This is a genomic window from Actinoplanes sp. ATCC 53533, assembly GCF_003947245.1.
In genome coordinates, this window is the sequence record NZ_QHHV01000130.1 from 1 (window position 1) to 54,982 (window position 54,982).

Annotated in this window: 56 protein-coding genes and 2 pseudogenes; 33 read left to right on the forward strand and 25 right to left on the reverse strand. The window is 72.1% G+C overall.

Translation table 11 applies throughout. From position 1 onward, the window contains the following. Nucleotides 1-242: 242 nt before the first annotated feature. Together DMB66_RS36435 and DMB66_RS36440 are read right to left on the reverse strand one after the other, a co-directional pair. Nucleotides 243-1,184 (reverse strand): hypothetical protein, encoded by a 942-nt coding sequence (locus tag DMB66_RS36435; protein ID WP_125808678.1) that lies wholly within the window; start codon nucleotides 1,182-1,184, stop codon nucleotides 243-245. Between the two features lie 161 nt (nucleotides 1,185-1,345). Then, nucleotides 1,346-2,167, reverse strand: a complete 822-nt coding sequence (locus DMB66_RS36440; RefSeq protein ID WP_125808679.1) for an SAM-dependent methyltransferase — start codon at nucleotides 2,165-2,167, stop codon at nucleotides 1,346-1,348. A gap of 209 nt (nucleotides 2,168-2,376) precedes the next feature. Here DMB66_RS36440 and DMB66_RS36445 point away from each other — a divergent pair, with 209 nt between their 5' ends. The 3 genes from DMB66_RS36445 to DMB66_RS62920 are packed head-to-tail and all read left to right on the forward strand — an operon-like array spanning nucleotide 2,377 to nucleotide 3,773. Then, nucleotides 2,377-3,387 (forward strand): LacI family DNA-binding transcriptional regulator, encoded by a 1,011-nt coding sequence (locus DMB66_RS36445; RefSeq protein WP_233625093.1) that lies wholly within the window; start codon nucleotides 2,377-2,379, stop codon nucleotides 3,385-3,387. Beyond that, nucleotides 3,368-3,595, forward strand: a complete 228-nt coding sequence (locus DMB66_RS62915; RefSeq protein WP_199752833.1) for a hypothetical protein — start codon at nucleotides 3,368-3,370, stop codon at nucleotides 3,593-3,595. Before DMB66_RS36445 ends, DMB66_RS62915 begins: the two co-directional genes overlap by 20 nt. Before the next feature lie 13 nt (nucleotides 3,596-3,608). Then, complete coding sequence (locus DMB66_RS62920; RefSeq protein ID WP_199752834.1) at nucleotides 3,609-3,773, forward strand: hypothetical protein; 165 nt, start codon at nucleotides 3,609-3,611, stop codon at nucleotides 3,771-3,773. A gap of 85 nt (nucleotides 3,774-3,858) precedes the next feature. Here DMB66_RS62920 and DMB66_RS36455 read toward each other — a convergent pair whose 3' ends face one another. Next, a complete protein-coding gene (locus tag DMB66_RS36455; protein WP_199752835.1) occupies nucleotides 3,859-4,587 on the reverse strand; it encodes a ferritin-like domain-containing protein in 729 nt (242 codons plus the stop codon). Between the two features lie 171 nt (nucleotides 4,588-4,758). Here DMB66_RS36455 and DMB66_RS36460 point away from each other — a divergent pair, with 171 nt between their 5' ends. Together DMB66_RS36460 and DMB66_RS36465 are read left to right on the forward strand one after the other, a co-directional pair. Beyond that, a complete protein-coding gene (locus DMB66_RS36460) occupies nucleotides 4,759-5,280 on the forward strand; it encodes a hypothetical protein (protein WP_125808681.1) in 522 nt (173 codons plus the stop codon). A 150-nt stretch (nucleotides 5,281-5,430) separates the two neighbouring features. Then, nucleotides 5,431-6,393 carry an NAD(P)-dependent oxidoreductase gene (locus tag DMB66_RS36465; RefSeq protein ID WP_233625094.1) on the forward strand — a complete coding sequence of 321 codons (963 nt, stop codon included), beginning with the start codon at nucleotides 5,431-5,433 and terminating at the stop codon, nucleotides 6,391-6,393. 739 nt (nucleotides 6,394-7,132) lie between these two features. Here the strand turns inward: DMB66_RS36465 and DMB66_RS36470 are convergent. From DMB66_RS36470 to DMB66_RS36480, 3 genes are all read right to left on the reverse strand, one after another. Further along, nucleotides 7,133-7,501 carry a hypothetical protein gene (locus tag DMB66_RS36470; protein WP_125808683.1) on the reverse strand — a complete coding sequence of 123 codons (369 nt, stop codon included), beginning with the start codon at nucleotides 7,499-7,501 and terminating at the stop codon, nucleotides 7,133-7,135. Nucleotides 7,502-8,188: 687 nt separating this feature from the next. Continuing rightward, nucleotides 8,189-9,328 carry a hypothetical protein gene (locus DMB66_RS36475; protein WP_125808684.1) on the reverse strand — a complete coding sequence of 380 codons (1,140 nt, stop codon included), beginning with the start codon at nucleotides 9,326-9,328 and terminating at the stop codon, nucleotides 8,189-8,191. 176 nt (nucleotides 9,329-9,504) lie between these two features. Beyond that, on the reverse strand, nucleotides 9,505-10,155 hold the full coding sequence (locus DMB66_RS36480; RefSeq protein ID WP_125808685.1) for a hypothetical protein: 651 nt from the start codon (nucleotides 10,153-10,155) through the stop codon (nucleotides 9,505-9,507). Between the two features lie 245 nt (nucleotides 10,156-10,400). Between DMB66_RS36480 and DMB66_RS36485 the strand changes: the two genes are divergently transcribed. Together DMB66_RS36485 and DMB66_RS36490 are read left to right on the forward strand one after the other, a co-directional pair. Continuing rightward, complete coding sequence (locus tag DMB66_RS36485) at nucleotides 10,401-11,270, forward strand: hypothetical protein (protein WP_125808686.1); 870 nt, start codon at nucleotides 10,401-10,403, stop codon at nucleotides 11,268-11,270. Between the two features lie 27 nt (nucleotides 11,271-11,297). Further along, nucleotides 11,298-11,792: a hypothetical protein gene (locus tag DMB66_RS36490; protein WP_125808687.1), complete on the forward strand. Its 495-nt coding sequence runs from the start codon at nucleotides 11,298-11,300 to the stop codon at nucleotides 11,790-11,792. A 51-nt stretch (nucleotides 11,793-11,843) separates the two neighbouring features. Here DMB66_RS36490 and DMB66_RS62925 read toward each other — a convergent pair. Then, nucleotides 11,844-11,936, reverse strand: a pseudogene (locus DMB66_RS62925) (macro domain-containing protein); the annotation flags it as partial. Nucleotides 11,937-11,983: 47 nt separating this feature from the next. On the opposite strand from DMB66_RS62925, the gene DMB66_RS36495 reads away from it, so the two are divergent. The 4 genes from DMB66_RS36495 to DMB66_RS64350 all read left to right on the forward strand — a co-directional run bounded on the left by DMB66_RS36495 (nucleotide 11,984) and on the right by DMB66_RS64350 (nucleotide 14,981). Continuing rightward, the gene (locus DMB66_RS36495; RefSeq protein WP_125808688.1) at nucleotides 11,984-12,514 is read left to right on the forward strand and encodes a hypothetical protein; all 531 of its coding nucleotides are present in this window, start codon (nucleotides 11,984-11,986) and stop codon (nucleotides 12,512-12,514) included. A gap of 194 nt (nucleotides 12,515-12,708) precedes the next feature. Continuing rightward, the gene (locus tag DMB66_RS36500; protein ID WP_158647490.1) at nucleotides 12,709-13,569 is read left to right on the forward strand and encodes an META domain-containing protein; all 861 of its coding nucleotides are present in this window, start codon (nucleotides 12,709-12,711) and stop codon (nucleotides 13,567-13,569) included. A 4-nt stretch (nucleotides 13,570-13,573) separates the two neighbouring features. Further along, nucleotides 13,574-14,305 (forward strand): carbon-nitrogen hydrolase family protein, encoded by a 732-nt coding sequence (locus tag DMB66_RS36505; RefSeq protein ID WP_125808690.1) that lies wholly within the window; start codon nucleotides 13,574-13,576, stop codon nucleotides 14,303-14,305. Nucleotides 14,306-14,741: 436 nt separating this feature from the next. After that, a complete protein-coding gene (locus tag DMB66_RS64350) occupies nucleotides 14,742-14,981 on the forward strand; it encodes a hypothetical protein (RefSeq protein ID WP_233625098.1) in 240 nt (79 codons plus the stop codon). Nucleotides 14,982-15,133: 152 nt separating this feature from the next. Here DMB66_RS64350 and DMB66_RS65335 read toward each other — a convergent pair. The 3 genes and pseudogenes from DMB66_RS65335 to DMB66_RS36520 all read right to left on the reverse strand — a co-directional run. After that, nucleotides 15,134-15,325: pseudogene (locus tag DMB66_RS65335) on the reverse strand (hypothetical protein); the annotation flags it as partial. Between the two features lie 99 nt (nucleotides 15,326-15,424). Further along, nucleotides 15,425-17,089 (reverse strand): DEAD/DEAH box helicase, encoded by a 1,665-nt coding sequence (locus DMB66_RS36515; RefSeq protein ID WP_125808691.1) that lies wholly within the window; start codon nucleotides 17,087-17,089, stop codon nucleotides 15,425-15,427. A gap of 84 nt (nucleotides 17,090-17,173) precedes the next feature. Then, nucleotides 17,174-17,464, reverse strand: coding sequence for a YiaA/YiaB family inner membrane protein (locus DMB66_RS36520; protein ID WP_125808692.1), 291 nt, complete (start codon nucleotides 17,462-17,464; stop codon nucleotides 17,174-17,176). 76 nt (nucleotides 17,465-17,540) lie between these two features. Between DMB66_RS36520 and DMB66_RS36525 the strand changes: the two genes are divergently transcribed. From DMB66_RS36525 to DMB66_RS36535, 3 genes are all read left to right on the forward strand, one after another. Continuing rightward, the gene (locus DMB66_RS36525; RefSeq protein ID WP_125808693.1) at nucleotides 17,541-18,470 is read left to right on the forward strand and encodes an FAD-dependent oxidoreductase; all 930 of its coding nucleotides are present in this window, start codon (nucleotides 17,541-17,543) and stop codon (nucleotides 18,468-18,470) included. Between the two features lie 99 nt (nucleotides 18,471-18,569). Then, complete coding sequence (locus DMB66_RS36530; RefSeq protein ID WP_125808694.1) at nucleotides 18,570-20,672, forward strand: PhoX family phosphatase; 2,103 nt, start codon at nucleotides 18,570-18,572, stop codon at nucleotides 20,670-20,672. A 206-nt stretch (nucleotides 20,673-20,878) separates the two neighbouring features. Then, a complete protein-coding gene (locus tag DMB66_RS36535; protein ID WP_125808695.1) occupies nucleotides 20,879-22,990 on the forward strand; it encodes a PhoX family phosphatase in 2,112 nt (703 codons plus the stop codon). A gap of 47 nt (nucleotides 22,991-23,037) precedes the next feature. Here the strand turns inward: DMB66_RS36535 and DMB66_RS36540 are convergent, their stop codons facing one another. From DMB66_RS36540 to DMB66_RS36555, 4 genes are all read right to left on the reverse strand, one after another. Next, the gene (locus DMB66_RS36540) at nucleotides 23,038-24,111 is read right to left on the reverse strand and encodes a hypothetical protein (protein ID WP_125808696.1); all 1,074 of its coding nucleotides are present in this window, start codon (nucleotides 24,109-24,111) and stop codon (nucleotides 23,038-23,040) included. Then, entirely contained in the window at nucleotides 24,108-24,809 is a 702-nt protein-coding gene (locus DMB66_RS36545; protein ID WP_125808697.1) for a TIGR03943 family protein, read from the reverse strand. Before DMB66_RS36545 ends, DMB66_RS36540 begins: the two co-directional genes overlap by 4 nt. Next, nucleotides 24,806-25,855 carry a permease gene (locus tag DMB66_RS36550; RefSeq protein ID WP_125808698.1) on the reverse strand — a complete coding sequence of 350 codons (1,050 nt, stop codon included), beginning with the start codon at nucleotides 25,853-25,855 and terminating at the stop codon, nucleotides 24,806-24,808. The genes DMB66_RS36545 and DMB66_RS36550 overlap by 4 nt, the downstream gene beginning before the upstream one ends. A gap of 163 nt (nucleotides 25,856-26,018) precedes the next feature. After that, nucleotides 26,019-28,388, reverse strand: a complete 2,370-nt coding sequence (locus DMB66_RS36555; protein WP_125808699.1) for a helix-turn-helix transcriptional regulator — start codon at nucleotides 28,386-28,388, stop codon at nucleotides 26,019-26,021. A gap of 227 nt (nucleotides 28,389-28,615) precedes the next feature. Between DMB66_RS36555 and DMB66_RS65340 the strand changes: the two genes are divergently transcribed. Next, nucleotides 28,616-28,738 (forward strand): hypothetical protein, encoded by a 123-nt coding sequence (locus DMB66_RS65340; protein ID WP_255441167.1) that lies wholly within the window; start codon nucleotides 28,616-28,618, stop codon nucleotides 28,736-28,738. A 27-nt stretch (nucleotides 28,739-28,765) separates the two neighbouring features. Continuing rightward, the gene (locus DMB66_RS36560) at nucleotides 28,766-29,941 is read left to right on the forward strand and encodes an acyl-CoA dehydrogenase family protein (protein ID WP_125808700.1); all 1,176 of its coding nucleotides are present in this window, start codon (nucleotides 28,766-28,768) and stop codon (nucleotides 29,939-29,941) included. On the opposite strand, the gene DMB66_RS36565 is transcribed toward DMB66_RS36560, so the two are convergent. Then, on the reverse strand, nucleotides 29,938-30,618 hold the full coding sequence (locus DMB66_RS36565) for a GNAT family N-acetyltransferase (protein ID WP_125808701.1): 681 nt from the start codon (nucleotides 30,616-30,618) through the stop codon (nucleotides 29,938-29,940). The two genes, DMB66_RS36560 and DMB66_RS36565, sit on opposite strands and share 4 nt — an antisense overlap. 129 nt (nucleotides 30,619-30,747) lie before the next feature. On the opposite strand from DMB66_RS36565, the gene DMB66_RS36570 reads away from it, so the two are divergent. From DMB66_RS36570 to DMB66_RS65635, 3 genes are all read left to right on the forward strand, one after another. Beyond that, on the forward strand, nucleotides 30,748-31,170 hold the full coding sequence (locus tag DMB66_RS36570; protein ID WP_125808702.1) for a nitroreductase/quinone reductase family protein: 423 nt from the start codon (nucleotides 30,748-30,750) through the stop codon (nucleotides 31,168-31,170). An 11-nt stretch (nucleotides 31,171-31,181) separates the two neighbouring features. Next, nucleotides 31,182-32,012 carry an SDR family oxidoreductase gene (locus DMB66_RS36575; protein ID WP_233625095.1) on the forward strand — a complete coding sequence of 277 codons (831 nt, stop codon included), beginning with the start codon at nucleotides 31,182-31,184 and terminating at the stop codon, nucleotides 32,010-32,012. Nucleotides 32,013-32,140: 128 nt separating this feature from the next. Then, nucleotides 32,141-34,264 (forward strand): translation factor GTPase family protein, encoded by a 2,124-nt coding sequence (locus DMB66_RS65635; protein ID WP_125808704.1) that lies wholly within the window; start codon nucleotides 32,141-32,143, stop codon nucleotides 34,262-34,264. Here DMB66_RS65635 and DMB66_RS36585 read toward each other — a convergent pair. Then, a complete protein-coding gene (locus DMB66_RS36585) occupies nucleotides 34,233-35,309 on the reverse strand; it encodes a Gfo/Idh/MocA family protein (protein ID WP_125808705.1) in 1,077 nt (358 codons plus the stop codon). The genes DMB66_RS65635 and DMB66_RS36585 overlap by 32 nt on opposite strands. A gap of 97 nt (nucleotides 35,310-35,406) precedes the next feature. On the opposite strand from DMB66_RS36585, the gene DMB66_RS36590 reads away from it, so the two are divergent. Further along, complete coding sequence (locus DMB66_RS36590; RefSeq protein ID WP_199752837.1) at nucleotides 35,407-36,240, forward strand: MerR family transcriptional regulator; 834 nt, start codon at nucleotides 35,407-35,409, stop codon at nucleotides 36,238-36,240. A gap of 212 nt (nucleotides 36,241-36,452) precedes the next feature. Next, nucleotides 36,453-37,442, forward strand: coding sequence for a hypothetical protein (locus tag DMB66_RS36600; protein ID WP_199752846.1), 990 nt, complete (start codon nucleotides 36,453-36,455; stop codon nucleotides 37,440-37,442). A 54-nt stretch (nucleotides 37,443-37,496) separates the two neighbouring features. Here the strand turns inward: DMB66_RS36600 and DMB66_RS36605 are convergent, their stop codons facing one another. After that, nucleotides 37,497-37,952, reverse strand: coding sequence for a MarR family winged helix-turn-helix transcriptional regulator (locus DMB66_RS36605; RefSeq protein WP_125808708.1), 456 nt, complete (start codon nucleotides 37,950-37,952; stop codon nucleotides 37,497-37,499). Between the two features lie 100 nt (nucleotides 37,953-38,052). Here DMB66_RS36605 and DMB66_RS64370 point away from each other — a divergent pair, with 100 nt between their 5' ends. Both DMB66_RS64370 and DMB66_RS36615 read left to right on the forward strand, forming a co-directional pair. Next, complete coding sequence (locus DMB66_RS64370) at nucleotides 38,053-38,499, forward strand: DUF6069 family protein (RefSeq protein ID WP_125808709.1); 447 nt, start codon at nucleotides 38,053-38,055, stop codon at nucleotides 38,497-38,499. A gap of 111 nt (nucleotides 38,500-38,610) precedes the next feature. Beyond that, nucleotides 38,611-38,850, forward strand: a complete 240-nt coding sequence (locus DMB66_RS36615) for a hypothetical protein (protein ID WP_125808710.1) — start codon at nucleotides 38,611-38,613, stop codon at nucleotides 38,848-38,850. Here DMB66_RS36615 and DMB66_RS36620 read toward each other — a convergent pair. Genes DMB66_RS36620 through DMB66_RS36630 form a run of 3 tightly spaced genes read right to left on the reverse strand, consistent with a single transcriptional unit; the run spans nucleotide 38,830 to nucleotide 41,549 of the window. Further along, nucleotides 38,830-39,720 (reverse strand): NAD(P)-dependent oxidoreductase, encoded by an 891-nt coding sequence (locus DMB66_RS36620; RefSeq protein WP_125808711.1) that lies wholly within the window; start codon nucleotides 39,718-39,720, stop codon nucleotides 38,830-38,832. The two genes, DMB66_RS36615 and DMB66_RS36620, sit on opposite strands and share 21 nt — an antisense overlap. Beyond that, a complete protein-coding gene (locus tag DMB66_RS36625; protein WP_125808712.1) occupies nucleotides 39,717-40,754 on the reverse strand; it encodes an NAD(P)-dependent oxidoreductase in 1,038 nt (345 codons plus the stop codon). Before DMB66_RS36625 ends, DMB66_RS36620 begins: the two co-directional genes overlap by 4 nt. A gap of 36 nt (nucleotides 40,755-40,790) precedes the next feature. Then, on the reverse strand, nucleotides 40,791-41,549 hold the full coding sequence (locus tag DMB66_RS36630) for a cyclase family protein (RefSeq protein WP_199752838.1): 759 nt from the start codon (nucleotides 41,547-41,549) through the stop codon (nucleotides 40,791-40,793). A gap of 385 nt (nucleotides 41,550-41,934) precedes the next feature. On the opposite strand from DMB66_RS36630, the gene DMB66_RS36635 reads away from it, so the two are divergent. From DMB66_RS36635 to DMB66_RS36680, 10 genes are all read left to right on the forward strand, one after another. Next, the gene (locus tag DMB66_RS36635; RefSeq protein ID WP_199752839.1) at nucleotides 41,935-42,735 is read left to right on the forward strand and encodes an IclR family transcriptional regulator; all 801 of its coding nucleotides are present in this window, start codon (nucleotides 41,935-41,937) and stop codon (nucleotides 42,733-42,735) included. Nucleotides 42,736-42,878: 143 nt separating this feature from the next. Beyond that, nucleotides 42,879-44,420 carry a sugar ABC transporter ATP-binding protein gene (locus DMB66_RS36640; protein ID WP_199752840.1) on the forward strand — a complete coding sequence of 514 codons (1,542 nt, stop codon included), beginning with the start codon at nucleotides 42,879-42,881 and terminating at the stop codon, nucleotides 44,418-44,420. Then, nucleotides 44,420-45,490, forward strand: a complete 1,071-nt coding sequence (locus DMB66_RS36645; RefSeq protein WP_125808713.1) for an ABC transporter permease — start codon at nucleotides 44,420-44,422, stop codon at nucleotides 45,488-45,490. The genes DMB66_RS36640 and DMB66_RS36645 overlap by 1 nt, the downstream gene beginning before the upstream one ends. A 62-nt stretch (nucleotides 45,491-45,552) precedes the next feature. After that, complete coding sequence (locus DMB66_RS36650) at nucleotides 45,553-46,701, forward strand: substrate-binding domain-containing protein (protein WP_125808714.1); 1,149 nt, start codon at nucleotides 45,553-45,555, stop codon at nucleotides 46,699-46,701. Between the two features lie 18 nt (nucleotides 46,702-46,719). Beyond that, entirely contained in the window at nucleotides 46,720-47,697 is a 978-nt protein-coding gene (locus tag DMB66_RS36655) for a zinc-binding dehydrogenase (protein WP_125808715.1), read from the forward strand. Between the two features lie 8 nt (nucleotides 47,698-47,705). Further along, a complete protein-coding gene (locus DMB66_RS36660) occupies nucleotides 47,706-48,728 on the forward strand; it encodes a zinc-binding dehydrogenase (protein ID WP_158647491.1) in 1,023 nt (340 codons plus the stop codon). Continuing rightward, on the forward strand, nucleotides 48,725-49,783 hold the full coding sequence (locus DMB66_RS36665) for a D-2-hydroxyacid dehydrogenase (protein ID WP_125808717.1): 1,059 nt from the start codon (nucleotides 48,725-48,727) through the stop codon (nucleotides 49,781-49,783). Before DMB66_RS36660 ends, DMB66_RS36665 begins: the two co-directional genes overlap by 4 nt. Nucleotide 49,784: 1 nt before the next feature. Continuing rightward, nucleotides 49,785-50,306, forward strand: coding sequence for a shikimate kinase (locus DMB66_RS36670; protein ID WP_199752841.1), 522 nt, complete (start codon nucleotides 49,785-49,787; stop codon nucleotides 50,304-50,306). Nucleotides 50,307-50,410: 104 nt separating this feature from the next. Beyond that, the gene (locus DMB66_RS36675) at nucleotides 50,411-51,037 is read left to right on the forward strand and encodes a ClpP family protease (RefSeq protein ID WP_125808718.1); all 627 of its coding nucleotides are present in this window, start codon (nucleotides 50,411-50,413) and stop codon (nucleotides 51,035-51,037) included. Further along, nucleotides 51,034-51,645, forward strand: coding sequence for a ClpP family protease (locus DMB66_RS36680; protein WP_125808719.1), 612 nt, complete (start codon nucleotides 51,034-51,036; stop codon nucleotides 51,643-51,645). Before DMB66_RS36675 ends, DMB66_RS36680 begins: the two co-directional genes overlap by 4 nt. Before the next feature lie 22 nt (nucleotides 51,646-51,667). Here DMB66_RS36680 and DMB66_RS36685 read toward each other — a convergent pair whose 3' ends face one another. The 5 genes from DMB66_RS36685 to DMB66_RS36705 form a co-directional block, all read right to left on the reverse strand. Further along, nucleotides 51,668-52,033, reverse strand: a complete 366-nt coding sequence (locus DMB66_RS36685) for a helix-turn-helix domain-containing protein (protein ID WP_125808720.1) — start codon at nucleotides 52,031-52,033, stop codon at nucleotides 51,668-51,670. Between the two features lie 167 nt (nucleotides 52,034-52,200). Beyond that, the gene (locus tag DMB66_RS36690) at nucleotides 52,201-53,184 is read right to left on the reverse strand and encodes a hypothetical protein (protein WP_125808721.1); all 984 of its coding nucleotides are present in this window, start codon (nucleotides 53,182-53,184) and stop codon (nucleotides 52,201-52,203) included. A 403-nt stretch (nucleotides 53,185-53,587) separates the two neighbouring features. Beyond that, nucleotides 53,588-54,484 carry a hypothetical protein gene (locus DMB66_RS36695; protein WP_125808722.1) on the reverse strand — a complete coding sequence of 299 codons (897 nt, stop codon included), beginning with the start codon at nucleotides 54,482-54,484 and terminating at the stop codon, nucleotides 53,588-53,590. 96 nt (nucleotides 54,485-54,580) lie between these two features. Further along, on the reverse strand, nucleotides 54,581-54,781 hold the full coding sequence (locus DMB66_RS36700; protein WP_125802094.1) for a hypothetical protein: 201 nt from the start codon (nucleotides 54,779-54,781) through the stop codon (nucleotides 54,581-54,583). Continuing rightward, on the reverse strand, nucleotides 54,778-54,982 hold a 205-nt coding region (locus DMB66_RS36705; protein WP_199752842.1), incomplete at its 5' end, for a transposase. The genes DMB66_RS36700 and DMB66_RS36705, both read right to left, overlap by 4 nt.

The following is a 54,982-nucleotide window of genomic DNA, read 5'->3' on the forward strand; positions in this document are numbered from 1 at the left end:
CGAGGTAGACCGTGCCCATGCCGCCCTCGCCCAGCCGGCCGACCAGCCGGTAGGGACCGAGCCGGCGTGGGTCGCCGGGCAGCAGCGGCCCGGCCGGCGAGGGCCCGCCGGGCGCGCCGCCCACCGAGCCTGTCAGCGTGCCGGTAGGCACGGGGGCATCCGCCCCGCCTTGCGTCATCGATGTCCTCGCGGTCGCTGCGTCCGGCCGCATTGTAAGCCCGGTCGAGCGCCGCTCAGAAGCGTCAACCGATGGAGAATCGCAGGCCCTCGCTGTCCTTGTTGTCCCAGACGAAGCGGTATGCGCCGGTGGCCGGCGCGGGGACCGCGAAGCACGCCGGCCCGTCCGGCCGCACTGTCGCATTCGGCTGGACGTGCACCTGCGCCCGGCTGCAGGAGCCCGCGTCGCCGACCTTGGTGCCGTCCGGCAGGACCAGATTCAGGTCGCGGTCGAAGACGTAGGTCATCCCGGCGGGCCCGTTGTTGGTGGCCGAGAACGAGATCAGCACGTACTCCTGGCCGGCGGGAGCCTGGGCGAGATTCGCCGCGTCGTCGGCGCGGACCTCACCGCCGGTGAGGGTGACGAACACGTCCTTTCTGCCCTCCGGATAGACCCGGCCCCGGATCGAGATCGGCCGGGGCTCCAGCGAGATCAAGCCCTCCGGCCGGGCCAGCGGCACGACAGCCTGCCGGGACTGCGGCTCGCCGACCGTCAGCACCGCATCCGTCAGGTCGAACCGGTCGTCCACCTCGATCGCGATCACTCCGGTCCGGCTGCGCCGGGCCGGGACCTCGGGCAGCTCCGCTTGCTCCCGCGCCGGCTCGCCGTAGCTGTCGGCGCCGCTGGTCAGGAGCAGGTCCCCGGACGGCGCGGCGGCGCGGCCCGGGCTGAGATTCTGAAATGTCGCATCGATGGCCAGCACGGGCGGCTCGCCGCCCCCGGAACTCGCGGACGACAGGCGGGCCGTGCCGAGGGTCACCTTGAAACCGGCGTACCAGTAGGAGCGGTCCACCCGCACGGCCGACTGCGCCGTCTGGTCGGCCGGCTGCCCCGCCGCGGCAGTCGCCGGGCGCGCGCTGGCGGTGACCGTACCGGTGCCGCCCCGCTCCGCCGCCCCGCAGCCGGCCACCGTCAGCGCTCCGATCAGCACGGCAGCGACACCGCTGCCTCTCCGTATCGCGTTCATGAGCCCACTGTCGCAGCCGGCGGGCACCCGGCAACATGGCGGCGAAGACACAATCGCCAACGCCTTGCGCGACGTTCGCCTTACCTTGTGGATAGGTGGCTAGGCCCTGCGCGACCTTGTGGATAGGTGGCTAGGCCCTGCGCGACCTTGTGGATAGGTGGCTAGGCCTTGCGCGCGACCGCCCCGTACATGGCGATGTCCTTGTCCGCGATCCCCGAGGCCTCGGACCCGTCCGGGCGCCACTTGTGCACCTGGACCAGCCCCGGCTCGACCAGCTCCAAGCCGTCGAAGAACCGCAGCGCCGTGGCGCGGTCGCGGAAGTTGAGGGTCTCGCCGAGCCTGTTGTATTCCCGCTGGACCTCGGCCAGCGGGACCGGGTCGAATGCGTCGGTGGCGATGGACATCGCCAGGTAGCTGCCCGCCGGCAGCACGTCCAGGACCTGGTGGACGACCCGCAGCGCTTCCGCGTCGTCGTCGATGAAGTGCACGATCGCGATCAGCAGGAGCCCGACCGGCTCATTCAGGTCGAAGGTGCGCTGGAACTCCGGCGCGGAGATGATCGTCTGGGGGTCGCGCATGTCCGCCGCGATGTAGGCCGTGCTTCCCTGCGCTGTCCCGAGCATCAGGGCGCGCGCGTGCGCGAGCACGAGCGGATCGTTGTCGGTGTAGACCACCCGTGCGGTCGGGTCGGCCGACTGCACGATCTCGTGGAGATTCGGTGATGTCGGCAGGCCGGTGCCGATGTCGAGGAACTGCCGGATCCCGCACTCGGTGGCCAGGTAGCGCGCCACCCGGTGCATGAAGGACCGGTTGGCCTGCATGTGAACCCGCAACGCGGGCCAGAGCCGCAGCGAGTTCTCGCCGGCCTCGCGGTCGGGGGCGAAGTTGTCCTTGCCGCCGAGGATGTAGTCGTAGATCCGTGCGCCGTGCGCCCGGTCGGTGCGTAGATCGACCCCGCGAGCATCGTCGCCACGACGTTCCACCGAGCAGCCTCCGTAAGACGATGCCGTACTGGTAAGGCGACCCTACACCGGTCACGGACGGTGTCCGGCTCCTCTGTGGACCGGTCAGGGCAGGGCCGACCGGAGCCGGCCGCGATGACAACGACGCCCGGTCCTCGGTGGGATGATCAACGAGTGACCGACCCGAAACTCGGAGGCCGGGCCGCGGACCGGCGGGTACCATCACGCCGGTGACGAAACGGGTGACCATCGCGACAATCGCGCAGGCCGCCGGGGTTTCGGTGCCGACCGTCTCGCGCGTGCTCAACAACCACGGCGACATCTCCCGGGAGACCCGCGAGCGGGTCGAGCGCCTGCTCCGCGAGTACGACTACCGCCCGCGCGCCTCGCGGCGGCCCGACCGCAGCGGGATGATCGACTTCATTCTCCCCGACCTCGACTGCCCGTGGGCGATGCAGCTGCTGCGCGGTGTCGAGCACACCGCCCGCGAGGAGGGCGTCGGGGTAACCGTTTCCGCCGCCGCCGCCGTGCGGCCTCGGCGCACCGACGGCGCGGTGCTGGTGACGATGAGCGGCCGCGACCGGGTCGGTGCCGAGCTGCGCCGCCTCGCCGTGCCGATGGTGAGCATCGACCCCGGGGACGAGGCGGCGGCGGACGTGCCGACGATCGGTGTCACCAACTGGTCGGGCGGCCGCACGGCGACCGAGCACCTGATCGGCCTCGGCCACCGGCGGATCGGCATGATCGGCGGCCCGAAGGGCCTGCTGTGCAGCCGGGCCCGGCTGGACGGTCACCGGGCCGCGCTGGAGGACGCCGGCCTGCCGCTGGACCCCGGGCTGCTGGAGGTCGGCGACTTCAGCTTCGAGTCCGGCGTCGCGGCGGGCGGCCGGCTGCTCGACCGGCCCGGCCCTCCCACGGCGATCTTCGCGGCCAATGACCAGATGGCGCTCGGCGTCTACGCCGCGGCCTGGTCCCGGGGCCTGCGGGTGCCCGAGGACCTGAGCGTGGTGGGCTTCGACGACCTGGACGCCCACCGGGCGACCCCGCCGCTGACCACCGTGCGCCAGCCGCTGGTCGAGATGGGACGGTTGGCCACCCGCACCCTGCTGGGCCTGATCCGGGGCGAGCCCGCCGTCGCCGCGCGGGCCGAGCTGGTGACCGAGCTGATCGTCCGGGCCAGCATCGCGGCGCCCGGCTCCGCCCGCGGTCACCAGGGGTGGCGTGAACAGGCGCCGGCGTAAGAAGCTGCAGCGCCGCCTCCTGGAGGCGGCGGGCTGGGCCGACGCCAAGCGGGTTGCCGCCTTGTTGCGGGCCGGCGCGGATCCGAACTCGCCCGGCCCGGGCGGCACCAGGCCGTTGTATCGCGCGAGCGTCCAGAACATGCCGGACAACGTCCGGGCGCTGCGTGGCGGCCGGAGCGGATCCGAACCTGGAAAGCGGCTCAGGTGACGAAGGACTGCCCTTGTGCGGTGCCGCTTGCTGGGGACACGTCGGCGCCGTGCGGGAGCTGCTGGCTGCCGGCGCTGATCCGAACCTTCGCGAAGACGACGGCCAGGGGCGCACGGCGACGGAGTGGGCCACCGTCGGCGATCATCGCCGCACTCTCGCCCTGCTGCTCGCCGCCTGATCTTGGACGCGGTGGTGTCACCTTCCGTACCGTGGGAGACCCACCCGCGGACCTCGCACCACCTCGAATCGGCAGGATCGGATGCTCAGCGCCGGCTGCGGATCATCCCGCCCGCGCCTACCCGTGCACCGAAGACCGCGGTGACCATCGGGCGGAACAGGCGCAACACGTCGGCTACGAACCGCCGCCGGGTCACGCCCAGGCCGCGCAGCGCGTTTCCATGGTCGACGGCGACGACGAGCGTCGCCCCCACCATCATCATCCACCAGCCGCCGGCCGCGGCGACCCGGCCGGGCAGCGGGGTCTCGGCGAAGCCCTGCCGCAGCCGGTCGAGGTGGAACGGTACGTGCCGCTCCTCGTCGGCGAGGATCTCCGCGGTCACGTCGGCCACGTAGGCGTCGCCGGCTCCATCGCGTACCGCCCGGTAGTAGCGCAATGCCACGACCTCGGCCAGCATCAGTGTCAACAGCTCCAGCCGCAGGCCGCCACCACGGCGGACGAGTTCGAAGACGGTCTTGGTCCAGTCTCCGCCGATCGGGGCCGCCCCGGCGTAGCGCAACACGTTCGCCAGCCGGACCGCGTGGCTCTGTTCCTCGGCCTCGAAGAGCCGGATCGCGGCCAGATAGACGGGGTCGCCGGCGCGCGCCGCCGCCGCGATCAATCGGATTCCGTCGCCGTCCTCGCCGGCCTGGAAACGCTGAATGCTGCGGATCAGTGCCTGCGGCAGCCGCCCGCCGACAGGCTGCGGCTCGGTGCGCCCGGCACGGCGGCGTGCGTGTTCCTCGAACGTCGCGAGATGCTGCTGAAAGTGCATGGTGTAGACCCTGTTTCCGCTGCCACCACCTCGGCAAGGTAGGACACGGAACCTCCACATGATCTCCCTGGCGCCTTCACCGGCAGCCCAGGATTCGGGTGATCAGGCCTCCAGAAAAGATGAACGCGAGGCGCCTGTGCGCGGGTGCGTCGGTGCGCTACCAAGGGCGACATGAACCTCGTCGCCGTGGAACATGAGATGGCCTGGCTCGACGCCGTGTATCGGCCGATCGCCAAGAACCCGGTCGACGCCGCGGTGCGCGACGACCCCGCCGCCTGGGGTGCCGCGATCAACGCCGCGCTGGACCGGCTCGGCGTCAACGACCGGGCCGAGGCCGCCGTCCGGACCGTGGTCGAGGTCTACGCCGCCGGCGACGAGACCCTCCGGGCCGCTGTCCGGCGGCTGTTCGACCGGTACACGTCGTTTCGGTGGGCGGTGTACCTGCCGCGCGAATGGGACACGGCCGAGGAGTTCCGCGCTCACCTCATCCACCTCTCGGCACGCGACCAGGGCGCCGACACGCGCGACGAGATTCTCGAGCTGCGCGACCTGTGCGACCGAGCGCTCGGGCTCGGCATCGACACCGGCCCGATTCTGGATGAGGTAGCGGCGATGTCGAGCGACGAGGACCGGTACGGAATGGGCTCCATGCGCAGCGTCATCCTCGCCTACGGGCAGCGCCGCGCCGGCTGAGTCCCGGCCCACCCTCACACCACGCCACGAGAGCCGAGGGCTTGCTCTCGCTGACACCCGCGCCGCGCATCTCCAAAGGCGAGGTACTCGCCCGAGCACACCCCATTCGGCATTCAGTAAGCCGACCGGCTCGGGCGCTGGCCACCGGCTGTGACGGCTGGTCGTCGACGAGCACGTACGGACGCCGATGCCCGCGGCGGGAATTGGCCGGAGACCGGCGCTGTATGGCCCGAGTCCGGCGTCCGGATTCTCTACGGTGTGAGGATGACGCTGGGATTCATCGGGCTCGGCACGATGGGGCTGCCGATGGCACTCAACCTCGCCGGGGCCGGCACTGACCTCGTCGTCTGGAACCGCTCACCGCACCGCGCCGAACCGTTCGCGGCCGTGGCGGCGACACCCGACGAGGTGTTCGCCCGCGCGGACGTCGTGATCCTGATGCTGGCCGACGAGGCCGCCATCGACGAGGTCCTTGGTGGGCGGAAACTCGGCGGCCGCACGATCGTGCACATGGGTACGACGTCGCCGGGCTATTCGCGAGGGCTGGAGGTCGCCGTCGTCGCCCGCGGTGGCGCGTACGTCGAGGCGCCGGTTTCCGGCTCCCGCCGCCCGGCCGAGGCGGGAGAGCTGGTGGCGATGCTCGCCGGCGACCCGGCCGCGGTGGCCCGGGTCCGCCCGCTGCTGGCGCCGATGTGCCGGGAGACGTTCGACTGCGGGCCGGTGCCCGGAGCGCTGACCATGAAGCTCGCGGTCAACATCTTCCTGATCACCACCGTCACCGGCCTCGCCGAGTCGTTCCACTTCGCCGAGCGGCACGGCCTCGACCTGGAACTGCTGCGGGCCGTCCTCGACGCCGGCCAGATGGCCAGCAGCATCTCCCGGGTCAAGACCGCCAAGCTGGCGACGCGTGACTTCGAGATCCAGGCCGGCATCGCCGATGTGCTGAAGAACAACCGGCTGGTCGTCGACGCGGCGCGGGCGGCCGGCGCGGCCTCGCCGCTGCTCGAGGTCTGCCGCGATTTGTACGCGGAGACGCTCGCGCTCGGCCACGGGGCCGCGGACATGGCTTCGGTGATCCATGCGATCGAGGCACGCTCAACGGACGGTAGTTGAGCCGATCGGACCGGCGGTGCCACCGCCCGTGGAGGATGGAACGCCGGTGGTTCTGCCAGGCGGCCACACGCCGAATCCCCAATTTCCGGGACCTGGCCCACGAAGGCGAGGTCGGTACCGCAGGCACATCGGTGGTGCTCGGAATCCCGCGCCCACGAAGGAACGCCGCCCAGCTCGAAGCCGTGCAGACCACGACCGTGTTCGCCGACCGTCTCGGTAACCGGCCGGCGAGCAATCCGGTGTGCCTGCGCATACGGGTCGTCATCAGCGGCCGGGACACCCGACGCCGGAAAGGATCCGCCAGAACGAGGGGCTGAGGCCTCGTCCCAGAAGCGTTCGGGTAGCTGGGAAGGGCCGACAGCCACCTTCGCGCTCGCCGTGCCAACAAGCTCTCGCGGCGTCGGTCGGCACAACAGTGTCGGCGGTGCTCCGGAAACGGGATTTGGGACGGGCCCAGCGACGGCCCGAGCGCACGGACCGCGGGAGGACAGTGTGCCTTTCTCGATCACCTTTGCCGCCAGTTTCCGTGGGTGTGATGCTGGTCATGGAATTGGTGTGGTCGGTCATTGATAGGGGCCTGTGATCTTGAGTGGTGTGCGGAATAATTGGTGGCATGGGGCAGCTCCAGTTGTTTTCCCGGGCCGAGCTCGCGGGCCTGCGTGACCGGACGAGGGCGCGCAATTATTCTGCGAGCCGTGACGAGTTTCGCCGCGATCATGAGCGTCGCCGCGCGTGGGGTTTACAGCGTCGTCACGCCGAGCGGCTGCGACACGTCCGCGAGCAGCAGGCGGGCTGCTGGCCGGAAGATCTCCAGATCAAGCCCACCAGTGCCGGGCCCGGCCAGTCGGGCCCGGCAGATCCCTCGCCGGTGCACGCGGCGCCGCCTCGTCGTGCGGTGCGCCAGCCGGCACCCGGCCGCGACCCACAGACCAGCCAGGGAACGTAGGCCGGACCGGTGGAGCAGGCCGGACCAACCGAGCGGGCCGGGCCAGTCGAGCAGGCCGGGCCGGTCGAGGAGGCTGGACAAGTCGAGCAGGCTGGGCCGGTCGAGGAGGCCGGAGCGGTCGAGCGAGCTGTGGAGCCTGAGCAGGCCGGACCAGTCGAGCAAGCTGTGGAGGCTGAGCAGGCCGGACGGGTCGAGCGGGCCGGGCCGGTAGTGGGGTCCCGTTGCGGATCGGACAGCCTGCCATCGCCCGAGCCGTGCCGGCCACGGTCGAGTCACAGTTGGCGCTCGGCACCCACCCCGGTCCTGCCTGGGCGCAGGTGTCCCGCAGCGCCTACCCGTCGACCACGGAACGGGCCGGAGTCACCAACCCCGCACCCGCCCGCCATGCCACCCCGTTCCGGACCGGGGAGGCGAACACCAGACCAGGCCCGGCCCGACCGGCAGCGACCCGATACGCAGCGAAACCCCACCACCAAACACCCAACGACCAGAAAACCACACGGAAAGGCGATCCCGGCGTTTCCCACGAACATACCGAATCCTCGCCGAAACCCCCGACGATATTGTCAGCAGATCCCACCCTGAATCGTCGCTGCCCCTGCCGCCAGACCCTCGGTTACGGAGCATTCTGACCGGGAAACAGGCCCATTCTGAACCGATATTCCCCACCGTCCATCCGTGGCGGCGTCGCCTCGCGGCAGGATGATTCGTCGGCAAATCCGCGTACCTGGCCGCGGCGGTGGTTGATGGAGACCGGACGCGGATCCGGTGCCTGTCGGCTCGGGTCATCAACGCTTCGGCGGACGGCACCGCTGCGGTCGCGGTGGCCGGCACTGATGATCGCCTGACTCAGCGCACCAGTTGTGGGAAGGCTGAGCGCAGCTCGGCGAAGAACTGCCGGTATCCGTCCTCGCCGTGCGCACCACCGGCCGCCCACAGCGCGTTCATCGCAGCCGCCAGTGCGGGCCGGGCCGCAGTTGCGAACACCGCCGGCAACGCCACGTGCTGCCGGGAGATCTCCAGCATCCGGCCGTCCGACGCGACGGCGGGGAGTATCACGGTGGTCAGCGGCAGCCCGGCGTCGTTCAGCAACTCCCAGACCTGCGCGGGATCCGCCGGGTCGGCGCCGGACTGCGGCCGGAAGGGCGGCGGCAGCGGTTCACCGCGATCCAATGCCGCGAGCGCCTGCACCACCCACGGCACCTGTTCCAGCCCCGCGACGGCGACGGCCCGCCCGGCAGCCCACCGCGCCACCGCACCGCACGCTTCGTCGTCGAGCTCTGCCAGCGTAAATACGGCGTCCGCGTCGAGCAGGTCGGCCGGATTCGCCTGCCGGGCAGCCTTGCGCAGCCGGTCGTTGGGGATCCGGTCACCCCACCGCAGTCGGTCCTCCGCGCGCCGGTCCTCGATCTTCCTGCGCGCCTTCGCCTCGGCCCTTCGGCGCTTGCGCTCGGCGTGGTCGGCGTCGGTCAGCGCAGGCTTCGGGTTGGCCTGGTGCCGATACGCGGCGATCTCGGTGGTCTGCCGGACGATCCGGTCCGGCCCGGTCTGTCCCGGCCAGAACTGCAACAGGTACGCGTCGACGACTTCGTCCTCACTCGCGACGTCCAGGCGGTGGCCCTGTGCCATCCCGCGGGCGCAGTAGCGGACCCGGTAGTCGCCGGCCGGGAGCTTGACCGGGTGAGCGTCACTCATCAGGCCGCCCAGCCACAGTTTCTTCGCCCGGTGCCGGAACGAAACCTCGACGGCCTCCTCCCAGCCGTCGCCGAGCGGCGGCTCCGCGGGATGCAGTTCGGCCGTGAACCGCACGTATCCGGTGTGCAGGCCGGTCACCAGGCAGAGGAAGCCGCGGACGGCGGCGCCGCAAAGCCCGTTGACCTGACCTCGCCAGAACGCATCCGGTTCGCTGCCGGGATCGTCACCCGGCCCGGCCTGGGCGGTCGAGTGCGACACGTGAATCGTGCGATCCAGCAGGATCCTCGCCGACATTCGAACCCCCGTTGAGCGGTGCGAGAACCCGAGTATCCCCGGTCGCGCGGCCGGCGGACGAGATGCCGCGCATCTCGCACGATGACTCGGCCGCCCAAGGGGGAGCGGTCGGCATGTCTCTTCTGGACGCCGAAGGTTGCGCCGCGCCTCCTCAAGGCGAGCGGGCGGGAGCCTCCTCAGGGGTCCCGCACCACTGCGGCGTCGAGCAGCTGCGCGAGCGCCCGCATCCGTGCGAGGGTTGCCGCGTCAGGCTGGAAGACCTCGATTCCTTGCTCGTATTCGTCAAGGAAGAAGGGGATCGGTTTGCCGGAGGGGTGACCGGCCCAGCAGGCCACCGGCGGGCAGCTGAACCATGTGAACCCGGACGGCACCCGCGCTTCGACACGGTCCCACCACCCGAAATCGGACTGGGTGCCGATGACGCCCGCCCACTCCGCCGCACCGATCTTGCCGCTGCGGGCGATGAAATAGGTGGGGTAGGGCAAGTCGGCCAGGACGGCTGATCGCACGACGATCTCACCGCGCTCCTCGGCGTAGATGTGGTCGTCGTCTCCCAGCACCCAGGCGTCCAGCGTCGCGGCGAGCGCCAGCATTCGGCGGATCAGCGGCTCTCCGGGGTGTTTGGTCCGCAGCTCCCCGTCGCTGAACAGGAGCCAGTCGTCCTCGCCCACGGTCACCGGGAAGATCTCAGAGGACGGCTTCGGTGCTGTCGGCACGTCCAGGTCCGGTGCCCGGTGCACCAGGTCGAGCACCTCCGCGGCCTGGAGGGGGAAGCGTCGGCGATACAACCAGGGAATAGCTCGGGTTATATGGACCTCATATCCCACCGAGCACCCTCCCGTACTGCCTGTGGGTCGCCTTACCGCCAACGGTTGGCATACTCCCACGCTGAGTCGCCGACGTGCTCAACGCCGGCACCCCGGGAGCGGCGTCGCCGCACCGAACAACCGACCAGCGGCGACCGCGTTGTTCGCGGGTTGTTTGTCCGGCTGATGACATCGACACCGAACAACCTCGCGCCGCTAGACAGGGGGTTGACCACACGAACGACACACGGGGGAGGTGTCCACCGTTGGCGCGATGGAGAGGGGTCGCCGGCGCCCTGCTGCTGCTCACGCTGACCGGTTGCGGCCCGGACGCGGACGTGGCGCGGCCGGCCGGCGTACCCGTGATCACGCAGGCGGACGAGGATCTGCTGGCCCGTGCCGAGCAGATCATGTTGCGCGACTGCATGGCCCGGCGCGGGTTCCGCTACCAGGTACTGCCCGAGCATCCCGTTCCGGACTACCGCCAGTTCCCGTACGTCATCGACGACCCGGCCTGGGCCGCGCGCAACGGTTTCGGAACGGCCCTGAAGCGACGACTCGCGAAGCTGAGCGCCGCCAGCCCGAACAAGGCCTACTTCCGGCAGCTGCCACGCGAGCGCCGGGTGAAAGCGCTCGCCGCGGCCAACGGCGCGGTGCCGGAAGGGCTGTCCGCCACCGCGCCGAGCGGGATCACCGCGCACCGCAGCGACGAGGGCTGCACCTCCGAGCTGGAACGCGAACTCTACGGCGACCTGCGACGGTGGTTCGAGATCAGCACGGTCACCCGCGAGCTCCCGCAGATGTGGCGGCAGCGCGTCGCCGCGGACCCCCGGTTCCGGCAGGCGCAGGCCCGGTGGGCGCGGTGCCTGCGGGCCGCCGGCTTCCCCTACGACACCCCCGCCGAGCTGCACGCCGCCCTCGCCGGCGACCGGCCCGGTCCGGCCCGGTCCGAGATACCCGCTGCCTCGGCCGAGGCAGCGTGCGCCGCGAGTTCCGGATTCGGCGCCACCGCCGGGGAACTCGACGGCCGCCATGCCGCCGCCGTCCGGGCCCGCTATCGCAGGGAGGTCGAGGACAAGGCCCGGATTCAGTACGCCGCGCTGCCGAAGGCGCGAGAAATCGTCCGCGGCGGCTGACCGAAAACAACACGGAGGGAATGTCAGATGCGGAGAATCCTGTCCAGAGCCGCCGTCGTCGCCACGATGGTCCTCGCCGCCACGCTCGCCGGCGGCGCCGCCCGGGCCACCGAGTCCGACGCGAGCCGGTACGCCCCACAGTTCCGCGCGGCTGCGGCGGCGGACGGCCTGCTGCACGCCTGGGAGCACCAGCACGCGGGCGGTCTGCACTGCACCTGGGAATGGCTCGACAACAACTGGGCCAACTGCGACAATACCGCGGGGTCGATGAAGAACAAGGCGTCGGACCTGTGGAACAACGGCTACCCGGACCCCAACTACGACGACGTGTGGCTGCACTGGGAAGTCAACAACACCGAGGCGTACGTGTGCATCGGACGGGGCACGAGCTGGCCCGCCCTGACCCGCACCTCGCCGCCGCCGGCCGGCCAGCAGCGCATCACGTTCTGGGCCAACACCGGCAGGGGCGCCGGTGAGCCGATCGCGGACAACGTGGCGTCGCACGAGTGGGGCAGTTGCTGACCAGACAGACACGGGCATGGACGTGCACCCCGCCAGGGGGCACGTCCATGCAGTGACCTTGGCGTCGCCGGGGTCGCAGGGCGCGATCGCCGCACCGGCTTGGGCGAGCCGTGGTCCGGCAGCCCGGTGGATGGCGCCGTCGACCCACGAGCAACGCGTCCCCACCTACCTCCGATCGGTACGCTCACGGCATGGCCGGAACCCTGGAGGCGCTGCTCCTGAAGTCCTCCGAGCAAGACCCGCGTCAAGCAGCGTTGCCGACGGTGCCGTTGGCCGTTGGTAGCGGATTGGTGCTCTTGCCGCTGACGGAGGAAATCGTCGCGAGTGGGGCGCCGACCGCGGCAGATGACCCGCCCGTGGACGGTTTCTACGCTCTGACGAGTGGGGTCGCGGAATGGGCGCGCCGGCTTTCCCTGCACGGCGATGTGGCCTACCTGCATACCGAGTTCTTCGGTGGCGTCGGGTTCCATGCGGCGGTGGCGTGGCGCGATGGGGCTGTGGCGTGGGGACCGCTGTTCACGGCAACCTCCGCCGGTGAAGCGGAGGACCACTACGAGACGGTGGCCGACAGCCGTGACATGGCGGTCAATGTGATGCTGCGGTGGCTGGGTGTGCGGCGGTTGGACCAGCACGACGAGTTCGCCGCCGTGGGCTTGACCCGCTGGCGGTGGACGGCGGAGTGGGCGGCGCTGGTCACCCGGCAGCCGCGCCCCGCGGTGTGACCACGTGGGGTGGCTCGCGGGCATCATGGCCGCCGCGGTAGTCACGGCCGCGGCGAACTCTCGCGGGCCCAGCGGTTGCGGGTGGAGCAGCGCTGTTGAGGGTGGGATCATCCGATCTGTCCTGGATGTGGCCGTGGTCGGCGTTGGAGGTCGGGCAAGTGGGGGAGCGGAGCCGGGGTCTGGGCCGTCGCACTGTGAGCGCCGATATGCGTGACGGCTGGCGGACGGCGCTGGCGGCGGTGGCCGTGCTCGCCCTGGTGAGCTGTGCCGGATCAGAGTCCGCCGCCCCTGCCCCCTCCCATTCCCGGTCTGGACCGTCGGACCCGATCGCCCTGGTCGGCATGTGGACGCTGACCGGTGTCGGCGCGGAGGCCGGCACGGTCGTGGGTCTGACCCCGGCAGCACTCACGATCTACCGAAGCTGCGGTGAGCTGCGGGCTTCCTGGAGCGCCGATTCCCAGGGCCTGTTCATCGCCGACGTCATGGGTAGCAGCGGCGGATGCGATCCGGAAACCCGCGTCGCCTGGCTGAACCAAGCCACCGGATACCGGCTCGACGGCAGCAGCCACGCGGTGCTGCTCGATGGGGACGGCGAGACCGTTGCCCGGCTGGCCGCCAGCAGTGCGCCGCCGCGGCCCGACCGGGAGTCGTTCGAGGTGACCGACGAGTTTCGCCGCTCGTTTGATTCTCCCGCCGCGCTCCCGCCGGGCCTGACGCCGGCCGACCGGCGAGAGTTGGCCGGTCGATGGGAGCCGGTCCGTGGCGGCTCGGCGGCGCTTCAGCAGCCGTACCTGGAATTCCGCGCCGACGGCCGCTGGTCGGGCTCGGACGGGTGCAACGGCTCCGGCGGCGGGTGGGTCGTCGGACCGGCGGGCACGCTACTGGCCACCTCGGGGATCAGCACCCTCGTCGGCTGCGACAACATACCGGTCGGCGACTGGTTGTCGGCGGCGCGGCGGGCCGGGTTCGACGGAGCGATGCTCGTGCTTCTCGACCAGGACGCCGAGGAACTGGGCCGCCTCCACCGTGCCAGTCGCTTCGGCCGGATAGGTTGACACGATGCGGGTCGGTGCGTGCCAGACTCCGGAGATCCTCGGCGACGTGGACGCTGCGATCCAGGTCATCCACGACTTCGCCGGGCAGGCAGATGCCGCGGGCGTCGACCTGCTGTTGTTTCCCGAATGCTTCCTGCAGGGCTACCTGGTCACCGAGCAGCACGTGCATGGCCAGGCATTCGACCCGGGCTCTCCGGAGTTCTCCGGTGTCCTGGTACGGCTGGCAGCGATCCGGCCGTCGCTGGTCGTCGGCATGATCGAACGCTCGGGTGGCTCGTATCACAACACGGCCCTGGTCGTCGAGGGCGGCAGCGTGGTGGGCGGGTATCGCAAGACGTTCCTGACCGACGGGGAGTCGGTGTTCACCGCGGGCGACTCCTACCCGGTGTTCGACTGCGGCGGGCTGCGGTTCGGGATCAACATCTGCTTCGACACCCGCTTCCCGTACGCGGCAGCCGCGGTCGCCGCGGGCGGGGCGCAGGTGTTGCTGGTCCCGGCGCAGAACATGATGCGCCGGGACAAGGCGTTCCGGTGGCAGGACCGGCACAACCAGGTCAGGACCCAGCGAGTCCGCGAGACCGGCCTGTGGCTGGTCTCCGCCGATGTCACCGGCCGACGCGACAGCACGCGGATCGGGCTGGGGCCGACCTGCGTGATCAACCCGGCCGGGGACGTCGTCGCCCAGGTGCCGGCGGGGCGGGTCGGCATCGCGATTGCCGAGCTCGACCTGCCATAGATCGTTCTGTGTCGGCGAGGTCTCCTGATGCCACGGCGTTTGCCGAGGTGGCTGCGCGGACTCCGGGGGCGCCGTAGCGTGAGGAGTCAGGCTTGCCCAACGCGCGCGATGCCGGGTAAGCGCGCGTCACTGAACCCAAGGATGGCGGCACCGTTCGAGTCGGGCCGAGCTCCCGATCAATCGCGATCGAGCAATCGTCGCGACCGGCTTGCCACTCCGCCCCGGTGAACGGCCGCCGGTGGATGTGTGGGTGTTGTGCGCAGTCCCGGGAAGTCCCGTGCAGGATGACGCGACGGCCTGGCGTGCCGTTCCGGCGGTCGACATTCTGATAGCCGTGATCGTTGATCAGGTGCCGGTCCGACCGGAACCCCGCATGCCGATCGCCGCGGGAACAGGCTGCGCTGTCGCAGGTCACGTCGTTGCCGGCGGCCCTTGGTTGTATACCGGCTTCACATACACCTTCTACGCCGCACCCGACTCGGTGTTCCTGGTGGCCTGTTTGACGGGGGTCGTGGAGCTGATGCTTTTCGTCACCTGCGTGACGCTGGGAGTCGGTCTCCTGCGGAGCCGATGGCGGCAGTTCGGGATAGGTCTCCTGAGCGGATGGCTCTTCGGCGCCATCGCGGTCCCGTGCGGAGGCACCGCCCTGATCGCGCTGTTCGCCGCGGTCATCTGAACGGAAGCCGACCAGGCCAGCTGTTCGTCGGGGGCCACGCGGCGAGTGCCAAGGTGAAGGGCCGGGCTGCGGCGCTGCTCCGGCGGCGCCGAGTAGGACGGCGCGGGTGATCTCGCCGACGACGGGGTGGTTGATCCGTTGGCGCCGGTGGTGTGGGTGCGGACGGTGTGTCCGCCCCACCAGGTGCGGAACTCGGTGCTGCGGGTGGCGAGTTCCCCGACGAGCGCCATCAGGGCCCGGTCGGCGGCGGCATCGTCACACCCCGCACGAGCCGACGTTCTTCTGACCCGCGTCCCCGACCACCGATGCGGTGGTCGGGGGACGCTCGCGTCACGAAACCGCACGCACGACAGAGATCGACTGTCTCACGCTGTCGTGGTGCGCCGACCAGGCCCGGGATCGGGCTCATTGTGCCGGGCCGTGCGGGACGACCCGGCCACCCGTCAGCGGTTGTAACGCTCCCGGCGTACGCCCGGCTTGCGTCCCCGGATCGTGCTTTGCTGCATCGCGGCGATGACCATGTCCGCGGCCTCCTCCGGCACCTCGACCAGCGAGAACCGGTCGGTTATCTGGATCGCGCCGATGTCGCGGGCGCTGAGCCCGGACTCGCCCGCGATCGCACCGACCAGGTCCTGCGGGCGCAGCCCGGCCCGGCGGCCGAGACCGAAGAACAGCCGGGCGACGCCCGCGCCGGCCGGGCCGCCGCGCCGCTCGGGGCGCTGGCCGTCCGGGCGTTCCGGGCGCTCCCGCGTTTCGCGGGGCGTCGGGATCTCCTGCTCGTCGACGTCGCCGCCGGCGGCCTCGTGTGCCAGCTTCACCGCGGCCAGCGCCACGGTCTCGATGTCGAACTCGCTGGTCAGCGACTCGATGACCACCCGGAACCGTTCCAGGTCGTCGGTCTGCAGGCTGCTTTCCAGCGCGGCGCGGGTCAGCTCGAGGCGCCGGGCCCGCAGGTCGGTGACCGTGGGCACCTTCTCCAGGGTGATCCGCTGCCGGGTGAGCCGCTCGATCGCCTTGAGCATGCGGGACTCGCGCGGCTCGGCCAGGGTGATCGCGGCGCCCTCCCGGCCCGCGCGGCCGACCCGGCCGATCCGGTGCACGTACGCCTCCGGGGCCGACGGCACGTTGTAGTTCACCACGTGGGTGAGCTGCTCCACGTCCAGCCCGCGGGCGGCCACGTCCGTCGCCACCAGCAGCTCCGTGCTGCCGGCGCGCAGCCGGCCCATGACCCGGTCGCGCTGGTCCTGGCTCATGCCGCCGTGCAGCGCCTCGGCCCGGTAGCCGCGCCCGTTGAGCGTCTCGGTGACCTGGTCGACCTCTTCGCGGGTCCGGCAGAAGATGATCGCCGCGGTGGGCGCCTCGACGTCGAGCACGCGGCCCAGCGCGGCCGACTTGTGCGCCCGGGCCACGATGTACGCGCTCTGCCGGACCAGGGGGATCTCGCCGGGGGCGGAGGCCTCCCGGCCCATCTGGATGCGGACCGGCTCCTTCAGGTGCCGGCGGGCGATCCCGTCGATGCGCGGCGGCATCGTCGCGGAGAACAGCACAGTCTGCCGGGTCTGCGGGGTCTCGGCGAGGATCGCCTCGATGTCCTCGGCGAAGCCCATGTCGAGCATCTCGTCGGCCTCGTCGAGCACCACTGTCTGGATGTCGCTGAGGTCCAGGGTCTCGCGGCTGATGTGGTCCAGCACCCGGCCCGGCGTGCCGACCACGACGTCCACGCCGCGCTGCAGGGCCTGCAGCTGGCGCCCGATCGGCTGGCCGCCGTAGACCGGCAGCACGCGTACGCCCAGGTCGCGGCCGTAGCGGTGGACCGCCTGCGAGACCTGCTCGGCCAGCTCGCGGGTCGGCACCAGCACCAGCGCGGCCGGGCCGCCCTTGGCGTCCGGGTCGAGCCGGTGCAGCAGGGGCAGCGCGAAGGCCGCGGTCTTTCCGGTGCCGGTCGCGGCCTGGCCCAGCAGGTCGTGGCCGTCCAGCAGCGGCGGGATGGCCTCGCGCTGGATCGGCGTCGGCTCTTCGTAGCCCAAGCTGGTCAGTGCCTTCAGCAGCTCGGGACGGAGCGCCAGACCGGCGAAGCCTGTCGCGTCCGCGAACAGGTGCTCGCTCATTATCTCTGCTCCGGATCCGTCGTGCGCCGGTCACAGCGGTGACCGGCATCAACGAGGACAAGGATACGGGGCCGGCCCGGAGGGTCAGCCGGCCGGGACCTTGAACGGGTCGTGGTCGGCCAGGAGCTTGTCCAGCCGGGCCTGATCGACCCGGCGCACGACGGTGCCGGCGTCCTGCACGTCACGGACGCACTTGGCGAGGGTGAACGCCGAGGTGACCACGTAGAGCAGGCCGACGGCGAGGAAGGCGCGGATCCAGCTGCCCACCGGCAGGTAGGCGATTCCGGCGGCGACGGCGGTCAGCGAGAGGGCGAAGGAGGCGACGGACTGCACGTAGAAGGCGGTGGTGATCTTCGGCTGCGGATTCGTGTCCATGCCGAAGTCTGCTCCGGTGGGTCGTACCTCCGACTGAGTCCGCGTACCCAGAGTTCGGTTACGTGAGGATGACGGCATGGTGGACGTGATCGTGGTGGGCGGAGGCATCATCGGGCTGACGGCGGCGCTGCGGCTGCGCGAGCGGGGCGCGGAGGTGACCGTGTGGACGCCGCAGGACCCGGTCCGGACGGTGTCCGCGGTCGCGGCCGCCGCCTGGTATCCCACCCGGATCGGCTTCGACGAGCGGGTCCTGGCCTGGGCCGCGGTGACCTACGACCAGTTCCGCCGGGACGCCTTCGACGCGGTGCCCGGCGTGCTGGTCCGGGAGACCCGCAACCTCGAGCGCTCCGGTGCGACCGGCGAGCCGTGGTGGGCGCCGGCCGCGCGCGGCGTGCGATATCTGCCGATCGATCCGCCGTGGACCCGGGAGGTGCGGTTCCAGGCGCCGCTGGTCGAGATGGGTGAATACCTGCCGTGGCTGCGCGAAAGGCTGCTGGCCGCGGGGGTGCGGGTGGTCCGGCGCCGCCTCGACCGGTTGGAGGAGGCCCTGGTCGAGGCGCCGGTGGTGGTCAACGCGACCGGGCTGGCCGCCGGCGCGCTGTGCGGTGACCCGGACGTGCTGCCGGCCCGCGGGCAGATCGTGCTGGTCGCCAACACCGGCATCTACACCTCCGTGCGGGACGAGGGCGACCCGGGCACCTACGTGCACCCGCGCACCCGCGATGTCGTGCTGGGCGGCACCTGGCAGGAGGGCGACTGGAACACCGTGCCCGACCCGGCGACCCGCGACGCCATCCTGGAGCGCTGCCGGGCTCTGGTGCCGGAACTGGCGGGCGCGCCGGTCATCGGCGAGAAGGTGGGCCTGCGGCCGGTGCGGCGCGGCGGGCCGCGGGTGGAGGCGGAGAAGTGGCCGGGCGGGACGGTGGTGCACGCGTACGGGCACGGCGGCGCCGGCGTGACGCTGTGCTGGGGCTGCGCCGACGAGGTCGCCACGCTGGCCCTCTGACAACGGATTGTTTACCTTCCGTTCACCTTCTGTGGAGACTAGGCTCACCCGTACGGCATCGATCTTGATCTGTGCACAGTGGCGTGAGGAGACCGTCCGATGACCGATCGACCCCGACTGTTACCCCTGCTGGGCCCGGCGGGCCACGCCGGCCGCGACGCGCGGACCTGCCTGTACCGCTGCGGCAACGCGTGCGACCATCCCGCGCCGAACGAGTCGGCCAACCCGTACCTCGGTGACGTGGTCAATGCCGCGATGACCCGCCGCGGTGTCGTCCGGGCCGGCGCCGTCGGCGCCCTCGTGCTCGGCTTCGGCGCCCCGGCCACCGCCGCCGCGGCGAGCGGCGCCGAGACCGCGCCGGTCGCGGGGGAGCTGCTCGCGACCCAGAAGGGCAAGGCCGGGGCGCTGACCTTCAAGCCGATCCCGCCGAACGAGCTGGACAGCCTGATCGTGCCCAACGGCTACGACAGCGCCGTGGTCATCCGCTGGGGCGACCCGATCCTGCCCGGCGTGCCCGGCCTCGACGTGCACCGGCAGACCGCCAAGCTCCAGTCGGCGCAGTTCGGTTACAACAACGACTTCCTCGCCGTGCTGCCGCTGGGCCGCGACGGCCGCCGGGCGCTGCTGGTCGCCAACCACGAATACACCAACGAGGAGCTGATGTTCCCCGGCTTCACCAGCCAGGAGGCGCTCACCGTCGAGCAGGTCCGGGTGGGCCTGGCCGCGCACGGGATGTCGGTGGTGGAGCTGGAGCGGGTCGGCGGCACCGGGCAGTGGCGGCCCGTCGGCGGGCGGCACCGGCCGTACAACCGGCGGATCACCATGCTGGACACCCCGTTCCGGTTCACCGGCCCGGCCGCCGGCACCCCGCTGCTGCGGACCGCGGCGGACCCGCAGGGCACCACCCCGATCGGTACGCTCAACAACTGCGCCGGCGGCGTCACGCCGTGGGGCACGGTGCTGTCCGGCGAGGAGAACTTCAACCAGTATTTCGTCGGTGGCGACGCCGCCCCGGCCGCGCTCAAGCCGACCCTGGCCCGCTACGGCATCTCCACCACCGTCCGGGTGCCGGCCGGCTCGCGTCGCTGGGACCGCGCCCAGGAGCGTTTCGACCTGGCCAAACACCCGCACGAGGCGCACCGCTTCGGCTGGATCGTCGAGGTCGACCCGACCGATCCGCGCTCGCGGCCCCGTAAGCACACCGCGATGGGCCGGTTCAAGCACGAGGGCGCCAACGTCATCGTCGCCCGCGACGGCCGGGTCGCCGCGTACATGGGCGACGACGAGCGGTTCGACTACCTGTACAAGTTCGTCTCCGCGAAGAAGTTCGCCCCGGGCGGCTCGGCCGCGGCCCGCCGGCACAACCTGACCCTGCTGGAGTCGGGCACGCTCTATGTCGCGAAGCTCAGCGGCGACAGCCCGGCCGCCGAGATCGACGGCACCGGCAAGCTGCCCGCCGACGGCGCCTTCGACGGTACGGGCCGGTGGATCAAGCTGGTGTCGGGGGAGCGGTCCTTCGTGCCCGGGATGACCGCCGTCGAGGTGCTGACCTTCGCCCGGCTCGCCGGTGACGCCGTCGGGGCGACCAAGATGGACCGCCCGGAGGACGTGCAGCCCAGCCTGCTGACCGGCAAGATCTACGCGGCGCTGACCAACAACGTCAACCGCGGGGTGGGCACGAACCCGGGCGTGGACGAGGCCAACCCGCGCAACGCCAACAAGCACGGGCACATCTTCGAGCTGGTCGAGGACCGCGGCGACCACACCGGGGAGTCGTTCAGCTGGTCGCTGCCGATCGTGTGCGGCGACCCGGCCGACCCGTCGACGTATTTCGCCGGCTACGACAAGTCGGCCGTCTCGCCGATCTCCTGCCCGGACAACGTGGCCTTCGACAGCGCCGGCAACCTGTGGATCTCCACCGACGGCAACGCCCTGGGCAGCAACGACGGGCTGTTCGCCACCGCGATCGAGGGCCCGGAACGCGGCCACCTCAAGCAGTTCCTGACCGTGCCCCCGGGCGCGGAGACCTGTGGGCCGTTCATCACCGGCGACGACCGCTCGGTGTTCGTCGCGGTCCAGCATCCGGGCGAGATCACCGGCGCGACCCTGGACAATCCGGCCTCGACGTGGCCCGACGGCGACTTCGCGAAGCCCTCCGTCGTGGTCACCTGGCGCCTCGACGGCGGCCCGATCGGCAGCTGAGCACCGGCGGCCCCGGCAGCTGAGCACCGGCGGCCCCGGCAGCTGAGCACCGGCGGCCCCGGCAGCTGAGCATGCCGGGGCCGCCGTGTTCATCCGCCGTTCACCGCACGGCTGATCCGTCCTCAATCGCAGCTCTTAGCGTCAGGCGACCCCGTCGGCCGGCCCAGACCGGCGGGCGCCATTCGCCTGCCGAGGAGTTCCGCCCGATGACTGAACGACCCCGCCTGCTGCCGCTGCTCGGCCACACCGGGCGCGACGCGATGACCTGCCTCTACCGCTGCGGCAACGCCTGCGACCACCCGGTGCCGAACCGGACGGACAATCCCTACCTCGGCGATGTCGTGCACACCGAGATGTCGCGCCGCGGAGTGGTGCGCGCCGGTGCCGTGGGCGCTCTGGTGCTCGGCTTCGCCGGCGCCGGTGCCGCCGCCGCGAGCCCGGCCCTGGCGACGCCCGCCGCCGAGACCGCGCCGGTCGCGGAGGCGCTGCTCGCGAGCCTCCAGAAGGGCAAGGCCGGCCCGCTGACCTTCAAGGCCATCCCGCCGAACAAGCTGGACACCCTGATCGTCCCGAACGGCTACGCCTCGGCCGTCGTGCTGAGCTGGGGCGACCCGGTGCTGCCGGGCGCGCCCGAGTTCGACATCACCAGGCAGAGCGTGCAGCGCCAGTCGGCACAGTTCGGCTACAACAACGACTTCGTCGGGGTGCTGCCGCTGGGCCGCGACGGCAGCCGGGCGCTGCTGGTGGTCAACCACGAGTACACCAACGAGGAGCTGATGTTCCCCGGCTTCACCGGCCTGGAGGCGCTCAGCGTCGAGCAGCTCAAGATCGCGATGGCGGCGCACGGACTCTCGGTCGTCGAGCTCGAACGGGTCGGCCGGACCGGGCAGTGGCAGCCCGTGCGCGCGCGGCGCCTGCCGTACAACCGGCGGATCACCGCGCTGGCGACGCCGTTCCGCTTCACCGGCCCGGCGGCCGGCTCGGCCTGGCTGCGCACGGCCGCGGACCCGAAGGGCACCACCCCGATCGGTACGCTCAACAACTGCGCCGGCGGCGTCACCCCGTGGGGCACCGTGCTGTCCGGCGAGGAGAACTTCAACCAGTATTTCGTCGGTGGCGACGCGGCGCCCGAGGCGCTCAAGCCCAAGCTCGCCCGGTACGGCATCTCCACCACCACCCGAGTGCCGGCCGGCTCGCGCCGCTGGGACCGCGCGCAGGAGCGTTTCGACCTGGCCAAGCACCCGAACGAGGCGCACCGCTTCGGCTGGATCGTCGAGGTCGACCCGTTCGACCCGGACGCCAAGCCGCGCAAGCACACCGCGATGGGCCGGTTCAAGCACGAGGGCGCCAACGTCATCGTGGCGAAGAACGGCAAGGTGGTCGCCTACATGGGCGACGACGAGCGGTTCGACTACCTGTACAAGTTCGTCTCCGACGGCAAGTACATCCCCGGCGACTCGGCGCACGCCCGCCGGCACAACCTGACCCTGCTGGAGTCGGGCACGCTCTACGTCGCGAAGCTCGCCGGCGACAGCCCGGCCGCCGAGATCGACGGCACCGGCAAGCTGCCCGCCGACGGCGCCTTCGACGGTACCGGCCGGTGGATCAAGCTGGTGTCGGGCAACCGCTCGTACGTGCCCGGCATGACGGCCGCGGACGTGCTGACCTTCACCCGGTTGGCCGGCGATGCGGTGCTGGCGACCAAGATGGACCGGCCCGAGGACGTGCAGCCCAGCCCCCGCACCGGCAAGATCTACGCGGCCATGACCAACAACACCAACCGCGGGGTGGGCACGAACCCGGGCGTGGACGAGGCCAACCCGCGCAACGCCAACAAGCACGGGCACATCTTCGAGCTGGTCGAGGACCGCGGCGACCACACCGGGGAGTCGTTCAGCTGGTCGCTGCCGATCGTGTGCGGCGACCCGGCCGACCCGTCGACGTATTTCGCCGGCTACGACAAGACCGCGGTCTCGCCGATCTCCTGCCCGGACAACGTGGCCTTCGACAGCGCCGGCAACCTGTGGATCTCCACCGACGGCAACGCCCTGGGCGGCAACGACGGGCTGTTCGCCACCGCGATCGAGGGCTCCGAGCGCGGTCATCTCAAGCAGTTCCTGACCGTGCCGCTGGGTGCGGAGACCTGTGGGCCGTTCATCACCGGCGACGACCGGTCGGTGTTCGTCGCGGTCCAGCACCCCGGTGAGATCTCCGGCGCCAGCGTCGAGAAGCCGGCCTCCACCTGGCCGGACGGCGACTTCGCCAAGCCCTCCGTCGTGGTCACCTGGCGGCTCGACGGCGGGCCGGTCGGCAGCTGAGGTAGGGGACCCGTTCCCGGCGTCGTCACCGCGCCGGGAACGGGGGCCTACACGGTGCGCAGGTCCACCGTGTGCCAGACGAGTGAGTCCTGGTCGCCGGTCGCCCACCACAGCACGCCGTTGCGGCTGAACACGCCGTCGACCGCCGGGCTGAGGTCCACCGTGCGGCCCGCCCGGATGTCGTAGACCAGCAGCCCCGCCGTACCGGTCAGGTCCGAGTCCGGGCCGGTCTCCGACAGGATCTCGAAGCGGTCCAGCACGGCCACGTCGGGGACCGCCGCCCCCGCGGAACTGCCCGCGACCCGCCGGCGCGCCGAGCCGTCCGGGTGCATGAGGTCGATGCGGGCCAGCCCGTCGCCGTTCATCACCAGCACCCGGCACCAGGCCACGGCGCAGGTCACCAGCTCCGTGCCGGTGCTGGTGACCGGGATGTCCCGGTTGGTCGCCATGTTGCGCAGCCGGGTCGTGCCGGCCTGGTCGCCGCCGCCGTCGGTCAGCCACGGCCACGCCGTCAGCGCCCAGGTGCCGGGCTCCTTGCGGACCGCGACCGCGCCGCCGGCCAGGGCGACCGAGCGGATCTCGGTGACCTGCTCGCCCGCCGGTGCGGCGGCGGCCCAGTGCACCCGGCCGTCGGCGACCACCAGGTCCCACTGGGAGCCGAAGAACACCGCGTTGCCGGTGTCGCCGGTCAGCCGCCGGGCCGGTCCGCCGGTGGTCTTCGCCGTCCAGATCTCCGGCTTGGCGCCGCCGGCGGACTCCGTCCACACCAGGTCGTCGCCGCTGACCGCGAACGTGCCGAACTCCGGGCTCGACGGCAGCGGGCGGCGGCGCAGCTCGCGGACGGTCCCGTCGGCGTCGCGCACGAGCAGCCGCTCGGCGTCGCCGTCCGGGCTCGGCGCGGTGCCGACGCTGGTGCGGGCGTCGAGGAAGATGCCCGGGTGGTAGATCGGCCCGTCGGGCAGGTTGCCGGGCAGGTCGGCGCGCTGCGCACCGGGCCAGGCGGCGGCCAGCGCCACCCGGGCGCCGGGCGCGGGCTCCGGCTCGCCCGGTGCGTATACCAGCAGCGCGGCGCCCGCCGCGAGGGCGACGGCCAGGCCGGCGAGGGCTGGCAGCTTCCTCACTCGTACTGCTGCTTCGGCGCGGGGATCTCCTGCCAGGAACGCACCTCCAGGTACGGCACCTGGGCCTGGTTGACCGGGTCCTGTTCGGTTTTGTCCGTCCACGCGCCGACCACCTGGATCCAGGTGTCCGCCGGTACGGCCGTCGGGACGTCCCCGCTGAGCGCGACCTTGATCGGCCGGCCGTCGGCGGCGCAGCAGGACATCACCATCCGGGCGAGCATCGGCTGCCCGTCCGGGCCGGGGGTGACGAAACCGGTCAGCCGCAGGCTCCGGCCGGTCAGGCTGCGCCCGCCGTCGAAGACCGCCCGCGAGGCGTAGTCGAGCAGCCCCACGTCGACCGGGTCACCGGCCGGCAGCGCCGGATAGTCGGAGTCCGTGCCGGGGGCGGTCAGCACCGTCCCGGCCTGGCCGGCCGCGTACGAGCCCAGCGCCGGCGGCGCCACCAGCAGCAGCCCGAGCACCGGGAGCAGCAGCAGCCAGCCCACCTTCGGCTCGTGGTCGTGGCCGTGCGCGTCGGCCTTGCCGCGCAGGTCGTACCAGAGGGTCAGCACGGCCGCCGCGACCAGCAGCACCCCCGCGCCGATCAGGAAGGGCCGCAGGCCCTCCTTGACATACCGCAGGTACAGGTCGGAGAGGCTGGCCTTGAGGATCGCGCCGCCGAACAGCAGCATGATCACGGCCTGGGCCTGCTTGTTCACAGCAGCACCGCCCCGAAGGCCGTGCCCACCAGGACCGCCGCGAGGAACGTCGTGGGGGCGAACCGGACGGTGAAGCGCCGCCCGAACACGCCGGTCTGCATGGCGATCAGCTTGAGGTCGACCATCGGCCCGACCACCAGGAACACCAGTCGGGAGGTCAGCGAGAACTGCGACAGCGACGCCGCCACGAACGCGTCGGCCTCGCTGCAGATCGACAGCAGCACGGCCAGCACGGCCAGGGCGATGATCGACAGCACCTCGTTGTCCGCCAGCGTCTGCAGCCAGCTCTCCGGCACCACCACGTTGATGGTGGCGGCGGCCGCGGCGCCGAGCACCAGGAACCCGCCGGCGTGCATGACGTCGTGCCGGCAGGCGGCGACGAACGCCTTGAGCTTCGAGCCGTCCTCGTGCGGGCGGGCCGGCAGCTTGATCCATTCGGCCTTGCCGAGCCGCAGCCAGAGCCAGCCCATCGCCACGGCCACGACCAGGCTGGCGAGGCCCCGGGCGACCACCATCTCCGGGTTGCCGGGGAAGGCCACCGCGGTGGCGGTCAGCACGATCGGGTTGATCGCCGGGGCGGCCAGCAGGAACGCCAGCGCGGCGGCGGGCGTGACACCGCGGCGGATCAGCGATCCGGCGATCGGCACGCTGCCGCACTCGCACCCGGGCAGGACCACCCCGGCGAGCCCGGCGGCGGGCACCGCCAGGGCGGGATGCCGCGGCAGGGCCTTGGCCCAGAACGAGCGCGGGACGAACACGGCGATGACCGCCGAGAGCACCACGCCGAACACCAGGAACGGCACGGCCTGCACCAGGACCGAGACGAACACCGTGGTCCAGGTCTGCAACCGGGGCGCGGAGATCAGCGCGGCCAGCGGGTTGCGGAAGACGACGAGCAGCACGAGCAGCACGGCGAGCACCTCGACCGAGCCGATCCGGCGGCCGCGGGCGGGCTCGTCCGGTGGCGCGGGTGGTGCCGGGCTGGGGCCGGTGTCGTCCGCCGGCGCGGTGTCACCACGGGTGGTGACGTCCTCGGGTGCGGTCACAGTGCTCACTCCGGATCGCGGTGTGGGGTCGGTCGGCCGCCGCCCACCATACCGACCCGCCCGCCCGGACGGACATCCCGCGACCGCGTGAGTTGCCCATGCTGACCTGCGCATATGCACACGTGGTGATGCGGCCCGCGACCCGCGGGGCGGTGATCGACCGTCAGAGCCGGTGCCATGCCGGATACAGCCCCGAGCGCTGCCCGGTGCCGGGGCGGCCGCCCGGGCCACCGCTGAGCTCCGCGAGGCATTCCCTGGCGTCGGGGGTGCCCGCGGCCACCTCGGCCCGGAGCGCCTCGACATCTCGCCGAGCGGCGAACAGCCGCACGAGGTGGCATGCCGCGAGGTAGTCGCCGGCGTCGGCGCGGGCCCTGAGCTCTTCGACGCGACCTTGTTCGGCGAGCAGCCTGGTCAGCAGACCCATCGCCCGCACATCGGCATCGGCGCAGCCACGCAGGATCAGGATCGCCTCATCGGCGCGGCCCCGGCTGGCGTGGAGCCAGCCGATCCAGCGCCGGGCGGAGCCGCAGCCGCGCTCGGCGCGCCCGCGCAGTTCATCCTCGTCGCCCTTGCTCGCCAGCACGTAATACCATGCCTCGCGAGCGTCTTCCTCGCCGGCGTCGGTGCGCCTGCGCAATTCGCCGAAGCGCCCATTCCGGAGGAGTCCGTCTATCAGTATCTCGGTGATTTCGGAGTCGTCCGGATAGGCGTTCGCCAGGGCCCTCAGCCGGTCGAGCCGACGATGCTTGACGAGCAGCTCGGCCAGCGGCACGCGGGCGCTGCTGTCACCCGAGTCGGCGCGCTTCTCCAGCTCTTCGATGCGGCCGGCCTGGCGGAGCACCTCATTGAGCATCGACGTCGCCTCGCGGTGGCCGTCGTCCGAGGAATGCTCGCGCAGGACCGCGAGGGCGTCGTCGAAGTCACCGGCCTCCACCAGCCACTCGACGAGATATTCGGTCGCGGTCCAGTTGTCCTTGCCGGCCAGCCGGCGCAATTCATCGATGCGCCCGTTCTCGGCGAGCCATTCGGCCAGCCGCCGGCCGGCGAACCAGTTTCCCGCGGCGGCGAGTTCCCGGAGCTCTTCCGTGGGGCAGCTCTCCGCCTGCTCTTCCTCCAACCATTCCTCGGCGACCGGACTCCCATCCTCGGTGGCCTGTTCATAGAGCGCCTTCTCGTAGCGATCGTGCCCCCGGCGGCCCGCGTTGTCGGCCAGCCGCTGCCGGTCGTCGCGATGATGATGGTCGACCAGGGCCTGCCATACGGCATCCGGGACCACGACGGTCCGGCGTGCCCGAAGCGCGTACTGCCGCAGGTAGTCCGCCACGGTGTAGCCGGCGATCCGGCCCATGCCGGCCGCTACGGGCACGAGCGCACTCGCGGCGCCCCGCAGCACGGTGGTGGCGTAGCCGATGCCCTGATCGAGCCAGTCGGGCGGCGCGACGGCCTGCTGCGCCGACGTGAGATAGGCCGGCGCCGCCGCCTCGAGAAACTCTCGGGTCAACGGCGCGCCGGCGCCGACGCGCCGGGCATCCAGCGCCGCGGTGATGACCGCCTTGCCGTAGCAGTCCGCGGCCGGGGCGTGCTCCCAGCAGCGGATCAGTTCGGGGGCGGCGGCCAGCACCTGGGTGAGCCCCGCGTCGCGGGTGTCCAGGGCGGCGCGGATGCGCCGGTCGCCGGCGCGGGCCTCCGCGCGGCGTCGCTCCGCCGGACTGAAGCACCCGCCGACATCGATGAGACGGGCCAGGCGGAGCAGCTCGCGGTCGTTGGCGTACAGGTCGGGGCGTCCGGGCAGGGGTTGTGCGCTGCGGGTGCGGTAGTGCTCCAGCCACCACGTGCCCACCACCACCAGTTTCGCGGCGAGCAGTGCGCGCACGGCGGCGACCGGGAGACCACCCGGATGGTCGAGATAGCGCTGCAGCTCGTCGAGCCACACCACCGCCCTCGCCGTCGGCGTGCCGGCGAACGCCCGGACCGCGTCCGCGTCGCCCGGGTGCACCAGCCACCACTCCGGCAGCACGGCCCGGACCGCCTCGAACAAGGCCCGGGTCTTACCCACGGACGAATCACCTTGGAGCAGGACGAATCCTCCCCGCTCGGCGGCGGCGGCGATCGCCGGGCGTAGCTCGTCGTCCAGATCACGCGGCACGTACACCGGAAGCTCATCATCGGCATCGCCGACGTCGATCGCCGCGTGCACGCCGAGCCACCGGGGCAGGGCGTGCCGCACCCGCACCGCGCCGGGCACCTGGCGCGCGGCTTCGGTGATCGCCCGCTCCCGCGCGGCCATCCAGCCCGGCACGGCGGCCTCCGGCACCCGGCAAGCCCGCAGGAACGTCGCCAACGTCTCCGGCGACGGCGTCGACGTGCCGGTGCAGATGTCGCTGACCGTGCTCCGGGGCAGGAGCACGGCCCCGGGCATCTCCTCGGCACGGCGCTGCACCCCGTGCAGCGACAGACCAGCGTCCGCGCGCAGCTCGGCGAGCCCCGCGGCGAATCCCGCCCGAGTGTCCACCGTGGTGGGGTCAACGGCCACCCTCCGCCCCCTCTCACCTGTCCGGTCGTGCCGCACCGGACACGGCGGACAGCGTACAAACCGCGCCCGGTTCGCGGCGAACGCGCAGCCGCCGGCCCCGGCCGGCCCGGCCCGCTACCGGGTTCCTCCGCGACCGGTGCCGGACCCCGGCACAGCCTGCTGAGCTGGACTCGTCACCGGGGACGCCGGCCGGCTTCCCGGACACCACGACAGCGGGAGCGATCACCATGCACTGGCTCATTCACACCACCGGCGACCTGCTGCAGCTGGTGGCCGCCGCGATCACCTTGACCACGCTCGTGGCCGATCGAACGCGGAAGCACGACACGGGCTCTTCGGACGACGAGTAGCCATCCGGATGCGCCTACGATCGGGCGGTGCCGACCATCGACTCGCATGACGCCGCCCTCGCCGCCGCCGCCCGGGTCGCCGCGGCGCTCGCCCCGGGGGTGATCCAGCGCGACCGGGACGGTGCCGACGCCGTACCGGCCGCGGCGCTCGCCGCCCTCGACGGCTCGGGCCTGCTCGCGATCACCGTGCCGGCCGCCGACGGCGGCCCGGCGCTGGGTCCGGTCACGCTGGCCGAGGTGACCCGGATCATCGCCGCGGTCGACCCGGCGATCGCCCAGGTCCCGCAGTCGCACTACCTGCTGGTCGACGTGCTCGCCGTGCACGGCGCCGCACCGCTGCGCGCCCGGCTGTTCGGCGACGTGCTGGCCGGCCGGCGGCTCGGCAACGCGCTGGCCGAGCGCGGTGGCAAGCACGCCCAGGACCTGTCGACCCGGGTGAAGGAGGGCCTGCTCAGCGGCCGCAAGTACTACTGCACCGGCGCGCTGACCGCCGCCTGGATCGCGGTCAGCGCGCTGGACGGCGACGGCCGGCTGGTGCTGGCCTTCGTGCCGCGCGACGCGGACGGCGTCACCGTCGACACCGACTGGGACGTCATGGGCCAGCGCGCCACGATCAGCGGCACCACGACCTTCTCCGACGTGCCGGCCGAGCTGATCCTGGACTACGCGGGCGCCTTCGAGGTGCCGCAGCAGCTCGGCGCGCGGGCCCAGCTCGTGCACGCGGCGATCGAGGTCGGCATCGCCGAGGGCGCGCTGCGCGACGCCACCGCCTACCTGCGGGAGAAGGCCCGGCCGTCCACCGAGGCCGTGCGCGCCGGTGCCGCCACGGCGGCGGGCGACCCCCACGTGCTGCACCGGTACGGCCGCACGGCGACCCGGGTACGCGCGGCCGCCGCCCTGATGCGCGAGGCGGCCGCCGTCCTCGAGGAGGTCGGCCTGGTCCCGCCCGACGCCGGGGCGGCCGCCCGGGGCTCGCTGGCGGTGGCCGCCGCCAAGGCCTTCGCCAGTGAGGTGGCGGTCGAGACGGCGTCGGAGCTGTTCGCGATGTGCGGCACCAGCTCGACCGCGGCGAAGTACGACCTCGACCGGCACTGGCGCAACGCCCGGACGCACAGCGTGCACGACCCGCTGGACTGGAAGTACCACCACCTGGCGGCCTGGGAACTGGCCGGCGTGCGACCGCCGAACCACGGCCAGCTCTAGGAGGGGGTCTCCAGCCGGTAGGCGCCGAACACGATCGGGGTGCGGATCGTGAAGCCGAGGTGCTCGTAGAGCCGGATCGCGCCGGTGTTGTCGTCCGCCGCGTGCAGGAACGGGACGTCCCCGCGTGCCCGGATGACCGCGACCACCGCCCGGATCAGCCGCGCCGCCAGCCCGGCACCGCGGTGCGCCGGGTCGGTGCAGACCGCGCTGATCTCGGTGTATCCGTCCAGCCGCATCCGCTCACCGGCCAGCGCCACCAGCGCACCCCCGCGCCGGATGCCCAGGTAGGCGCCGAGCTCCGGGGTGCGCTTGCCGAACGGCCCCGGCCGGGTCCGCGCGACCAGGTCGAGGATCTCCGGCACGTCGGCGGCGGTCAGCACCAGCGCCTCCGGGTCCGTCGCGCCGCGCACGCCGGTGCCGACGAGCTGCACACCCGACGCCCCGCCGGCGTGGGTCCAGCCCGGCTGGCCGGTCAGTCCCGGCGCCGCGAGCAGCGGCTCGGCGCCGGGGCCGGACAGCTCGGCGAGGTCGCGCCAGGCGGCCGGGTCGGCCGGGTCGGCCAGCGCCGCGAACGGGCTGACGTCGGTGGGGTAGCGGGCGCTGCGGCCGTGCCGCTCGGCGAAGCCGGCCTGCGGGCCGGTCAGCGCGGCCCACGCCGGATTGTCCAGAATCTGCACTCCGCCGATTCTGCCCGGGGCGGCCCGCGCAGCCCAGCGAGATTCCGGTCACCGTGCGGCGGGGTGGCATCGGCGAGCCGAAGTCGATCGCGATCGGCCCACCGGTGATCATTCGGCTAGCCTGTGCTCATGGCGTCTTTCAATGACAGCATCATCGAGACCTTCCGGGCGAACGACGGCGTGGTCGGCGCGCCCTTCGAGGGCAAGACCCTCGTTCTGCTGCACCACATCGGACGGCGATCCGGCGAGGAGTTCGTCACCCCGCTGGTCGCGGCGCCCGACGCGGACGGGTACGTGCTCTGCGGCAGCCTCGGCGGCGCGCCGCAGGACCCGCAGTGGGTCGCGAACCTCGAGGCCGGCACCGGCCCGGCCACGATCGAGCTCGGCCCGGCCACCACCACCGCCGACTACGAGGTGGTCCGGCCCGGCGACCCGAGCTGGGAGGACACCTACGGGATCTGGCGCGAGTACTGGCCGGACGCCCGGGAGTACGAGAAGAAGACCGACCGTAAGTTCCCGGTCGTCCGGCTCAAGGTCGCTCCCTCCGCCTGATGAGCGATCCCATGACCGCCACCGCCAAGCCCCGGATCGCCGTCACCGGTGCCACCGGTCAGCTCGGCGGCCGGGTGGCCCGCCGCCTCGCGGCCCGGGGCACGGCGCAGCACCTGCTGGTCCGTGACCCGGCCCGCGCCCCGGAGCTGCCCGGCGCCACCGTCGCCCGGGCCGGTTTCGCCGACAGCGACGCCGTCCGGTACGCCCTCGACGGAGTACCGGTGGTGTTGATGGTCTCCGCCACGGAGAGCCGCGACCGGGTCGAGCTGCACCGGGCCTTCGTCGACGCCGCCGCTGCGGCCGGGGTCGGCCACCTGGTCTACGTGTCCTTCGCCGGCGCCGCGCCCGACGCGACCTTCACCCACGCGCGCGACCACTGGCACACCGAGCAGCACATCCGGGCCAGCGGGCTGGCCTTCACGTTCCTGCGGGACAACCTCTACGCCGACTTCCTGCCGGGCCTGGCCGGCGCGGACGGCGTCATCCGTGGCCCGGCCGGCGACGGGCGGGTGGCCGCCGTCGCCCAGGACGACATCGCCGAGGCCGCGACCGTGGTGCTCACCGACCCCGCGGCGCATGCCGGCCGCACGTACGACCTGACCGGGCCGGAGGCGCTCTCGCTGTACGAGATCGCCGCCCTGCTGTCGGCCACGTACGAGCCGGAGACCGTGGAGCAGGCGTACCGGTCCCGCGCCTCCTACGGCGCGGAGGACTGGCTGGTCGACGCGTGGGTCTCCACCTACACCGCCATCGCCGCCGGTGAGCTCGCCGCCGTCAGCGACGCGGTGCCGCGCCTCATCGGGCGTCCCGCCACCTCACTCGCGGAGCTACTGGCCCGGTAAACCGGTAGCGCCCGCCCCGCCGCCGTCCTACGGTGGCGGTGACCCACTCGGCTCAGGGAAAGGTATGGACATGCGAGGAACCGCTGTGTTCAGGCCGTCCATCCGTTCCCTGACCTCCGAGGATCTCCTTGCCCACGCTCAATCTCGGCATCCTGGCGCACGTCGACGCCGGTAAGACCAGCCTCACCGAGCGCCTGCTCTTCGCGCACGGCGCCGTCGCGGCGCTCGGCAGCGTCGACGCCGGCAGCACCACCACCGACAGCGGCGAGCTCGAACGCGAGCGGGGCATCACCATCCGCTCCGCGGTGGCCTCGTTTCCGCTCGGCGACCTGCGGGTCAACCTCATCGACACCCCCGGGCACCCCGACTTCATCGCCGAGGTGGAACGCGCCCTGGCCGTCCTCGACGGCGCGGTGCTGGTGCTCTCCGCCGTCGAGGGAGTGCAGGCGCAGACCCGGGTGCTGATGCGCTCGCTGCGCCGGCTGCGCATCCCCACGCTGATCTTCGTCAACAAGATCGACCGGATGGGCGCGCGCGGCGACGCCCTGCTCGCCGAGATCCGCGCGAAGCTCGGCGTCGACGCGGTGGCGATGAACGCCGTCCGGGAGGCCGGCACGCCCGCGGCCCGGACGGTGCCGCGGGCGTGGGAAACCGCCGCCGCGGAGACCCTGGCCGACCACGACGACGAGCTGCTGGCCCGGCTCGTCGACGACCGGCCCCCGCCCCCCGGCCAGGTCCGCGACCTGCTCGCCGCGCAGACCGGCGCGGGCCACGTCCACCCGCTGTTCTTCGGCTCGGCCACCAGCGGCGCGGGCACCGCGCCGCTGGCCGAGGGCATCGCCACGCTGCTGCGCCCCGGCCCGCCCACCGCGCCCGGCACCCAGGGGATGAGCCAACCTACGGCGGAGAACAGCAGGCAACCCCGGGGGCTGAGCCAACCCGCGGCGGAAAACAGAAAGCAACCCCGAGGGCTGGGCCAACCCGCGGCGGAAAACAGAAAGCAACCCCGAGGGCTGGGCCAACCCGCGGCGGAAAACAGGAAGCAACCCCGGGGGATGGTCTTCGCCGTCGAGCGCGGGGCCGGCGGCGAGAAGGTCGCCTACCTGCGGCTCTTCTCCGGCTCGGTGCGCGAGCGGCAGCGCGTCGTGCTGCACCGGGCGGAACCGGGCGGCGCGGCCCGGCAGATCCGGGGACGGATCACCACGCTCGAGGTGGTGGGCGGCGCGGAGACCGAGCTCACCGCCGGGGCCATCGGCCGGGTGCACGGCCTCAGCGGCGTCCGGGTCGGCGACCGGCTCGGCCCCGCCGACGAGCGCACCCCGGCGCCGCAGTTCTCCCCGCCGAGCCTGGAGTCCCTGGTCCGCCCCCGGGACCCGGCGCAGCGGATCCGGCTGCACGCCGCGCTGTCGGCGCTGGCCGACGAGGACCCGTTGATCCGGACCCGGGTGGTGGCCGGCGGCGACACCTCGGTGCTGCTCTACGGCGCGGTCCAGCGCGAGGTGCTGGCCGACCGGCTGGCCCGCGACTTCGGGCTGGCCGCCGAGTTCGGCGAGATCCGGCCCGTCTACTTCGAACGGGTGACCGGCGCCGGCGAGTGCGTGATCGCCTTCGACCCGCGCCGGTCCAACGACTTCTGGGCGACCGTCGGGCTGCGGGTCGAGCCGGGCCCGCCGGGTTCCGGGCTGCGCTACCGCCGCGACGTGCAGCCGGGCGCGGTGCCGCAGGCCTTCCACCGGGCGACCGAGGAGGCCGTCCGCCGGACCGTCGAGCAGGGACTGACCGGCTGGGAGGTGGTCGACTGCATGGTGACGGTCATCCGGGCCGGCTACAAGTCACCGGTGTCGACAGCCGCGGACTTCCGCGGCCTGACACCCGTCGTGCTGCTGCGGGCGCTGCGCGCGGCCGGCACCCGGGTGTACGAGCCGTGCCAGGCGTTCGAGGCCGAGGTGCCGGCCGGCGCGCTGAGCGCGGTGCTCGGCCGGCTGGCCGTGCTCGGCGCCGACGTCACCGGCTCGGCCGAGCGGGGGGAGTCCTGGGTCGTCACGGGCCTGCTGCCGGCCCGGCTGACGCACGAGCTGACCGGCGCGCTGCCCGGGCTCACCCACGGGGAGGGTGCGCTGTGGAGCCGCCCCGGAGCCGACCGTCTCCTGCGCGGGCCCGCCCCACGGCGGCCCCGGCTGGACGGCAACCCCCTGAACTACGAGGAATACCTGCGTTTCCTCAGCTCCCGGCTGCCGGTGTCGGCCCGGTGACGGCCCAGGCCTCGGTGCCGGTGGTGACCGTACGGTCGGTGTCGGCGGCCTCCTCGACGGCCAGCGCGATCAGGTGGTCCTGGGCGCCGTCGGCCAGCGGGTAGGGCGCCGGCCCGGCGCCGCGCACCCACGCGGCGGTGGCCTCCAGCAGCGTCGCGATGGCGATCTCCTCGTCGCTCCAGCGCCGGCCCTGGTACGGGTTGCGGTACAGCACCTCGCCGCCGTACGTGATGGTGTCCGTGTCGAAGCCGTCGAGGTCCAGGTCGTAGCCGGTCTGGCGGCGTACCAGGGGCGAACGCACCAGGGTGCGCGGCGCGCCCAGCCGGACCACCTCGTCGTCGCGCAGTTCGCCGTGGCTGCCGCGCACCAGCAGCCGCCGGAAGCGCAGCTGGTTGTGCCACTGGTTGGTGGTGAAGTCGTAGAGCCCGGACCGGCCGTCGCCGAAGTCCAGGGTGGCGATGGTCGTGGTGGCCGGCCGCGGCTCGGGGTCGTCGGTCCAGCCGGCCCGGGTCAGCGGGTTCACCAGCGGGGCGGTGGTGCGGCTCGCGCGCACGGTGACCGGGCCGCGCCCGGCGGCGAGCAGGCCCCGGATGAGCGCGACGGCGTGGTACCGGTGGGTGGAGGAGACCTGCACCTGGGTCGGGGTGCCGATCAGCCCGGCGCGCACGGCCGCCGCCCGGGCGGCGTGCGAGGGCATCAGCGGATACTGCTCGGCGACCTGGACCAGGCCGGAGCCGCCCACGGCCGCCCACAGCTCCCGCAGCCCGGCGGCGTCGGGGGCCGGCGGCGTCTCGGCCAGCACCGGCAGGCCGCGCTCCACGGCCTCGACGATCACCGATGGATTGACCTGCCAGGGCACCGCGGTCACCACGAAGTCCGGCGCGGTCTCCGCCACGCACTCGGCGAGCGAGGCGAAGGCCGGCACGGGCAGCTCGCGGGGGGAGCGGACCACCGCGCCGACGCACTCCACGCCCTCCAGGCCGGCGGAGAGCCGCCAGAACATCTCGGCGCGCCAGCCGGCGCCCACCACTGCGAAGGAGGTCATCCGGCGCACTTTATCCGGCCGCGGGACACTTGACCCGGCCCCTGGGGCAGGCGGCATGCTGGCCGCGTGACCGAGCTCCGTACCCCCGAGGCCGCGCGTGGCTGAGGACGCACCCGGCCTGCTGACCACCGGCGAGTTCGCCCGCCGGTCCCGGCTGTCGGTCAAGGCCCTGCGCCTGTACGACCGCAGCGGCCTGCTGCGCCCCGCCGAGGTGCACCCGGGCAACGGCTACCGCCGGTACGCCGAGCGCCAGCTCTACGCGGCCCGGCTGATCGTGCTGCTGCGCCGCCTGGACATGCCGCTGTCGCAGATCGCCGAGATCCTCGGCGCCGGCGGCGCGGACGCCGGAGCCGCGCTGGCCCGGTACTGGCAGGACGTGGAGCGGCGGCTGGCGGCCCAGCGCGACCTGGCCGACCGCCTCGTCCGCAGCCTCGCCGGCGAGGCCCGCGCGCCGGCCGGCGACTGGCCGGTCGCCACTCGCGAGGTACCGGCCCAGGCGGTCCTCACCGAGCAGCGGTATGTCACCTCGGGCGAGCTGCGGTGGATCCGCGAGGCCGGCGCCCGGCTCACCGAGGTGGCGGCGCGCCACGGCGGTCCGGCCGGGCCCCGGTTCGTGGTGTTCCACGGCGAGGTCACCGAGGACAGCGACGGACCGGTCGAGGTGTGCGTGCCCGTCCCGCCCGACGCCGCCGGCCTGGCCGGCAGCGCGGTCCGGCACGAGCCCGCGCACACCGAGGCGTACATCCCGGTGATCCGCGGCCACTTCGAGCCGCCGCAGATCCTGTCGATCTACGACGCCGCCCGCCGCTGGGTCCGCGAGCGGGGCCTGCTCGTCACGGCACCCCCGCGCGAGGTGTACGGCTACCCGGCCGACCCGGACCACGGCGCACCGGACGACCTGGTGTGTGACGTGGCAGTCCCGTACGCCTGAGCACAGCCGGGTTTGCCGCCCGAGCCGCCGGGCACATGCGGCTCCATGCGGCGCCGGCGTGCTGCTGATCCTGCTGCCGCTGGTGCAGGAGCGCGCCTGGCAGGGCCCGGCCAAGTGGCTGCTCCTGCTCGCCGGGCCGGCGCACCGACCGGGCCTTGTTGCCCTGACGAGGCCCGGTCTCTGCCCTTTTGTCCGGCGGATACCATCGCGCGATGCAGCCGACCTACGTAACCTTCGCCGAGAATCCGGCCTCGACCTCGAACGCCGTCCTGCGCATCGACCGCGGCGTCGCGAGCGGGGGATTTCTCACGCTGGACGCCGACGGCTCGGTGGAGCTGACGTTCGACGTGCCGGCGGCGGACGCCGGCGGGGAGGCCACCCTCGGGATCGTGGCGCTGGTGGCGAAGCTGGGCGCCGCGGTCGGCTTCGCGCCCCTCGACATCTCCGTCAACGACCGGTGCCTGGTGCACGACTGGCGCATCCCCGGCGGCGGTGACCTTCCCCAGCACATGGACTTCGTCATCCCCGCCGGCCGGCTGCGGCCGGGCGCCAACAAGCTCCGGCTGGCCAGCGCCGTCGACGCCGGCAGCATGCTCTGGATCTACCGGATCACCATCGACGCGGTGTTCGACCGGCGCCGGTCCGCGCGGGCCATCGACCGGCGCGCGGCCGAGGAGCCGGTGCTCCGGTACGAGACCGACCTCCTGCCGGCCGAGGACGACGACGCTGACTGGCAGCCCGGCCCGGCGGTGATCGCGTACGTGGACCGCGGCGAGCAGAGCCTGCTCGAACACCTCGCCTGGGCGGACACCTCCGGCGCGGAGTACGCGGTCACCTTCACCGCCGAACTGGACGAGATCTACGGCTGGTGCCGCCCGGCCGGCGCGCAGTCGCCGTACGAGTTCCGCGGCACGCTGACCGGGCGCTGGCGGGCCGATCACCCCGTCGCCGGCGTGGCGGGGCGCCGGTTCCGGACGGAGGAGGGGTGGGGCGGCGGCTGGCACGATTCCGACGGGATCACCTTCGCGGTCGGCGCCGAGTCGTTGCCCCCGGTCCGGGCGAGCTGGCGCGACAAGCGCGGCAACACCGGGACGGTCGCGTTCACCGGATCCGGCGAGGTCTTCCTCGGCACCTACCAGCGGGTGGGCGAGGGCGCCATCGGCTACCGCGGCTACTCGCCCGCACCGACCAAGGGCGAATGACAGCCCACGCCGGAGGGCTTGGATCGTTGGGCTGTCAGCGGCCCGGCTTGACGGTCACGGCCGTCGTTGCTCGTGGTTGACGACAGCCGCGAGCAGATCGCGTAGGTGACCGCGGTCCGCATCCAGCACGTCGAAGAGCGCGGCGGCCCTGGTGTGTGCCTTGGCGCCCAGCAGGTCGCGACGGCGCCGGCCCTCCTGGGTCAGCACGAGGTGCTTGACCCGCCGGTCGGCCGGGTCGGCCTGGCGGGTCACCAGGCCACGGCGCTCCAGTCCGTCGACGATCCCGGTCACGTTGGAGGCGTCGCAGCTGAGCAGGTCGGCGAGGTCGCGCATCGGTGCCGGGCCGCGCAGGTTGACCAGGGCGAGGGCCTGGGCGGGCGGTAGCTCCAGGTCCGCCGCGATCGCGTTGAACCCCTGCCGAAGCCGGCCCGCGACCTGGAAGACCAGGTCGGCCAGCTCAGTGGTCAGCTGGTCGGCGGCGGCAGGTGAGTTGGCGGCCTCTGCAGTCATGACTCAATGGTACGTGTCCTCGATAGTTGAGCTTCCCAAGTATATGTTAGGCTCGCGAAAGGTTGACATGCTCAACATTTGACTTCCTCAAGGAGATGTCATGGCTGTAGCGACGAATGCGGAGCAGGCAGCGCGCACGAGACGGTTCGGCAGAGCGGGCAACCGGCTGCTCGTGGTCGGCGGTGCGGTGCTCGCGACCGTCCTGGTGTGGGTGATCGGTGAGCCCCTGCTCGGCCACGACCTGGTCGTGGTCTCGCCCGGGCGGCCGGCTATGGATCTCGGCCTGGCTGAGCTCGCCTTCGTGGCGCTGGCGTCCAGCCTGCTCGGCTGGGCGGCGCTGGCCATCCTGGAGCGAAGCACCGCCCACGCCGTGGCCATCTGGACCGTCGCGGCACTCGTGATCCTGGCGGTTTCGTTCCTCCCGTTCGCCGGCGTGGAGACGTCCGGCGGGAGCAAGGTGGTGCTGGCGCTCACGCACGTCGCGGTCGCGGCCGTGCTCATCCCGGGCCTCCGGCGCACGAGTGCACGGCCCGCGCCGGGACGGTAGACCGGCTGATGGCGTCTCGGAAGTGCCACCACCCGAGCGCCGTGCGTCTAGCGCCTCTCGCACCACGTCCTCGGCTTCGCCGGCGCCCGGCTCTCGGATAATCTGCGCGTTGTGACTGCCTTCGATGGGAAGCCGGACCCGGAATACGCGAAGTACCCAGATCATGATCTCCACGATGTGCCGCTGGCGGTGTTGGAGGCTGGACGCGCATACATGCGGCTGGCTGCCAGCATGGGCGACGTCGCGGAGGACGATGCGGAGCCACTTGCCGATTCGGTGATCGGGGCCGCCCTACCCGTCATTCGCGAATGGATGCGTGCGGTGAATCGCTCACCGGGCGCGCCGGCGTAGCACGTCCAGGATGACGCTGTTGTCGAGGTGGCCCAACCCGTCGGCGACGGCCGACCGGTAGAGGGCTGCCACGGCGGTGGTGACCGGCAGATCGGCGCCTGAGTCCGCCGCGCTGGCGAGCCCGAAGCCGAGGTCCTTGACCAGGTAGTCGGCCGGTCCCGAGCCGTGAAAATCGCCGCCGACCAGGTGGTCGCGCTTCTGGATCAGCACTTCGGAGGCGGCGAGCCCGCCGCCGAGGACGTCCAGCAGCGCCTCGGGCGCGAGGCCGCCGCGCTCGCCCAGGACGACAGCCTCGGCGAGCGCGGCGAGCGTCCCGGCGACGACCAGCTGGTTGCAGGCCTTGGTCAGCGAGCCGGTGCCGACCGGGCCCATGTGCCGGACCGTACGGCCCATGGCGTCGAGGTAGGGCCGAAGCCTGCCGAAGTCACGCTCGTCCGAGCCGACCATGATGGAGAGGGTCGCGTCCGTCGCGCCGCGCCGGCCGCCACTGACCGGCGCGTCGATGACTGCCACCCCACGTGGTCGCAGTTCGCCGGCGAGCTCCCGGACGCCCACCGGCGAGACCGTGCCCATCACTACCAGCGTGTCCAGTCTGGTGCCGGCGCCGAGCAGCCCGTCGGGTGCCTCGAGGAGTTGGCGCACTTGTGGCAGGTCGGGGAGCATCGTGATGACCGTGCTCGCGGTCGCGCTGACGTCGGCCGGGCGGGCGACCACCCGTACCCCGGCGGCCGCGGCCCGGACCCCCGCGGCCGCGCTGCGGTTCCAGGCCACCGTGTCGATGCCGGCCCGGGCCAGGTTGACCGCCATCGGCAGGCCCATCGCGCCGAGGCCGGCGAAGCCCACGGTCGCCGGGCCGTTCGCGGTGCTCATCGGGGAGCCGTCAGCCCGGCGAGGCGCCGCTGGAAGCCCGGCCGGTCGAGCACGTCCCGGTTGACGACGTACCGGGGCGCCTGCCCGGCGAGGACGTCGAGCACCGCCCGGACGGCGCTGTCGCCGTTGCCGGTGGCCATCTCGTCGGTCCAGGACAGCGCGTGCGGGCTCAGGATCGTGTTGTCCAGCCCGAGCAACGGGTTGTCGGCCGCGGGTGGTTCGGTCTCGAAGACGTCCAGGCCGGCGCCCGCCAGCCGGCCGGACCGCAACGCGGCGGCGAGGGCGGTCTCGTCGACGATCGGCCCTCGGGCGACGTTGACCAGCACCGCGGACGGTCGCATGAGCGCCAGCCGGCGGGCGTTGATCAGATGCCGGGTCTCGGGGGTGAGCGCGGCCATGACGATGACCGCGTCCGCCTGGGCCAGCAGCGGGTCCAGGTCGGCGAGGCGGACCCCGCATTCGCGGGCCGACTCCGGCGTCCGGTACGGGTCGTAGGCCACCACGTCCACCTGGAACGGGCGGAGCAGCCCGACGAGATCCGTGGCGGTGTTGCCGAGCCCGATCAGCCCGACGCACCGGCCGGTGAGTCCGCGGCCCATCCAGGCGGTCTTCTCCTGCCACCGGTCCTGGCGCACCATCCGGTCCTTGACCACCACGTGGTGCAGCACGCTGAGCAGCAGGGTCAGCGCGGCGGTGCTCACCGGTCGCCGGGCACCGTCCGGCGTGATGGTCACCGCCGTGTCGTGTGCGGTGCACGCGGCCAGGTCGACGCTGTCGTAGCCGACGCCGAAGCGCGCGAACACCGCCGGGCCCGGGATCGCCGGGTCGAACGTGCGCCGGGTGATGGCGGGCGCGGCGAAGATGACTCCGTCGAGGCCGGCGAGGTCCGCGGCGATCAGTTCGTCGGTGTCGCGGTCGAGGTAACTCCATCGGACGCCGGCCTCGTCGAGTGCGTGGAGCCCGATGTCGCCCCAGAGGTTGCGCCCGTCGGCGCCGAGAAAGTCCCGGCTGACGCCGACCTGGAACGGTGTCATGGGCGAGCCTTCCTGCAGTCGATGCTGGTGGGGTAGCTAGAGGATCGCGATCGGGTTGACCGGTGAGCCGGTGCCGCCGGGGATGTTGAGCGGGGCCACCACGAGCAGGAACTCGTAGCGGCCGGCCTCCGCGCATGCGGCGGAGAGCGCTTCGAGGTCGAGGTTGTCCAGCAGGGGCACGCCCATCGCGGTGATCGCGAGGATGTGGATGGGTGAGTGCACGCCGGGCACAGGCGAGGGGCGTACGTCGCTGTCGCCGTCGCCGCCGAGCAGCGCGATGCCCCGCTCGGCGAGGAGCGGCATGGCGTCGACATGCAGGCCGGCGCTCGCGGCGGACGGGTCCCAGGCGCCGACCCGGCGCCGCCGCAGGAAGTGCCCGGACCGCAGCAGGAGCGCGTCGCCCCGCTCGAGCCGTACGCCGAGCCGCTGCTCGGCGGCCAGCAGGTCGTCGGCGTGCACCGCCTGCCCCGGCTCCAGCCAGTCGACGCCGTGCTCTATCGGGATGTCCAGCAGCACGCCCCGGGTGACGATCGGCCCGAGTTGGTCGACGGAGCCGAACCGGGCGCCGCCCGAGCCGATCACCTCCCGCGCGTTCCGGCCGTCGAAGAGCTGGCCGCGGTACGCGATGTGGGACAGCGCGTCGAGGTGGCTGACGGCCTTGCCGTGGTAGTCGACCGCGATGAAATCCTTGTGGGTGGACGGTTCGGGGGGCTCCGCGTCGCCGAGGTCGGACATGTAGTGCAGGGCGGGTTTGGCGTTGTCGGGCCCGGCCACGGTGTTCCACGGCAGCGCCATCGGGACGACCACGCCGCTGCGGACCAGGCCGGCGGCCGTCGCCGTGCCCGCCGGGGTGAGCTGGTTGGCGGCGCCCAGTTCGGGGCGGTCCCAACGCCCCCCAGGCCTGCACCCGGGCGAAGATCTCGTCGAATTCCGCCGGCGACACCGCCGGGCCGTTGCCGGGCGGTGCGGCGGTCCGGGCTTCGGACCCGTCGCTGTCGGCCATCTCTGCTCCTGTCCGTTCGGCGTGACGGCGCGACCGTCCGCGTGGACCATGCGTTACCGTCGCCACGTTCTCGCGATGGCGCGGAACCCGGGCGGGCGGTGCGTCGGCGGAACCGAACGCCACCGCATCATGACCAATATTCTGTACTATGGTCAGTATCATGGACGGAGCACAGTTGTGAGCGCAAGCGATTCGGGAAGTCTGGTGCCCGCGATCATCCGTGCGGCGGCCATCCTCGACACGCTCGCCGCGGCCGAGGGCGAGCGGCTCTCGGTCAGCGCCATCGCGCGCAGCCTCGCGCTGCCGAAGTCGTCGACGGCCAACCTGTGCGCGTCGCTGGAGGAGACCGGGCTGATCACCCGGGACGGTCACGGCTACGCGCTCGGTCGCAAGCTGGCCGAGCTGGGCGGGCGCTACCTGTCGACGGTCGACCAGATCAGGGACTTCTACGAGCTCTGCCGGCGCGCGCCCCTGCTCTCCCGCGAGACGGTGCGGGTGGCCGTGCTCGACGGCCTGGACGTGCTCTATCTGGCCCGGTACGACGGCACCCAGCCGCTGCGGCTCACCGCCAGCATCGGCGACCGGTTTCCCGCCACCTGTACGGCCACCGGCAAGGCGATCCTGTCCACGCTGCCGCCGGCCGTCGTCTCCGACCGGTTGCGCGGCGGCCAGGCGCTGCCCGCGCTCACCGAGCGTTCGATCACCACGGTGCCGGGGCTGCTGGCGGAGCTGGCCGCCACCCGCGAGCGCGGCTATGCCGTCGACGACGAGGAGGCGACGATCGGCGTGGTGTGCCTCGCCGTGCCGGTGGCCGGCTTCCGCACCGAGTCGGCGCCGTTCGCGATCAGCGTGACCGCGCTCAAGGCCCGCCTCGACGACGAGCTGCGTGAGGGACTGCTGGCCGAGCTGCGCGGGGTCGCGGCCGGCATGGAAAACCCGCTGCAGCCGGGCGCACAAAGGGTAAACGCCGCAAAGTAGCCCAGCGGGCCGCCTCGATCGGTAATCTTCCGGCAACAAGTTTGCCTCGTGGTCTTGACCAATATTCTGTTCATCGAACAGCATGTTGAACAGACCGGACGAGATGCGCCGGCTGATGGTCCGGTGGAGGTGCCGTGGGCGGCTTGAAGTCACGTGGCGACGCGTCCCCCGCTGAGGCGGCGGGGCACGACCAGATACTGCTGCGTATCCGGGGGTTGGGGAAGCGCTTCGGCGCCACCCTCGCGCTCGACAAGGTCGATCTCGACCTGCGCGGCGGCGAGATCCTGGCGCTGCTCGGCCAGAACGGCGCCGGCAAGTCGACGCTCATCAAGATCTTGGCGGGGGTCTACCGCGCCGACGAGGGCGCGGTCGAGGTCGGCGGGGCGCCGCTGGGCAGCGACTCCGCCCGGCGCGGGGTCTCCTTCATCCATCAGGACCTCGGCCTCGTGGAGTGGATGTCCGTCGCCGAGAACGTCGCGCTGGGCACCGGCTACTCCCGCCGGGCCGGTCTGATCTCCTGGCGCGCCGCCCGGGAACGCTGCGTGCGGGCGCTGGCCACGGTCGGGCGGGACCTGGATCCCGACGCCCGGATCATCGACCTGAGCCGGGCCGACCGTTCGCTGGTCGCGATCGCCCGGGCGCTGGCGACCGAGGCCGCCGTCATCGTGCTGGACGAGCCCACCGCGAGCCTGCCCGCGGCCGACTGCGCCCGGCTCTTCACGGTGCTGCGCACGCTGCGGGACGCCGGGCACGGCATCGTGTACGTCAGCCACCGGCTGGACGAGGTCTACGAGGTGGCCGACAGCGTCGCGGTGCTGCGCGACGGTCGCCTGGTCGCCCGGGGCGCCCTCGCCGACCACTCGCCGAGCCGGCTCGTCGCCGACATCGTCGGGCACGAGCCGGTCAGCTATCGCGCCGCCACGGACCCGGTGGGCGACGTCGTGCTGCGGCTCGACGACCTGTGCGTCCCGGGCGCCGGACCGGTGCACCTGGAGGTCCGCGCCGGCGAGGTGCTGGGCATGGTCGGCCTCACCAACGCCGGCCACCTCGAGGTGGGGCGGGCGCTGGCCGGGGCGCACCCGATCACGGCCGGGCAGGCGCGGCTCGACGGCACCGGCTACCACCCGCGTTCGGTCGCCGACGCCGTGGCCGCGGGGGTCGCGCTGGTGACCAGCAACCGGCAGGAGGAGGGCTGCGCGCTCGAACTCACCGTGCGCGAGAACTTCCTGATCAATCCGCGTTCCCGCGGCCTGCGCCCGGCCACCTGGATGCGGCCGTCGCGGGAACGCGCCGAGGCGGACGCGCTGGTGCGGCGCTTCAACGTGCGGCCGGCGAACGGCGAGGCACCGATCGCCACCCTCTCCGGTGGCAACCAACAGAAGGTCATGATCGGCCGCTGGCTCGGACTGAGCCGCCGGCTGGTGATCCTGGAAGAGCCGACGGCCGGCGTGGACGTGGGCGCGAAGGCGGAGATCTACCGCCTGCTCGACGACGCGCTGCGCGCGGGGCTCGCGGTCCTGCTCATCTCCACCGACTTCGAGGAAGTAGCCAACGTGTGCCGTCGAGCCCTGGTGTTCGTCCGAGGCGCGGTGACCACCGAACTGTCCGGTGGCGCGCTGACCGTGACCGAGTTGACCTCCGCCGCCTCGGCGGCGCCCACCACGACCGGATCGGCGGCGGCCTGATGGCGAGTGACGCCGTGCGCCCGGCCGGCGGGCGCCACCTCGGTCAGTTGGTCGGCCCGTACGGCCTGCTCGTGCTCGCCGTGGCGCTGTTCGTGGTCTTCTCGCTGATCCTGCCCGGCACGTTCCCCACCCTGACCAACATCACCTCGATCCTGTCGAACCAGGCCATCCCGGCGATGCTCGCGCTCGGCGCGATGATCCCCATCGTCACCGGCAAATTCGACCTCTCCATGGGGTACGGCCTCGGCCTCGCCCACGTCATGACGATGCAGCTCGTGGTCAACGGCGGCTGGCCGTGGCCGCTCGCCTGCCTGACGGTGATCGCCGGGGCAGGCCTGGTCGGCGCGGTCAACGGGGCCCTGGTCGAGTTCGCCCAGATCGACTCGTTCATCGCCACCCTCGGCACCGGCAGCGTGCTGTACGCGGTGACCGGCTGGGTGACCGGCGGCGCCCGGATCGTGCCGGGCCCGACCGGGCTCCCGCCGTCCTTCACCGACCTCTACGACTCGAAGTTCCTGGGTCTGCCGGTCGCCGCGACCTACGTGGTCCTCGTGACCGTGGTGCTCTGGGTGCTGCTGGAGCGGCTTCCCTTCGGCCGCTACCTGTACGTCATCGGCTCGAACACCCGGGCGGCGAACCTGGTCGGCATCCCGACCCGCCGGTACGTCATCCTCGCCTTCGTCGGCTCCGCCGCGGTCACCGGCGTGGCCGGGGTGCTGCTCGCGGCGCAGCAGCAGATCGGCAACCCCAGCGTCGGCCTGGACTACCTGCTGCCGGCCTTCGTCGGCGCGCTCCTCGGCTCGACCGCCATCCGGCCGGGCCGGGCGAACGCGATCGGCACGCTGGTGGCCGTGACCATCCTGGCGATCGGGCTGTCCGGGATCGGCCAGCTCGGCGCGCAGTTCTGGGTCACCCCGCTGTTCAACGGCGTGACGCTGGTCGTGGCCGTCGGCCTCGCCGGCTACTCCGCCCGGCGTCGCCTGCGGGCCGGCGCCGCCGCCACCCGTGCCTCAACGCCGCCCGCACCGGCGAGCGACACCCCCGTCTCCACCCCGTCGATACCGGCCTGAGCACCGAACTCCGCCGGTCCTTCCACCGCACTGCCTTCTCGCCCTCGACAAAGGGAGCCACCATGCCCATTTCCCGACACCGAGCCGCACCCGCGGCCGTGCTGGCGGTCGCGTTGACGATCACCGGCTGTTCCCGCGGTTCGACCAGTTCCGCCGACGCCGCCACCACGGCCGCGACCGGCGCGAGCGGCTGCCCCGACGCCTTCACGGCGGCGAAGGCCGCGGTCCAGCAGGCCGAGGATCCCAACGCGGCGTGGACCGGCCCGACCACCGGGCCGAAAGCCACCGCCGGCAAGACGATCGTGTACGTGGCGCAGACGATGACCAACCCGGGCGTGGCCGGCGTGGCCACGGGCGTCCAGGAGGCCGGTAAGACGATCGGCTGGACCGTTCGGGTGGTCGACGGCCAGGGCACCCCGGCCGGCATCCAGGCCGCCTTCAGCCAGGCCATCGCGCTCAAACCCGCCGGCATCGTGATCGGCGGCTTCGACCCGAACTCGACGGCACAGCAGCTGAAGCAGGCCAACGACGCGGGCATCCCGCTGATCGGCTGGCACGCGGTCGGCACGCCCGGGCCGAGCGCGACCCCGAAGCTGTTCTCCAACGTCACCACCAAGGTGGAGGATGTCGCGAAGATCAGCGCGGACTGGATCATCGCGCAGTCCAACGGCACCGCCGGCGCCGTCATCTTCACCGACTCCTCGATCCCGTTCGCCGAGAACAAGTCCCAGATGATCAAGAAGCAGCTGGAGACCTGCGCGACCGTCAAGGTGCTCTCGTACGAGAACATCCCGATCCCGGACACCAGCACGCGCACGCCGCAGCAGGTCTCCTCGCTGCTGTCCCGCTTCGGCGACAAATGGACCCACTCGGTGGCGATCAACGACCTGTACTTCGCCGACGCGGCCGCGGCGCTGCGGGCCGGCGGCAAGGACGGTGCCGGCGCGCCGCTGAACATCGGTGCCGGCGATGGCGACCCGTCGGCCTTCCAGCGGATCCGCGACAAGCAGTACCAGGCGGCGACCGTCCCGGAGCCGCTGGCCGAGCAGGGCTGGCAGATCGTCGACGAGTTCAACCGCGCCTTCGCCGGGGAACCGGCCAGCGGATACGTCGCGCCGGCGCACCTGACCACGGCCGCCAACGTCGGCACCTCCGCCTCCTGGGACCCGGCGGGTTACCGGGACGCGTACAAGTCCATCTGGGGGAAGTGACCAGTGCCTTCCTCGACCATGCCGGCCCTCGTGTGGCACGGCGGTAGCTCGATCGCGGTCGACCAGGTGGCCCGGCCGGACCAGCGGAGCGGACGGGCCCTGCTCGACGTCGCGTACGCCGGCATCTGCGGCACCGATCTGCACATCTGCGCGGGCGAACACCCGCGCGCCAGGCCCGGCCTGGTCCTCGGGCACGAGATCGTCGGGCGGCTCGCCGAGCCGTCCGGCGACCTGGCCGCCGGCGCGCCGGTCTTCGTCAATCCGCTGCTGTCCTGCGGGGTCTGCCCGCCCTGCGGGCGAGGGCTGGCGCACATCTGCGATCGGCTCGGGCTGGTCGGCATCGACGGGCCGGGCGGCATCGCCGGCCAGGTCTCGGTGCCGGTGGCCGGGCTGGTGCCGTTGCCGGCGGAGGTCGACCTGCGGCGAGCGGCGATGATCGAGCCCTTCGCCGTCGGGGTGCGGGCCGTTCGCCGCTCCGGGCTGCGCCTCGGCGAGGCCGTGCACGTCATCGGCGCGGGGCCGATCGGCCTGGTCGTGGCGATGTGCGCGCGGCAGGCCGGCGCCGGGCGGATCACCGTCGGTGAGCCCGTGGCGCGGCGGGCGCGCACCGCGGCCGACCTCGGCTTTGAGGTCATCGACGCCGACGCGGCGGCACGCGTCGCACCGGTCGTGTTCGACTGCACCGGGCATCCGTCGGTGGCGCCGGGCGTGACCCGGTTCGTCGCGACCGGCGGCACCCTGGTCACCACCGGCGTGTACCCCGGCGTGGTCGGCGTCGACCTGCAGGATGTGCTCTTCCGGGAGCTGACCGTGCTGGGCACCAGGGTCTACACGCCAGACGACGTCGCGGTCGCCGTCAGCCTGGTCACCGGCGGCGCCATCGATCCCGACCCGCTGGTCACCGCGGTGGTCCCGCTGCGGGAGGCGGTCGGCGCGGTGACCCGGTTGCGGGCCGGCACCGAGCTCAAGGTACTCATCGCCGGCGGCGCCGAGTGAGAGCGCTCGTGAAGACCGCCAAGGGCCGGGGGCACGTCACCCTGGCCACCGACTGGCCGGCGCCGAGCCCCGAGCCGGGGTGGGTGGTCATCGACGTGATCGCCTGCGGGATCTGCGGCACCGACCTGCACATCGTCGACGACGAGCACAAGAACTGGCCTCCGGTCGTGCTCGGCCACGAGTACGTCGGGCGGATCGTGGAACTCGGACCGGACGTCAGCGGCTGGGCCGTCGGCGATCGGGTCGTCTGCGAGCAGCACACCCTCGCCTGCGGCCGATGTGACGCTTGCCGGCGCGGCGCCATCCATCTCTGCGCGCACAAGCGCTCGCCGGGCTGGGGGATCAATGGCGCGTTCGCCGATCAGGTGGCGCTCCCGGCGAACCTGCTGCACCGGGTGCCGGACGGGGTGGCCGACCTGGCCGCCGTCCTGACCGAGCCCAGCGCGATCTGCCTGACCGGCCTCGACCGGCTCGGCCTGCGGGCGGGCGAACGGGTGGCGGTCATCGGACCCGGGCCGATCGGGATCGTCTCGGCGCTGCTGGCCCGGCGGGCCGGCGCCGCCGAGGTGCTGGTGCTGGGCCGCTCGTCCAGCGCCGACCGGCTCGATCTGGCTCGCGAGCTGGGATTTCCCACCGTGACCACCGACCGCGAGGACGTCTTGGCCGTTGTCGCGGCGGTGACCGGCGGGGTCGGCGTGGACGCCGTCGTGGAGAGTTCGGGCGCTGCCGAGGCCCTGACCACGGCGATCCGGATCAGCCGCAGCCTCGGCCGCGTCGTCTGCCTCGGCATCGGCGGGCACGGACCCGGCCTCGTGGCGCTGGACGAGGCGGTGTCCCGGTCGCTGACCGTGCACTTCAGCCTGTCCAGCGAGTACTCCACCTGGGACCGGGCCCTGCGGCTGATGGCCGCCGGGTACGACCCGGAGCCGCTGACCAGGTCGTATCCGCTGGAGGACTGGGCGGACGCGTTCGCCGACGTCGCCGCGCGGCGGGTCGTGAAGGCAGTGATCATGCCGGGGTGGTCGCGATGACGACCGTGTCGGTCTGCGTGCCGCTGTCCCTGGATCCCACCGCCGCGATCACGGCCGCCGCCGCCCGGGCCGGCACGACGGTCGAGGTGCGCTACGAGCCGTCGCTGGTCCCGCCGCAGCGCTTTCCCGCCGACCACGCCGGTGATCCCGGCTGGCGGCGGTCGGCCGACACCACCGCCCGGTGGAACCGGTTGCTCGCCGGGACGGACATCTCCCTCGGCGTGCCCGGCGACGCCCCGGCCGGCCTGCTCGCGCTGGTCTCCACCGCGCCGACGGTTGCCTGGGTGCAGGGGACCGCGGCGGGGGCCGGCGAACAGGCCCGCCGGGCCGGCCTCGCCGCCGAGATCGCCGCTCGGCTGGTGGTCACCTCGGCGGCCGGCGTCCACGCCACGCCGCTGGCGGAGTTCGCGGTCTTCGGCCTGCTGGCGTTCGCCAAGGACCTCGACCGGCTGCTGCGCCAGCAACGGGCCGCGCAGTGGCCCGGCCGCTGGCCGATGCGGCAACTGCGCGGCAGCCGGGTGTTGCTGCTGGGACTCGGTGGCGTGGGCCGTGAGGTGGCCCGGCTGTGCGCCGCGTTCGGGGCGGAGGTGACCGGGGTCCGGCGCAATCCCGGCGGTCCCGCGGTCCCCGGGGTCGACCGGACCATCGGGCTCGCCGACCTCGACGCCGCGCTACCCGGCAGTGACGCCATCATCGTGACGCTACCCGGCACCCCGGAGACCGTCGGCCTGCTGAACGCGGACCGCTTGGCCCGGCTCCCGTCGCACGCGATCCTGGTCAACGTCGGGCGCGGCACCGTCGTGGACACCGGCGCGTTGGTCGCCGCCCTGGACGCCGGCCGGCTGCGCGGTGCCGTCCTCGACGTCACCGAGCCGGAGCCGTTGCCCGCCGCCTCGCCGCTGTGGCAGCGCGACGACGTGCTGATCAGCCCGCACACCGCCGCGCTCGGCACGGACGAGGACGACCGGCTGGTGGAATTGTTCGCCGACAACCTCTACCGCTGGCTGACCGGTCAGCCGTTGCGCAACGTGGTCGATCTCGCCGTGGGCTACTGACGTGCCGGGTATCGAACGCGTCTTTCTGCTCGGCCTCATGGGTGCCGGCAAGTCCACCGTGGGGGGTGCGCTGGCCGGGCTGCTCGGCTGGCCGTACCTGGACAACGATCTGTTGTTGCGCCGGCGCACGGGCATCGACACCGTCGGTCTCGCGGCGCTGGGCCGCGGCGCCCTGCACCTGCAGGAGTCGCGCCAACTGCACGCCCTGCTCGACGTCGCGCCGCCGTATGTGGCCGGCATCGCGGCGAGCGTCGCCGAGCGCCCGGACGACCTCGCGGTGCTTCGCGCCGCCGGGCTGGCGGTGTATCTGCGGGCCCGGCCCGCCACCCTGGCCGGCCGGATCGGGCCCGGCGAAGGCCGGCCCTGGCTCGACGCCGAGCCACGGGTCGTCCTGGGCCGGATGTTCCGGACCCGCGACGCCACGCTGTGCCTGGCGGACCTCGTGGTGGACACCGATGAGCGGGACCCGGCGGACGTTGCGGCCGGCATCCTGCCGCTGCTGGCCCGGGGAGCGGGGGACTGACGCCAGGACAGCGCGCCGTCTGCTGACAGCAGATCTCTTTGGGGTGTCGGCGTTTCCGGGTCGATCGTGGAGGCCGGAACGCCGACAACGAGGAGAGGTAGAGCATGCGACTCGCGAATGGGCTCAGCCCCTGGACCGCGGGGTCCATCGATGACCAGGTGGCCGCGCGGCTGCTGCACCAGCGGATCATCGTGCTGGGAAGTGAGGTCGACGACCCGGTGGCGAACCGGCTGTGCGGGCAGCTTCTGCTGCTCTCCGCCGAGGATCCGCGCGGCACGATCAGCCTCTACATCAACTCGCCGGGTGGGTCGGTGAGCGCCGGGCTGGCCATCTACGACACGATGCGGCTGATCCCGAACGACGTCAGCACCCTCGCGCTCGGTCTGGCCGGGAGCATGGGCCAGTTCCTGCTCACCGCGGGCACACCGGGCAAGCGCTTCAGCCTCCCGCACGCGCAGGTCCTCATGCACCAGGGGTCCGCCGGCTTCGGCGGCACCGCCGCGGACGTGGAGATCTACGCCGAGCAACTGGAACGGATCGGCACCACCCTGCTCCGGCTCACCGCCGAACACACTGGGCAAAGCATCGCGACCGTCGAGCGCGACAGCCGGCGGGACCGGTGGTTCACCGCCGAACAGGCCCGGGAGTACGGGCTGATCGACCACATTCTGGGCAGCGTCGACGACGTGCGCCCCATGGTCCAGCACCTGCCGATAGGGCTGAGCGCATGAGTCAGTACACGATTCCGACCGTGGTGGAGAAGACGCCGAATGGCGAGCGCGCCTACGACATCTACTCCCGGCTGCTCTCCGACCGCATCATCTTCCTCGGCACCGAGATCGACGACGGTGTCGCGAACGTGGTGATCGCCCAGCTGCTGCACCTGGAGTCGGCCGGCGAGCAGGAGATCGCGCTGTACATCAACTCGCCGGGCGGCTCGTTCAGCGCGCTCACCGCCATCTACGACACCATGAACTTCGTCCGCTGTGACATCACGACGTTCTGCGTCGGGCAGGCGTCGTCCGCGGCGGCGGCTCTGCTGGCGGCCGGCACCCGGGGCAGGCGCGCGGTGCTGCGGCACGCCAAGGTGACCCTGCACCAGCCGTCGAGCCAGGCCCGCGGCACACTGCCCGACCTGGCGGTCGAGGCGAAGGAGGTGGCGAAGGTGCGGGCCGAGATGGACCGGATCCTCGCCGACCACACCGGCCACTCGACCGCGAAGATCCGGGAGGACACCGACCGCAGCATGGCGCTGAACGCGGCGGAGGCGGTCGCCTACGGCCTGGCCGACCAGGTGATCACCACCCGCCCGTCCCGCACGTACCGCCTGAGCGCGTAACACGCGGGCCGCACCCTGCGGATCAGGCGGCGAGCAGCACGACGTCGCCGCTACGCGTGGGCTGGGCCGGGGCGTGGGCCGCCCGGCGCACCCGGGCGGGGTCGAGCTGCAGCACCGTGGCGCGGCCGGCGGTGAGGTCCTGCCGCACCTCGGCGAGCATGTCCGCCAGATCGATACGCAGCGCGTCGCAGACCGCCGCCAGGATCTCCGAGCTGGGCTCCTTGCGGCCGCGCTCGACCTCGGAGAGGTACTGCACTGAGACACTCGCGTCGCGGGCCACCTCGGCGAGGGTGCGGCGCTGCTCCTGCCGCCGACGGCGCAGAACCTCGCCGACCACCGTGCGCAGCAACGGCCGGGAACGACGATCGGTGTGCCGGAAGTCCACCATGGGCTCACCATAAGCCGGGACCTCGCCACCGCGAGGTCCCGGCGGTTAAGCCAGGAGCGAAGCGGCGGCGTGTATTGCTCCTCGAGCACCGTGCGTCACCGCCGACGAAGAGCGCCAGTGTCCTCAGCGCGGCAGATCCGGATTGGCGGCCGGCTCAGGGGTCGGTGTCACCAGAGGTCGAGCTGTCCGGGAATCTCATCGGTGATGCGGTCAGGAAGTTGCCACAGGCGCACGGTGGAGTTCGGCCCTCGAGTAAGCCAACGACCCTGGCCGTCGGTCGCCGCGATGGCGTTCTGGGTCATGTCGACGCCGTAGTCGATGTTTGCCTGCCAACGCAAGCTCCGGGTGGACAGCAACAGATGGTCCTCAAAGTCCTCGTCGTCGGTGTTGACGGCCACGAGGACGAGATCGTCGCTGATCAGCGCTCCTGCCTCCATGAGGCGGTAGTCACTGTGTGCATCGTATGCCGGAATCTCCGTAGGACCACTGGCGACGACGATCGTGCAGGTGGATACGTCACGGATGGAGATCTCCGGTACATCACCGTGAGGTAGTGCCAGATACCGATCACCGGTGGAGGTGAAGCCGTTCACGAACCCGCCGCAAAGATCGCGGCCCTGGATCCGTCCATCGACCAACCAGGCCAGGTAACTCAGCGGGGCATCCTGCCCCATGGCGAGGTGCATGCCGACCCGCCTGCCGTCGGGGTGGGGAACGAAGTACGCCGCACCGACCGAGGACCCCAGCTGGACGCGGTCAAGCTCTGCACCGGTGACCGCGTCGTAGGCGACCAACTCGTCATCGACCGGCAGGTATACCCACAGAACTCCTTGAATATCGAGATAGCAGTTCGGCGTGCAGGGTAGACCGGCGGAGGGGATCGAATGTTCACGTCGCCACAGCACCCGGCCGCGCTGATCACAGACCACAAGTTCGTCCATGGTCACCGCGGCTAGATGCCGCTGGCTGACAGCAGCCATGAGCCGCCGCGCCGACACCGGCGCCACTATGCGTGCGACAACGCGAAGACCGGTGTCAAGAACCGTTACCGACGACTCCGACGGATGAGTCACCATCCACCCGACTCCAGCGACCCGGCTGACCCACCCCACCGGCGGAAGAGAAACCTCGGCGATCATGACAGGACGCATCGCCGCAGAATAGCGCCGCTGTCACTCATGGATGCCACACCCGCGCCGCCAACCAGACCGGACCCTGTGATCATTCATCCGCTCATCGGCCATGTCCAGGAGGCGGCCGAGCGCTGACCGACCACCGAGTGTGGCGGCATGCGGTCGACCAGCGCGCGATCGGCGGCAGATCATCGCAGTCGATCGCGCGTTATGCCAGAGCCTTGAACACCGAGGGCTACGTTTGATTTGTTCCTCGCACAGGCGAGTTAACGAGCCAAATTTCCATTCAAGGGGTGTGAGCCATGCCCGGGGTTTGCGCGGCAACGGCGACGATCTCGAACTTGACACAACAGAGTAGGTCGCATGGTGAACGGGATCGACCCGTCATGCAGCTACCAAACGCAATTCATTGCATTGCAGCTCACCGGTTCCGGCGCGGCACTCGGCTTTTCGTTGCTCCGGCTGCCTTCGGCTCGCCCGGGCCTTTCTCGATGCTGTCAGCATTCTTGGCTTGAAGCGGGAATTGGCGGACGGAATGTCGACCAAGAATATATTCGCGAGCGCCGCGCGTGGGGAGCGCATACAGGTGAATGATGGCTGCGACGGTGCCCGGCACTACGGCCACGAGCAAAGCGACGACATTGATCCAGCTCGGCGCATCTCCGTCACCCGTGTTCTTCATTATTGCATCCATGGATAGCCCTCCCACGATGGTGCACACGAGCGTGGAGACAGCCGCGGCCCTTACTGATCTCATTCCGTTGGGCCGAATGCTTCGCCGCGACACGGCCACTGCCACAAAGGCTGCGGCGGCGAGTGCGATATGGACAATGAGGGCAACACCCACCCAGTCAGGAATTTCCTCAGGGGTAAGGATCCGTACCCGGAAGTCGTGCGCAGTCGCGGACAAGTCGATGATGACAAACCCCGCAACGATGAACCCGATCGTGGTTGTGAACCGGTTGACCGCGTCCTCAACGTCGCCTCGCGCAATGACCAGCCATGACAGCCCGCCGAAAATCCCCAGCACGCCGACGCCCAAGCCGTCGGCGGCGACCATGAGCAGCCGCCAGGCTTGGCGACAGTCCTGTAAGCCTGCAATCAGCGAGAATAAGTAGGCGGCGTAGGTGAGCGAAAACAGGGAGGCCAAAAATTGGATGAGCGCAAATGTGCGATTCGGCCTTCGTGGCGACGTGCTGAGCAACACCACCGTTACCGTGAGAACGAGAGCGGCGAGGGTTCCCGCAAGCTGTGAGTGGGATGCACCCGAATCAATGGGATTCCACTGGTATTGTTCGCATGAATCTGCGAGCGTCATTCAGTGAATACTACGTTAGCCATTCCATGGCGGTCTCCTTATGTCGGTCAAGTCCCTGGACGTGGTGTATTGGGTGATCTTCCGATTTGATCTTGGTTAGAGGAGGGGTTGACCGGGTTCGCCGGTGATGGGTTCACCGGTGGCGGGTTGCCATTGGTCGATGTCGTCGGGCCAGGGTGCGGGCCGGGCTTGGTCGTCCCACCAGCCGGTTTCGATGTTGTCGTTGATCAGGGCGGTGTTGAGGGCGGCGCGTTCGGCCGGGTCGGGAATGGCGTGCTCGCCGGTCGGGTGGGTCATGCTGCGGTCTCCAGTTGTAGGTCCTCGGTGGTCGCGGTGGACACGATGGTGGTGGGTGTGGTGCGGGCGCGGTCGAGCACGTCGAGAGCGAAGTAGCGGCGCCCTTCGGTCCATTCGTCGTGTTGTTCGGCCAGGACGGCGCCGACGAGGCGGATGACGGCGTCGCGGTCGGGGAAGATCCCGACGACGTCGGTGCGGCGG

Excerpts from the sequence above, each read along its gene's own strand:
- DMB66_RS36675 (WP_125808718.1), top strand. The coding sequence starts at position 50,411 with ATGCGACTCGCGAATGGGCTCAGCCCCTGGACCGCGGGGTCCATCGAT.
- DMB66_RS36520 (WP_125808692.1), bottom strand. The coding sequence starts at position 17,464 with ATGGACACGAATCCGCAGCCGAAGATCACCACCGCCTTCTACGTGCAG.
- DMB66_RS36605 (WP_125808708.1), bottom strand. The coding sequence starts at position 37,952 with ATGACTGCAGAGGCCGCCAACTCACCTGCCGCCGCCGACCAGCTGACC.
- DMB66_RS36460 (WP_125808681.1), top strand. The coding sequence starts at position 4,759 with ATGAACCTCGTCGCCGTGGAACATGAGATGGCCTGGCTCGACGCCGTG.
- DMB66_RS65340 (WP_255441167.1), top strand. The coding sequence starts at position 28,616 with ATGCACTGGCTCATTCACACCACCGGCGACCTGCTGCAGCTGGTGGCC.
- DMB66_RS36495 (WP_125808688.1), top strand. The coding sequence starts at position 11,984 with ATGGCCGGAACCCTGGAGGCGCTGCTCCTGAAGTCCTCCGAGCAAGAC.
- DMB66_RS36530 (WP_125808694.1), top strand. The coding sequence starts at position 18,570 with ATGACCGATCGACCCCGACTGTTACCCCTGCTGGGCCCGGCGGGCCAC.
- DMB66_RS36630 (WP_199752838.1), bottom strand. The coding sequence starts at position 41,549 with ATGGCGCTGCCGTGGAACACCGTGGCCGGGCCCGACAACGCCAAACCC.
- DMB66_RS36600 (WP_199752846.1), top strand. The coding sequence starts at position 36,453 with ATGCAGCCGACCTACGTAACCTTCGCCGAGAATCCGGCCTCGACCTCG.
- DMB66_RS36695 (WP_125808722.1), bottom strand. The coding sequence starts at position 54,484 with ATGACGCTCGCAGATTCATGCGAACAATACCAGTGGAATCCCATTGAT.
- DMB66_RS36625 (WP_125808712.1), bottom strand. The coding sequence starts at position 40,754 with ATGACACCGTTCCAGGTCGGCGTCAGCCGGGACTTTCTCGGCGCCGAC.
- DMB66_RS36515 (WP_125808691.1), bottom strand. The coding sequence starts at position 17,089 with ATGAGCGAGCACCTGTTCGCGGACGCGACAGGCTTCGCCGGTCTGGCG.
- DMB66_RS36525 (WP_125808693.1), top strand. The coding sequence starts at position 17,541 with ATGGTGGACGTGATCGTGGTGGGCGGAGGCATCATCGGGCTGACGGCG.
- DMB66_RS36700 (WP_125802094.1), bottom strand. The coding sequence starts at position 54,781 with ATGACCCACCCGACCGGCGAGCACGCCATTCCCGACCCGGCCGAACGC.
- DMB66_RS64370 (WP_125808709.1), top strand. The coding sequence starts at position 38,053 with ATGGCTGTAGCGACGAATGCGGAGCAGGCAGCGCGCACGAGACGGTTC.
- DMB66_RS36680 (WP_125808719.1), top strand. The coding sequence starts at position 51,034 with ATGAGTCAGTACACGATTCCGACCGTGGTGGAGAAGACGCCGAATGGC.
- DMB66_RS36650 (WP_125808714.1), top strand. The coding sequence starts at position 45,553 with ATGCCCATTTCCCGACACCGAGCCGCACCCGCGGCCGTGCTGGCGGTC.
- DMB66_RS36690 (WP_125808721.1), bottom strand. The coding sequence starts at position 53,184 with ATGCGTCCTGTCATGATCGCCGAGGTTTCTCTTCCGCCGGTGGGGTGG.
- DMB66_RS36455 (WP_199752835.1), bottom strand. The coding sequence starts at position 4,587 with ATGCACTTTCAGCAGCATCTCGCGACGTTCGAGGAACACGCACGCCGC.
- DMB66_RS36620 (WP_125808711.1), bottom strand. The coding sequence starts at position 39,720 with ATGAGCACCGCGAACGGCCCGGCGACCGTGGGCTTCGCCGGCCTCGGC.
- DMB66_RS36435 (WP_125808678.1), bottom strand. The coding sequence starts at position 1,184 with ATGAACGCGATACGGAGAGGCAGCGGTGTCGCTGCCGTGCTGATCGGA.
- DMB66_RS36570 (WP_125808702.1), top strand. The coding sequence starts at position 30,748 with ATGGCGTCTTTCAATGACAGCATCATCGAGACCTTCCGGGCGAACGAC.
- DMB66_RS36535 (WP_125808695.1), top strand. The coding sequence starts at position 20,879 with ATGACTGAACGACCCCGCCTGCTGCCGCTGCTCGGCCACACCGGGCGC.
- DMB66_RS36575 (WP_233625095.1), top strand. The coding sequence starts at position 31,182 with ATGACCGCCACCGCCAAGCCCCGGATCGCCGTCACCGGTGCCACCGGT.
- DMB66_RS36490 (WP_125808687.1), top strand. The coding sequence starts at position 11,298 with ATGCGGAGAATCCTGTCCAGAGCCGCCGTCGTCGCCACGATGGTCCTC.
- DMB66_RS36655 (WP_125808715.1), top strand. The coding sequence starts at position 46,720 with ATGCCGGCCCTCGTGTGGCACGGCGGTAGCTCGATCGCGGTCGACCAG.
- DMB66_RS36665 (WP_125808717.1), top strand. The coding sequence starts at position 48,725 with ATGACGACCGTGTCGGTCTGCGTGCCGCTGTCCCTGGATCCCACCGCC.
- DMB66_RS36645 (WP_125808713.1), top strand. The coding sequence starts at position 44,420 with ATGGCGAGTGACGCCGTGCGCCCGGCCGGCGGGCGCCACCTCGGTCAG.
- DMB66_RS36685 (WP_125808720.1), bottom strand. The coding sequence starts at position 52,033 with ATGGTGGACTTCCGGCACACCGATCGTCGTTCCCGGCCGTTGCTGCGC.
- DMB66_RS36475 (WP_125808684.1), bottom strand. The coding sequence starts at position 9,328 with ATGTCGGCGAGGATCCTGCTGGATCGCACGATTCACGTGTCGCACTCG.
- DMB66_RS36585 (WP_125808705.1), bottom strand. The coding sequence starts at position 35,309 with ATGACCTCCTTCGCAGTGGTGGGCGCCGGCTGGCGCGCCGAGATGTTC.
- DMB66_RS36505 (WP_125808690.1), top strand. The coding sequence starts at position 13,574 with ATGCGGGTCGGTGCGTGCCAGACTCCGGAGATCCTCGGCGACGTGGAC.